The 45,056-nt window shown below is 65.5% G+C and carries 43 protein-coding genes; 20 read left to right on the top strand and 23 right to left on the bottom strand.

Going from position 1 to position 45,056, the window contains the following annotated elements; all coding sequences use genetic code 11:
- From C2134_RS21660 to C2134_RS19595, 3 genes are all read right to left on the bottom strand, one after another.
- The coding region (locus tag C2134_RS21660; RefSeq protein WP_158248831.1) for a PDDEXK family nuclease at positions 1–323 on the bottom strand (323 nt) is incomplete at its 3' end.
- Positions 324–391: 68 nt separating this feature from the next.
- Positions 392–898, bottom strand: coding sequence for a CNP1-like family protein (locus tag C2134_RS21655; RefSeq protein ID WP_158248830.1), 507 nt, complete (start codon positions 896–898; stop codon positions 392–394).
- A 14-nt stretch (positions 899–912) separates the two neighbouring features.
- Complete coding sequence (locus C2134_RS19595; RefSeq protein WP_103321755.1) at positions 913–1,677, bottom strand: NRDE family protein; 765 nt, start codon at positions 1,675–1,677, stop codon at positions 913–915.
- A 123-nt stretch (positions 1,678–1,800) separates the two neighbouring features.
- Between C2134_RS19595 and C2134_RS19590 the strand changes: the two genes are divergently transcribed.
- From C2134_RS19590 to C2134_RS19550, 9 genes are all read left to right on the top strand, one after another.
- Positions 1,801–2,031 carry a sulfurtransferase TusA family protein gene (locus tag C2134_RS19590; protein WP_043623827.1) on the top strand — a complete coding sequence of 77 codons (231 nt, stop codon included), beginning with the start codon at positions 1,801–1,803 and terminating at the stop codon, positions 2,029–2,031.
- Between the two features lie 60 nt (positions 2,032–2,091).
- Entirely contained in the window at positions 2,092–3,126 is a 1,035-nt protein-coding gene (gene pyrC / locus C2134_RS19585) for a dihydroorotase (protein WP_103321754.1), read from the top strand.
- Positions 3,127–3,559: 433 nt separating this feature from the next.
- Positions 3,560–5,176 carry a peptide ABC transporter substrate-binding protein gene (locus tag C2134_RS19580; protein ID WP_103321753.1) on the top strand — a complete coding sequence of 539 codons (1,617 nt, stop codon included), beginning with the start codon at positions 3,560–3,562 and terminating at the stop codon, positions 5,174–5,176.
- Between the two features lie 140 nt (positions 5,177–5,316).
- The gene (gene oppB / locus C2134_RS19575; RefSeq protein WP_103321752.1) at positions 5,317–6,237 is read left to right on the top strand and encodes an oligopeptide ABC transporter permease OppB; all 921 of its coding nucleotides are present in this window, start codon (positions 5,317–5,319) and stop codon (positions 6,235–6,237) included.
- Positions 6,238–6,250: 13 nt separating this feature from the next.
- Positions 6,251–7,165: an ABC transporter permease subunit gene (locus C2134_RS19570; protein WP_103321751.1), complete on the top strand. Its 915-nt coding sequence runs from the start codon at positions 6,251–6,253 to the stop codon at positions 7,163–7,165.
- 23 nt (positions 7,166–7,188) lie between these two features.
- Positions 7,189–8,190, top strand: coding sequence for an oligopeptide/dipeptide ABC transporter ATP-binding protein (locus tag C2134_RS19565; RefSeq protein ID WP_103321750.1), 1,002 nt, complete (start codon positions 7,189–7,191; stop codon positions 8,188–8,190).
- Positions 8,183–9,172, top strand: coding sequence for a murein tripeptide/oligopeptide ABC transporter ATP binding protein OppF (gene oppF, locus C2134_RS19560; protein WP_103321749.1), 990 nt, complete (start codon positions 8,183–8,185; stop codon positions 9,170–9,172). Before C2134_RS19565 ends, oppF begins: the two co-directional genes overlap by 8 nt.
- Before the next feature lie 426 nt (positions 9,173–9,598).
- Positions 9,599–10,309: a 2-phosphosulfolactate phosphatase gene (locus C2134_RS19555; RefSeq protein ID WP_103321748.1), complete on the top strand. Its 711-nt coding sequence runs from the start codon at positions 9,599–9,601 to the stop codon at positions 10,307–10,309.
- A 64-nt stretch (positions 10,310–10,373) separates the two neighbouring features.
- Positions 10,374–10,706, top strand: a complete 333-nt coding sequence (locus tag C2134_RS19550; protein ID WP_103321747.1) for a YbjQ family protein — start codon at positions 10,374–10,376, stop codon at positions 10,704–10,706.
- Here C2134_RS19550 and C2134_RS19545 read toward each other — a convergent pair.
- The 5 genes from C2134_RS19545 to C2134_RS19525 are packed head-to-tail and all read right to left on the bottom strand — an operon-like array spanning position 10,673 to position 17,736.
- Positions 10,673–11,611, bottom strand: a complete 939-nt coding sequence (locus C2134_RS19545) for a GNAT family N-acetyltransferase (protein ID WP_103321746.1) — start codon at positions 11,609–11,611, stop codon at positions 10,673–10,675. The genes C2134_RS19550 and C2134_RS19545 overlap by 34 nt on opposite strands.
- Before the next feature lie 2 nt (positions 11,612–11,613).
- The gene (locus tag C2134_RS19540) at positions 11,614–12,870 is read right to left on the bottom strand and encodes a phenylacetate--CoA ligase family protein (protein WP_103321745.1); all 1,257 of its coding nucleotides are present in this window, start codon (positions 12,868–12,870) and stop codon (positions 11,614–11,616) included.
- 42 nt (positions 12,871–12,912) lie between these two features.
- Positions 12,913–15,318: an acyl-CoA reductase gene (locus C2134_RS19535; RefSeq protein ID WP_103321744.1), complete on the bottom strand. Its 2,406-nt coding sequence runs from the start codon at positions 15,316–15,318 to the stop codon at positions 12,913–12,915.
- A gap of 1 nt (position 15,319) precedes the next feature.
- Positions 15,320–16,450 carry a LuxE/PaaK family acyltransferase gene (locus C2134_RS19530; RefSeq protein WP_103321743.1) on the bottom strand — a complete coding sequence of 377 codons (1,131 nt, stop codon included), beginning with the start codon at positions 16,448–16,450 and terminating at the stop codon, positions 15,320–15,322.
- A gap of 29 nt (positions 16,451–16,479) precedes the next feature.
- On the bottom strand, positions 16,480–17,736 hold the full coding sequence (locus tag C2134_RS19525; protein WP_103321742.1) for an MdfA family multidrug efflux MFS transporter: 1,257 nt from the start codon (positions 17,734–17,736) through the stop codon (positions 16,480–16,482).
- 290 nt (positions 17,737–18,026) lie between these two features.
- Here C2134_RS19525 and C2134_RS19520 point away from each other — a divergent pair, with 290 nt between their 5' ends.
- The 3 genes from C2134_RS19520 to C2134_RS19510 are packed head-to-tail and all read left to right on the top strand — an operon-like array spanning position 18,027 to position 19,611.
- Positions 18,027–18,788: a CDP-diacylglycerol diphosphatase gene (locus tag C2134_RS19520; protein WP_103321741.1), complete on the top strand. Its 762-nt coding sequence runs from the start codon at positions 18,027–18,029 to the stop codon at positions 18,786–18,788.
- Positions 18,785–19,222 carry an NUDIX hydrolase gene (locus tag C2134_RS19515; RefSeq protein WP_103321740.1) on the top strand — a complete coding sequence of 146 codons (438 nt, stop codon included), beginning with the start codon at positions 18,785–18,787 and terminating at the stop codon, positions 19,220–19,222. Before C2134_RS19520 ends, C2134_RS19515 begins: the two co-directional genes overlap by 4 nt.
- On the top strand, positions 19,219–19,611 hold the full coding sequence (locus C2134_RS19510) for a VOC family protein (protein WP_103321739.1): 393 nt from the start codon (positions 19,219–19,221) through the stop codon (positions 19,609–19,611). Before C2134_RS19515 ends, C2134_RS19510 begins: the two co-directional genes overlap by 4 nt.
- 349 nt (positions 19,612–19,960) lie before the next feature.
- Here C2134_RS19510 and C2134_RS19505 read toward each other — a convergent pair whose 3' ends face one another.
- Positions 19,961–20,737, bottom strand: a complete 777-nt coding sequence (locus C2134_RS19505) for a tRNA threonylcarbamoyladenosine dehydratase (protein WP_103321738.1) — start codon at positions 20,735–20,737, stop codon at positions 19,961–19,963.
- Between the two features lie 273 nt (positions 20,738–21,010).
- On the opposite strand from C2134_RS19505, the gene C2134_RS19500 reads away from it, so the two are divergent.
- Positions 21,011–21,235 (top strand): hypothetical protein, encoded by a 225-nt coding sequence (locus tag C2134_RS19500; RefSeq protein ID WP_043623880.1) that lies wholly within the window; start codon positions 21,011–21,013, stop codon positions 21,233–21,235.
- 120 nt (positions 21,236–21,355) lie between these two features.
- Here C2134_RS19500 and C2134_RS19495 read toward each other — a convergent pair whose 3' ends face one another.
- Positions 21,356–21,691, bottom strand: coding sequence for a darcynin family protein (locus tag C2134_RS19495; protein WP_103321737.1), 336 nt, complete (start codon positions 21,689–21,691; stop codon positions 21,356–21,358).
- Between the two features lie 99 nt (positions 21,692–21,790).
- Between C2134_RS19495 and C2134_RS19490 the strand changes: the two genes are divergently transcribed.
- The 6 genes from C2134_RS19490 to C2134_RS19465 all read left to right on the top strand — a co-directional run bounded on the left by C2134_RS19490 (position 21,791) and on the right by C2134_RS19465 (position 29,223).
- Entirely contained in the window at positions 21,791–22,396 is a 606-nt protein-coding gene (locus C2134_RS19490) for a TetR/AcrR family transcriptional regulator (protein WP_103321736.1), read from the top strand.
- Between the two features lie 13 nt (positions 22,397–22,409).
- Positions 22,410–23,438 (top strand): low-specificity L-threonine aldolase, encoded by a 1,029-nt coding sequence (gene ltaE / locus C2134_RS19485; RefSeq protein WP_103321735.1) that lies wholly within the window; start codon positions 22,410–22,412, stop codon positions 23,436–23,438.
- A gap of 54 nt (positions 23,439–23,492) precedes the next feature.
- Positions 23,493–24,200, top strand: a complete 708-nt coding sequence (locus C2134_RS19480; protein ID WP_103321734.1) for a substrate-binding periplasmic protein — start codon at positions 23,493–23,495, stop codon at positions 24,198–24,200.
- 16 nt (positions 24,201–24,216) lie between these two features.
- On the top strand, positions 24,217–24,984 hold the full coding sequence (locus C2134_RS19475) for an alpha/beta hydrolase (protein WP_103321733.1): 768 nt from the start codon (positions 24,217–24,219) through the stop codon (positions 24,982–24,984).
- Between the two features lie 64 nt (positions 24,985–25,048).
- Positions 25,049–27,079 (top strand): prolyl oligopeptidase family serine peptidase, encoded by a 2,031-nt coding sequence (locus tag C2134_RS19470; protein WP_103321732.1) that lies wholly within the window; start codon positions 25,049–25,051, stop codon positions 27,077–27,079.
- A gap of 122 nt (positions 27,080–27,201) precedes the next feature.
- The gene (locus tag C2134_RS19465) at positions 27,202–29,223 is read left to right on the top strand and encodes a M13 family metallopeptidase (RefSeq protein ID WP_233196517.1); all 2,022 of its coding nucleotides are present in this window, start codon (positions 27,202–27,204) and stop codon (positions 29,221–29,223) included.
- Positions 29,224–29,284: 61 nt separating this feature from the next.
- Here C2134_RS19465 and C2134_RS19460 read toward each other — a convergent pair whose 3' ends face one another.
- The 3 genes from C2134_RS19460 to C2134_RS19450 all read right to left on the bottom strand — a co-directional run bounded on the left by C2134_RS19460 (position 29,285) and on the right by C2134_RS19450 (position 32,201).
- Complete coding sequence (locus C2134_RS19460; protein ID WP_158248829.1) at positions 29,285–29,815, bottom strand: YfaZ family outer membrane protein; 531 nt, start codon at positions 29,813–29,815, stop codon at positions 29,285–29,287.
- Positions 29,816–29,972: 157 nt separating this feature from the next.
- Positions 29,973–30,602: a YceH family protein gene (locus C2134_RS19455; protein WP_199155044.1), complete on the bottom strand. Its 630-nt coding sequence runs from the start codon at positions 30,600–30,602 to the stop codon at positions 29,973–29,975.
- Between the two features lie 66 nt (positions 30,603–30,668).
- Positions 30,669–32,201 carry a glycine betaine uptake BCCT transporter gene (locus C2134_RS19450; protein WP_103321729.1) on the bottom strand — a complete coding sequence of 511 codons (1,533 nt, stop codon included), beginning with the start codon at positions 32,199–32,201 and terminating at the stop codon, positions 30,669–30,671.
- Positions 32,202–32,569: 368 nt separating this feature from the next.
- On the opposite strand from C2134_RS19450, the gene C2134_RS19445 reads away from it, so the two are divergent.
- On the top strand, positions 32,570–33,316 hold the full coding sequence (locus C2134_RS19445) for a TlyA family RNA methyltransferase (RefSeq protein ID WP_103321728.1): 747 nt from the start codon (positions 32,570–32,572) through the stop codon (positions 33,314–33,316).
- A 53-nt stretch (positions 33,317–33,369) separates the two neighbouring features.
- Here C2134_RS19445 and C2134_RS19440 read toward each other — a convergent pair whose 3' ends face one another.
- The 10 genes from C2134_RS19440 to C2134_RS19395 all read right to left on the bottom strand — a co-directional run.
- The gene (locus C2134_RS19440; RefSeq protein ID WP_071108667.1) at positions 33,370–33,846 is read right to left on the bottom strand and encodes a universal stress protein; all 477 of its coding nucleotides are present in this window, start codon (positions 33,844–33,846) and stop codon (positions 33,370–33,372) included.
- Positions 33,847–33,955: 109 nt separating this feature from the next.
- The gene (locus C2134_RS19435) at positions 33,956–35,305 is read right to left on the bottom strand and encodes a glutamine synthetase family protein (RefSeq protein WP_103321727.1); all 1,350 of its coding nucleotides are present in this window, start codon (positions 35,303–35,305) and stop codon (positions 33,956–33,958) included.
- A 122-nt stretch (positions 35,306–35,427) separates the two neighbouring features.
- Positions 35,428–37,035, bottom strand: a complete 1,608-nt coding sequence (locus tag C2134_RS19430) for a methyl-accepting chemotaxis protein (RefSeq protein WP_103321726.1) — start codon at positions 37,033–37,035, stop codon at positions 35,428–35,430.
- A 249-nt stretch (positions 37,036–37,284) separates the two neighbouring features.
- Complete coding sequence (locus C2134_RS19425) at positions 37,285–38,685, bottom strand: DUF2252 domain-containing protein (protein ID WP_103321725.1); 1,401 nt, start codon at positions 38,683–38,685, stop codon at positions 37,285–37,287.
- Between the two features lie 226 nt (positions 38,686–38,911).
- A complete protein-coding gene (locus tag C2134_RS19420; protein ID WP_103321724.1) occupies positions 38,912–39,271 on the bottom strand; it encodes a hypothetical protein in 360 nt (119 codons plus the stop codon).
- A 94-nt stretch (positions 39,272–39,365) separates the two neighbouring features.
- Entirely contained in the window at positions 39,366–39,842 is a 477-nt protein-coding gene (locus C2134_RS19415; RefSeq protein ID WP_103321723.1) for a WbuC family cupin fold metalloprotein, read from the bottom strand.
- A gap of 144 nt (positions 39,843–39,986) precedes the next feature.
- Positions 39,987–41,246, bottom strand: coding sequence for a glutamate-5-semialdehyde dehydrogenase (locus C2134_RS19410; RefSeq protein WP_103321722.1), 1,260 nt, complete (start codon positions 41,244–41,246; stop codon positions 39,987–39,989).
- A gap of 93 nt (positions 41,247–41,339) precedes the next feature.
- A complete protein-coding gene (locus C2134_RS19405; RefSeq protein ID WP_199180002.1) occupies positions 41,340–42,932 on the bottom strand; it encodes a mechanosensitive ion channel family protein in 1,593 nt (530 codons plus the stop codon).
- 86 nt (positions 42,933–43,018) lie between these two features.
- Complete coding sequence (locus C2134_RS19400; protein WP_103321721.1) at positions 43,019–43,426, bottom strand: lysozyme inhibitor LprI family protein; 408 nt, start codon at positions 43,424–43,426, stop codon at positions 43,019–43,021.
- Positions 43,427–43,522: 96 nt separating this feature from the next.
- Positions 43,523–45,056, bottom strand: a 1,534-nt coding sequence (locus tag C2134_RS19395) for an acid phosphatase (protein WP_103321766.1), incomplete at its 5' end; no start/stop codon positions are given.

Genomic DNA, 45,056 nt, shown 5'->3' with positions numbered 1-45,056 from the left:
ACGTGGTAGTCCTTGCCGACCTTGGCCTCGATGCGGCAGGCGACGTCCAGCGCGTTGGCCGGCCGGGTGAACATCGAGCCGATGCCGCCGGCGGCCTGCTGGGCCTGCTGGACTTCCTTCTTGCGGGCATTGCGGCGGGCGTGCTCGCCGGCCAGCACCTCGGTCACCTCGATGGCCAGAAAGCGGCCATCTGACAGCGCCACGCCGACATCCGGCGCCGGGCACTTCAGCGATCTGACATCAATGGGCGCGATGCCTTTTTGCTCAAACAGCCGCCTGACCCATTCCCTTTCGCGATTTTCCTGCAGAGTTTGCTGATCCATCGGCGCCTACGCGAATGCAAGACAGATGCTTTATCTTAGAACATCCATCCGGCTATCCGCAGCGGGCTTCAGTCGCCTTTGCGCAGCGACTCCACCGCCTGCGCGGCGTCGCGCGGTGCGCTGCCAAACGGACACAGCAGCGTGCGCAGTTCGCGGCGCAGCTTGTCGCTGTAGACGATGTCCTGCCACAGCGGGCGCATCGGTTCTATCCAACGCTGGTTGACGCTGTCGCCGAAGCCATAGGCCCGGTATTTATTGTCCTTGCACTGGATGCCTTCGACGCTGAGGTTCTCCACCTTGCCGCTGACGACCCGGCTGATGAAGCGCACCACGCCGTCCTGGCCCACGCTCAAGGTCTTGCCGTCGACAAAGAAGCGGTTGCTTTGCAGCCAGTCCGGCTTCACCTCTATCCAGTCGGCCGTCTGCGGGTAGGCGGGCAGCGAGTAGGCCTGTTCCTCCCATGGCTTGTCCACATCGAGGGCGTAGTTGTTGTTCTTGATCAGCTTGCCTTCCGCCTGCGCCGTCAGGCTCAGGCACAGCGCCAGCAGCGCCGGCAGGGTATGACGAAATTTCAATGGAGTGCTCCGGATCAGCGCGCCGTGCCGGCGCGCAGGTTGTAGTGGCGGCGGCCGGTTTCGCGTCCGGCCAGGCCCCAGCTGCGTTCGGAAAATCCGATATCGCCGCGATTGCTCACGGTCAGCAGCATGGAGCTGCGGGTGCCGTAGTCGCGGCCCTGGATGAAGATGGGCGACAGCGTTTTTTCCAGCGCCATGCCGATGCGGGTGTTGGGCAACTCGCCCGGTCCGGCCGGCGTCGGATCGGACAGTGCGGCATAGGCCTGGTCTTCGGTCGGCGGCCGGCCGAATTCTGTCAGGTATTCCGCCAGCCGCCGGCATTTGAACCATGGCGTGTCCAGCGTGGCGTTGGACAGCGTGTGGATGCCGGGCGTGACGCGGGCGATCTGCTTGTTGGGGCTGTGGAAGAAGAACAGGTCGGCGCTGCTGCCGAACAGCAGATTGAACGGCGCGTAATGATGGCTCTCGGCCCGCAGCCAGTCGGCGAAGGCGAAAGGATCGTCGTCTCCGCTGACGAAGCGCTCCACCAGCTCGCCGCGCGAACGCTCCGCCTTGGGGGGGAAGCCGTCGCGAAAGTTGGTGATGGCGGCGATGCGGTTGCGGCCGTCCACCATCAGCCAGCTGCCGCCGGACTGCAAGTCGCGGCCGCCCAGCGTGTTGGGGTATTCCGGCCACCAATCCAGCGGCGCGGTGGGGCGGGCGTAGTATTCGTCACGGTTGGCCAGCAAGACCAGCTGGCCCAAGCCCGGCATTTTATAGGCGAAGGCGATGATGCACATGATACGGACCGATTTGGGTAAGGCTTGACGACTGGCGTAAACTATACGGCTACGGCTTGCCGCGCATCGCGGCCGCGCCATGTTCCCCTCATTGTAACCCGATATGGCTGAGGACACCGGCCCATGACACCCGACAAACACATCGACCTTTCCGGCTTGAACTGCCCCTTGCCGATTCTGCGCGCCAAGAAGGCACTGGCGGACATGGCCAGCGGCGCCGTGCTGGAGGTGATCGCCACCGATCCGGGCGCGCCCAAGGATTTCGAGGCCTTTTGCCGCCAGACCGGCAATGGCCTGATGGAGTCGACCACGACAGCCGAAGGCAAGTTCCGAATGGTGCTGCGCCGCAAATAAGCCCATGGCGACGGTTTTCCGTCGCCATCGTTTCATTCACCGTTACGCAAGCGATCCACCATGCAGACACTGACCCTGATCCGCCCCGACGACTGGCACCTGCACCTGCGCGACGACGCCGCGCTGGCCGCCGTGTTGCCCGATACCTGTCGCCAGATGGGCCGCGCCATCGTGATGCCCAATCTGAAGCCGCCGGTCACTACCGTCGAAGCCGCCGCCGCCTACCGCGAGCGGATTTTGGCCGCTCGTCCGGCCGGTAGCGCCTTCGAGCCGCTGATGACGCTGTATCTGACCGACAAGACCAGTGCCGACGAGATCCGCAAGGCCAAGGCCTGCGGTTTCGTCCACGGCGTCAAGCTGTACCCGGCCGGCGCCACCACCAACTCCGATCACGGCGTCACCGACATCGCCCATGCCATGCCGGCGCTGCAGGCGATGGCGGAAGTGGGCATGCCGCTTTTGGTGCACGGCGAAGTCACCGACGCCGACATCGACGTGTTCGACCGCGAGGCGGTATTCATCGAACGGGTGATGAAGCCGTTGCTGGCCAGACTGCCGAATTTGAAGGTGGTGTTCGAGCACATCACCACGCGCGAGGCCGCCGAGTTCGTCGCCGCCGCGCCGGACAACATCGCCGCCACCATCACCGCCCACCATCTGCTGATGAACCGCAACGCGCTGTTTGTCGGCGGCATCCGGCCGCATCATTACTGCCTGCCGGTGCTGAAGCGCGAGCTGCACCGCCAGGCCTTGGTCAAGGCGGCCACGTCCGGCTCGGCCAAGTTCTTCCTCGGCACCGACAGCGCGCCGCACGCCAAGGGCGCCAAGGAGTCCGCTTGCGGCTGCGCCGGCATGTATACGGCGAATGCCGCGATCGAGCTGTACGCCGAAGCCTTCGAGGCCGCCGGCGCGCTGGACAAGCTGGAGGCCTTCGCCAGCCTGAATGGCCCGGCATTCTACGGCCTGTCCGCCAACGCGGACCGCATCACGCTGGTCAAGGAAAGCTGGACGGTGCCGGCCGAACTGCCGTATCCCGGCGATGTCCTCGTGCCGCTGCGGGCCGGCGACAGCGTGGGCTGGCGCATGAAACTGTAAAACACCGTCAGTGTTGAGAAAAATTGATGGTAAAGCCGCTTTTCAGCGGCTTTTTTCATTTCAGGCGAAGCGGCGGCGGAAAATTCTTCTTTCAATGATTCAAGCGCATTAGCATACGTCGATCCAAGCCTGCGCCATCCTGGCGCGAGGCACGACAGGCATGAGTTTGGCTGATTTGAGGCAACAGAATTTGGCATGCAAAAATGCAATAGGTATAAAAAATAATGAATGAGCAAGCCATTGATTTGCCCGAATAGTCCATTGTCAGACAAATCTTGCATGTTGAGGAAAATGAATGGAATAGTGCGCGTTTTAGGGCTTGAAGTATTCAAAACCCTCGGCGCATAATCAGCGATCCACTCTGGATACAATCGAGTGAAAAAGAATCGCGACCCGTTGCTCACGCGTCGAGACAGAACAAGGAGAGTAGAAGATGACAAACAAGCAATCGCTGCAGGGGATCGCCGCCGCTGTCGCGCTGGCCCTGGCTTCCGGTTCCGTGCTGGCCGCCAATGTGCCGGCCGGCGTCAAGCTGGCCGCTAAACAGGAGCTGGTGCGCTCCAACGGTTCCGAGCCGGAGTCGCTCGATCCCATGGTGGTGGAGGGCGTGCCCGCCAACATCATTACCCATGACCTGTTCGAAGGCCTGACCGCCACCGACAATGATGGCAAGCTGTTGCCGGGCGTGGCTGAGTCCTGGAAACAGACCAGCCCGACCACCTGGGTATTCCACCTGCGCAAAACCGCCAAGTGGTCCGACGGCAGCGCCGTGACCGCCGACGACTTCGTCTACGGCATCCGCCGCCTGGTCGATCCCAAGCTGGCCGCCCCGTATGCCGGCACCTTTGGCATTTTCTTTGAAAACGGCCCGGATATCGTGGCCGGCAAGAAGCCGAATACCGCCATCGGCGTCAAGGCGCTGGACAAGTACACGCTGGAAGTGAAGACCGCCTTCCCGGTGTCGTATCTGCCTGAGCTGATGTCGAACGCCCAATTGGGCCCGGCGCCGAAGGCCGTGATCGACAAGTACGGCAAGGACTGGACCAAGCCGGGCAAGATGGTGTCCAACGGCCCGTTCGTGCTGAAAGACTGGCAGGTCAACAGCAAAGTCGTGATCGAGAAGAACACGCAGTACTGGGACGCCAAAAACGTCCAGCTGACCAAGGTCAGCTTCCTGCCGATCGAAGACCAGAACGCGGACAACAAACTGTATCTGTCCGGCCAGACCGACATGACCTATGAGATTCCGCCCGGCTCCTTCGCCAAGCTGAAGAGCGAAATGCCCAAGGATCTGAAGAACAATACCATTCTGGGCCTGCGCTACTACAGCCTGAACCATAAAGACCCGCTGATGAAGGACGTGCGCGTGCGCAAGGCGCTGTCCATGGTGCTGGACCGCGACCTCTTGGCCGCCAAGATCACCGCGGACGGCCAGGTGCCGGCCTATAGCGTGATGGTCAACGGCGTGCACGGCGCCAAGCCGTCCACCTACGACTGGGTGAAGTGGCCGATGGCCAAGCGCGTGGACGAGGCCAAGAAGCTGCTGGCCCAGGCCGGCGTGAAGCCGGGCACCACCATCAAGCTCTCTTACAATACCAGCGACTACCACAAGAAGATGGCCATCTTCGTGGCTTCCGAGTGGAAGACCAAGCTGGGCCTGAATACCGCCATGGACAACACCGAGTTCAAGGTATTCCTGAAGAAACGCCATGACGGCGACTATCAGATCGCCCGCAACGGCTGGCTGGCCGACTACAACGACGCCACCACCTTCCTGGCGCTGGTGCAGTGCGGCAACACCCAGAACGACAACTTCAACTGCAACAAGAAGGCTGACGCGCTGATCCAGCAGGGCAACGAGACCACCGATGCGGCCAAGCGCACCGAGCTGTTGACCCAAGCCACCAAGCTGGTGATGGACGACTACCCGATGATCCCGGTGCTGCAGTACACCTTGCCGCGTCTGGTCAAGCCGTATGTCGGCGGTTACTCGCTGAAGAACACGGTTGACCGCTATCGCAGCAAGTACCTGTACATCATTCAGCACTAAGCGATTCCGCGCGGGAGGTTCCGCGTGACGAGGCCGGTTGTCCCGCAAGGGCAACCGGCCGATGATTGTGGTGTTCTCGCCCCGGGCGAGCGGCCGGCGTCCGCCTGCCGCCGAAGCGGGGCGAACGGGAGTTTCATGCGATGTGGTCTTACACTCTTCGCCGCGTGTTGGTGACGATACCAACCGTCTGGGCCGTTACGACGGTCTGTTACCTGTTGCTGCACTTGACCCCTGGCGGTCCGTTCGACGGCGAACGCAAGGTGTCGCCGGAAGTGCTGGCCAATCTGCAGGCCAAATACCATCTGGACCTGCCCTTGTGGAAGCAATATCTCTATTACCTGAACAGCCTGCTGCATGGCGATTTGGGCGCGTCGTTCCGCTACGCGGACTGGAGCGTCAATGATCTGGTGGCGCACGCGCTGCCGGTTTCCGCCGCCATCGGCGGCAGCGCCATCCTGATTTCGCTGGTGATCGGCGTGCTGCTCGGCACCATCGCCGCCTTGCGCCAGAACAGCCTCATCGACTATCTGGTGATGCTGGTCGGCAATATGGGCAGCGCCTTCCCGTCCTTCATCATCGGCCCGGTGCTGGTGCTGGTCTTCTCGATGCTGCTGCACTGGCTGCCGTCCGGCGGCTGGGATGATTTCGCCATTTCCTACATGGTGTTGCCGGTGGCCTTGCTGGTGTTCATCAACGTGGCCACCATCGGCCGCGTGATGCGCGGCAGCCTGATCGAGGTGATGAACAGCAACTTCATCCGCACCGCCCGCGCCAAGGGCCTGCCGCTGCGCACCATCGTGCTGCGCCACGCGCTGAAGCCGGCGCTGATGCCAGTGGTGACGCTGCTGGGGCCGCTGGCCATCTCGTCCATCACCTCCGCCGTGGTGACCGAGTCCATCTTCTCGCTGCCCGGCTTGGGCAAGCTGATCGTCAACGGCGCGTCCAACCGCGATTACACGCTGGTGTTGGGCCTGGTGGTGCTGGTGACGGTGATCACCGTGGTGTTCAACCTCCTCGTCGACCTGGCATACGCCCTGCTCGATCCGAAGATCCGCTACTGAGGGGGATTTCGCAATGATGAAAAGTAAACAAGCCGCGGTCGCCGCGGCGCTGGAAACCGGTCTGGCCGAGGCCGCGACCGAGGGCCGCAGCCCCTGGCGCGACGCCCGCATCCGTTTCTTCCGCAACAAGGCCGCCGTAGTGAGCCTGGTGATCCTGACCCTGATCACTTTGTCCTGTATCGTCGGCCCCTGGCTGCTGCCGCATGGCTACGCCGACACCGACTGGGATGCGATCAGCCTGGCGCCGACTTTCCAGAACCTGCACCTGTTCGGCACCGATGAACTGGGCCGCGACCTGCTGGTGCGCACCCTGATCGGCGGCCGCATCTCGCTGATGGTCGGCCTGCTGGCCACCATCGCCGCGGTGATCATCGGCGTGCTGTGGGGCGCCACCGCCGGTTTTCTCGGCGGCAAGGTAGACAATGTGATGATGCGCATCGTCGACATGATGTACGCCGTGCCCTACCTGTTGATCGCCATCCTGATGGTGACGCTCTTGGGCCGCGAGTTCTACCTGGTGGTGCTGACCATCACCATCCTGGGCTGGATGGACATGGCGCGCGTGGTGCGCGGCCAGACGCTGGCCATCCGCTCCAAGGAATACATCGAAGCCGCGCACGCCATCGGCGTGTCCACCCCCACCATCATTTTCCGCCATATCGTGCCCAACCTCTTGGGCATTGTGGTGATCTACACCACGGTGACGGTGCCGGGCGTGATCCTGACGGAATCCGTGCTGTCCTTCCTCGGCCTGGGCGTGCAGGAGCCGATGACCAGCTGGGGCGTGCTGATCGGCGACGGCACCAAGGCCATGGAAAGCCAGCCGTGGATGTTGCTGTTCCCGGCCGGCATGCTGTCCTTGACGCTTTACTGCGCCAACTATATCGGCGACGGCCTGCGCGACGCGCTGGACCCGAAAGACCGCTGACCCCAGGATAGATGAGGCAAGACATGAGCATTTTGAAAGTCAACAATCTCGGGGTGCAGTTCCAGACCAATGACGGCATGGTCAACGCGGTCAATGGCGTGAGCTTCGAGTTGAACAAGGGCCAGACCCTGGGCATCGTCGGCGAGTCCGGCTCCGGCAAGAGCCAGACCGTGCTGGCGATGATGGGCCTGTTGGCCAAGAACGGCCAAGCCAGCGGCGAGGCGCTGTTCCACGGCCAAAACATCCTGACCATGAGCGCGGCGCAGCTGAACAAGATCCGCGGCGACCGCATCTCGATGATCTTCCAGGACCCGATGACCTCGCTGAACCCGTATCTGACGGTGGAGCGGCAGATGACCGAGGTGCTGGAGCTGCACAAGGGCATGAGCCGGCGCGACGCCAAAAAACGCGCGATCGAGCTGTTGGACGCGGTGCGCATTCCCGAAGCGGCGCGCCGGGTGGACATGTACCCGCACGAATTCTCCGGCGGCATGCGCCAGCGCGTGATGATCGCCATGGCGCTGCTATGCGAGCCGGAAGTGCTGATCGCCGACGAGCCGACCACCGCGCTGGACGTGACGGTGCAGGCGCAGATCTTGACCTTGCTGAAAGACCTGCAGCGCGATTTCGGCACCTCCATCATCATGATCACCCACGATCTGGGCGTGGTGGCCGGCCTGTGCGAAAACGTGCTGGTGATGTACGGCGGCCGCGCGATGGAATACGGCCGCGCCGACGACATCTTCTATCATCCGACCCATCCCTACACCATCGGCCTGTTGGGCGCCTTGCCGCGCCTGGACCACGACGGCAGCGACCTGGTCAGCATCCCGGGCAATCCGCCGAATATGGCGCACATGCCCAAGGGCTGCCCGTTCAGCGAACGCTGCGTCCATGCCAGCCCCCGTTGCGCCGCCGAGCTGCCGCAACTGGCGGCCAGCACGCTCAATCCGAAGATTCTGCGCGCCTGTCACAAGCCGGCGGAAGAACTGGTACAAGCCGCCGCGGAGGTGACCCATGTCTGAGAACAAGCAAGTCATTCTGTCGGTGCGCAACGTCAAGGTGCACTTCCAGGTCAAGGGCGACGACGCCTGGCCGTGGAGCCCGAAGAAGACGCTGAAGGCCGTGGACGGCGTCAGCTTCGATCTGCGCGCCGGCGAGACGCTGGGCGTGGTCGGCGAGTCCGGCTGCGGCAAGTCCACGCTGTCCCGCGCCATTCTGAACCTGATCCCGGCCACCGACGGCGAGATCGTGTGGATGGGCAAGGACTTGCGCAAAGGCAGCCAGAAGGATTGGCTGAATGTGCGCAAGGATATCCAGATGATCTTCCAGGACCCGCTGGCGTCGCTGAACCCGCGCATGACCATCGCCCAGATCATCGGCGAGCCCTTGCGCGTGCACAAGCCTGAGCTGTCGGCGGAAGAAGTGATGAAGCGCGTCAAGGCGATGATGAAGCGCGTCGGCCTGCGCGAGCAGATGATCAACCGCTATCCGCACGAGTTCTCCGGCGGCCAGTGCCAGCGCATCGGCATCGCCCGCGCGCTGATCCTGGAGCCCAAGCTGATCATCTGCGACGAGCCGGTGTCGGCGCTGGACGTGTCGATCCAGGCGCAGATCATCAACCTGCTGAAGGAACTGCAGCGCGAGATGGGCCTGGCGCTGATCTTCATCGCCCACGATCTGGCGGTGGTCAAGCACATCTCGGACCGCATCCTGGTGATGTATCTGGGCCGCGAAATGGAGCTGGCCAACAAGCACGCGCTGTACGACGTGCCCTCGCACCCGTATACCCGCGCCTTGCTATCGGCCATCCCGATCCCGGACCCGCGGCTGGAAAAGACCAAGGTGATCCAGATCCTGCAAGGCGACTTGCCCAGCCCGATCAATCCGCCGTCCGGCTGCGTGTTCCGCACCCGCTGCCCGCAGGCGGAGACGCGTTGCGCGCAAGAAGTGCCCAAGCTGCGCCAGTTGAGCGAAGACACGCAGTCGTCCTGCCTGCTGGCTTGATCCACGCCGCCGGTAATTGGAGCCGGCGGCGTTTTTCTTTTCCGAAGTCCAGGATTGCGCTGATGGTTGATCCATGAGAGGGCTGTGATTGTCGCGCGTCCGGGCGAGCATGGCGGAGAATATCTGCTGACGCTGAAGCTGGATTGAATCGCTAGGCGCGATGGCGCATTGTTGGAAATCGCGCAGCAAAAACGCCCCCGGAGCCACATCTGGGGGCGTTTTCATATGATTTCTTTGAGTTTTTGATGGCCAATGGTTAAGCTTTCGACCTTTCCAATAATAATTATTTCGATCCGATGACAGGCCGCAGGCCTGGGCGGATCGCGCGGCGCGCATTGCCAAGGGGCTGGAAGGGCAGGGCGCGCCGTGTCGGACATTGAACCGCCGCCGGCAAACCGGCGGCTTGCCATTTTTCAGGGACGAAGAATGCCACATACGCAACAGGAATTTTCAGTTCGGCTGCAGTGGGGAGTGGAAGCGGCGAGGCAGTTGAGCCGGCAGGCGGACAGTTGCGTTGTCGTCGATGTGTTGTCCTTCAGTACCTGTGTCGATGTCGCCTGCGGCAACGGCGTGGTGGTGTTGCCGTATCGGGTCAAGGACGACAGCGCGCAGGACTTCGCCGCCAGCCGGCAGGCGCTGCTGGCCGGCAAGCGCAGCCGCACGCAACCGTCGCTGTCGCCGTCTTCGATGCAGCGGCTGGCCTTCGGCACCCGGCTGGTGTTGCCGTCGCCGAATGGCGCGGCCGTCAGCCTGGCCAGCGAGTCGACGCGCACCATCGCCGGCTGCCTGCGCAACGCCTCGGTGGTGGCCAACTATCTGAATGATCAGGACGGCTCGGTGCTGCTGATCGCGGCGGGCGAGCTGAATCCGGATGGCAGCCTGCGTTTCGCCTACGAAGATTTCATCGGCGCCGGCGCCATCATCCACAATCTGGCCGGCACCAAGTCGCCGGAGGCGCTGGCGGCGGAAGCGGCCTTTGTGCTGGCGCGCAACGATCTGGAGCGCCAGCTGAGCCAGGGCCTGTCGGCCTGCGAACTGGTCGAGCGCGGCTTTCCGGAGGACGTGACGCTGGCGGCGCAGCACGATGTCAGCCGCTGCGTGCCGCTGTTGCGCGACGGCGAATATCGTCCGGTCTGAGCTTCCCAGATATCATGATGGGGCCCATCCTGTTCGGGACGGGCTTCATCACCAGGAGATTTCCATGTTGCCAGCCAGAATGGTCACCACCGCTTTCGAACTGCCGGGCTACCGGATCACCGCCAACCTCGGCGTCGTGCGCGGCATCACCGTGCGTTCGCGCTCGGTCATCGGCAATTTTTTCGGCGGCTTGCAGTCGCTGTTTGGCGGCAACATCACCATCTATACCAGCCTGTGCGAGCAGGCGCGCTCGGAAACCTACGCGCTGATGTGCGACCACGCAGCGGCGCTGGGCGCCAACGCCGTGATCGGCATGCGCTACGACGCCACCGACGTGATGGCCGGCCTGACCGAGGTGCTGTGCTACGGCACGGCCGTGCGGGTGGAGCCGCTGTAAGCGCAGAGCCGGTACAGGCGCGCGGCCTGTTCATCGCAGAGATGGATGTCCTGGCCGGAAATGCCGCGCAGCCATAGCAGTTGCCAGCCGCCGGCCGCTGCCGGCAGCAGGCCGCCGAAGCGAAAGCCGGCCTTGCGCAGCTGCGCCCGCAAGGCCAGCGTTTCCGCGCTGGCCGGCAATTTCAGATAGATCAGCTGCCCGCTGGGCAGATTGGCGATTTCCGCCAGCCGCGCGGGCGTCGGCTGTTGCGCGGTCACCTCCAGCCGCTGGCCGCAACGGGTCAGCGCTAGGCCGGGCAGGCCGGCACCGACTGGCGCGCTCCCGCTTTCTCCCAAAGCCTGGCGCAGCGGCGCCAGCCATGTTCCCCACTCTTCCGGCCACGGCAGCTTCGGCAGCGGCCTCGCCTGCAGCGGCAGGCAGCCCAACAGGATGCTCTCCGGCGCCGGACCGGCAAAAGGCGTGTCGATGTAGTCCGGCAGCAGCGCGATATTGTGAAAGCCCAGCGCCTGCGCGACGTACTGGCTGCGCGGATGCGAGCATACCTGCTTGATCGTCAGCAGCGCGACGCCGAGATCGGCGGCTGCGGCGCGCAGGTGGCGGCCCAGCAGGCTGGCGATGCCCTGGCCGCGCGCATCCGGGTCCACCACGTTCATCGCCAGTTCGGCCTGGCCCGGATAGGCCGGGTTCAGCCACAGCGCGGCGTGGCCGACCAGCTTGTCGCCTTGCATTGCCACCGCCGAGCGCCACTGGCCGCTGGCGTTGCGTTGCTGGATCTGGCTGGGCAGATAGACATCGGCGTAGAAATAGCGGTCGTCGTAGATGGCGCGGAACAGCGCGCTGATGCCGGCGGCGTCGGATGGCTGGTAGTCGCGGACCCAGGCGGTTTCAGGATGGCGGACGCTCATGGCTACGCCTCCGCCAGTTGATAATCGCGGCGGTCCACCACGCGCAGCAGCTTGCCGGAGCGCGGATGGGTGCGCATCGCCTCCGGGGTGGTCTGCCGCAGCGCCAGGCTGAGCTGATCTTTTCCGCATTGCTCGGCGATGGCAGGCTGGCTGGCCAGCAGGGCCTGGCGCAGCCGCGGCAAATCCAATGGCGCGCGCGCCGCCAGCAACAATTCCAGACAGTTTCGCCCGTCCCGGCGCGAGATTTCCAGCTGCCATCCCAGCAAATCGTGCAGCTCGCCCAGCGAACGGCCCAGTTCGTCCGGGAATAGCGACAGCGTGCCGACGCGGATGCGGTGGCCGTTGCCGGCGCGGCCCAGCAGCGCGAATTTGCGCTGCGGACCGGGCGGCTCGCGCCAGCAGGCCAGATCGCCGCTGGGGTAGCGGATCACCGGCATCAGCCGGCGCTGCAGATTGGTCACCAGCAGCAGGCCGCGGCGGCCGGGCTCGTCTATCACTTCTCCGCTGTCTTCGTCGATGATTTCGATGATGCTGTCGGCGTCGAACACCCGGTGTTCGCCATGGGCGCAGTCCGGGTCGGCGTAGCCGATCAGGCCGGCGTCGACGCTGGCGCAGCCTATCGAACCGATGCGGGCCTGCGGGAATATCTGCTTCAGCAGAGCGATCTGCTCGCCGAATAGGCTCTCGCCGGCATACAGCACCGTCTCGATGGCGGGCAGCGTCAGCGAGAGCTGTTCCAGATGATGGACGAGGCGCAGCAGCTGGGCCGGCACGCCGGCCAGCACATTGATGCGATGGCGGCGGATGGCGTCGATGAGCGCGTCGTGATCGACATTGCAGCTAAACGGGTATTCCAGCACCGGCACCGGCGAATGCGACAGCGCGCCATGGGTGAACAGCAGGCTGGTGTAGAGGTCGCCGGCGAAGAACAGATTGGCGACGCGGTCGCCTGGCCGCAGCTGGCGCGCCAGCCCGGCGCCGAAGGCGCGGACGAAAGCCTGCCATTCGTCGCGGCTGAATACGGACAATTTGCCGTCGCCGGTGGAGCCACCGGTCTTGAAGACATGGCCATCGAGGGGGGCGGCTGTCAGGGCCGGCCAGCGCGATAAATCCTGGGAGTTTTGCCAAAAGGCGGCGGGATCGACCGGGGGCAGGTCGGCCAAGCGCCAGCCTTGGGCGGGCAGGCCGTGGTACAGCGTGTTGTAGTGCGGCGAATGGGTGCGGGCGTGTTCGACCAGCGAGATCAGTTTCGGATTCATGATTATGTGTGTACATGCCGGCGGCAGGGCGCCGGCCGGGTTTCAGCGTCTAAGGTCCAGTACCAGCGGGGTTTTGCCGCTGTGCGAATGGCGGCGGAATTCGCCGGCTGGCGTGGCGATGATGTCCAGCTGGAGCAGCCCGCCGCTGACCACCTCTTGCAGCATGGGGTCTTGCAGCAGGCGTTCGCGTAGGGTCCGCGGATCGCCGTCGGCCAGCAGCTGGATGCGGTCGCCGCCGTTGTCGGCGTGGTCTACCAGCCATTGCAGCGGCAGGCCTATCTGCTCGCTCAGCGCCGCCGGGTTGATGAAGATGGTGCCCGCCCGCAGCAACGCGCCGTGGCGGCCGGCCAGGCGGAAGCGCGGCGCGGCCAGGCCGCAGGGGCAGGGACCGGGCAGCCATTGGCCGAGGTCGCCCAGGTCGTAGCGCTCCACGCGCTGCGCCTCGCGTTCGCGGGAGGTGAACACCAGGCGGCCGATTGCGCCGGGCGCGGCCGCCTGGTCGCTGTCGGTTTCCAGTATCTCCAGCCACTGGGCAGCCGCCAGCAGGTGGAATTCGCCGTCGCCGCCGTGCGCGCAGGCGTGGCCCAGCGGCCCGGCGTCGACCGAGCCATACATCGCCGAGCATATCCGCTCCACGCCGAAGCTGCCGATATAGGCGCGCTGGCCGTCGCTGATGTGCTCGCCGCCGCAAAACACTTTGCGCACGCCGCCGTAACGACGCAGCACTGCGCTTTCGCATTCGAACAGCCTATGCACGGTGCCGGGCATGCCGATCAGGGAGTTGATCTTCTGTTCGACGATGAAGTGGGCGATTTCGCTGAAGTCGTCGTCGGACGGGCCACCCATCGGATACTGGGGCACGCCCAGATAGTCCAATATCGTGAAGAAGCTCAGCATGCCGCCATACATCTTGCCGCCATACAGCAGGTTCATCGCGCGGTCGGTGGCCGGGTCCAGCCCGGCCGCCAGCATGCCGTCGGCCGCCGCGCGCATATGGTGGTGGTAGTCGCGGTAGCTGACGCCGGCCAGCTTGGGCGCGCCGCTGCTGCCGCCGCTACGGAAGAATAGCTGGGCCTTGTCGTTGGGCGGCTGGTTCTGGAAGTCGGTCTTGTTCATCACCGGCAGCTGGGGCAGGCCTTCCGGCTCGACCGGCAGGGCGTCCAGATGGGCGTGGCCGGGCAGCGCGGCGGCGTCCAGACTGACCGACACCCGGCGCGACAGCCGCTGCAGCGCATAGACGCCGTCGTGCGGCTCGCCGTGGTAGCCGTCGTGCATGCGGCCGGCCGGGGCAACGCGGCTGACGCCGGCCGCCAGCAGCATGCGGCTCAGCTCCGGCAAGCGCGCGGGCGGCGCGATCAGGCCGCAGCTTTGCAGATGGGTGCGCCAGGGGCGCAGGATGCGGGCGAGCGCGGCGCGCGGAGCCGGTCTGAGCTCTACGCTGCGGAACAGCGGCGACGGCGCCAGTTCCTGATCCATACTCCAGGCCAGTCGCCAGCCTTCGCCTGTCAGCAATTGCCCCTGGCTATCGGCAAAGGCCTGGTCCAGGCGGTGAAAAGCCATGCGGGTGCTGATCTCGGCGGCTTCCTGCAAGTCCGGCGTCAAAGCCGGCCACAATGGCGCGCGCCGCTGCAGCGCGGCGGAGAGCCGGCTCGCCATGCCGCGGATCACGGCCGGATCGTCGCTGTCCACCAGCAGCGCTTGCGGGCTGGAGCAAGCTTGCTGGTCGTAGCGGCAGACATCGTCGGCCAGCGCGTCCAGCTGCTCGTCGCTGGCGGCGGCGGGATCGAGATAGGCGAAACTGATGCGGTGCCCCCAGTCTATCCAGCGGCAGCCGGGCGGCAGCTGGGCGCGGATGGCCGACAGCGCGGCGTCGCCGCCCCAGGCCGATACGCCGTCCGCATCGGCCAGCAGCTGCGAGAGCTCGGTGTTCGCTGCCGGCAGCACGGCGATATGATCGGCCAAGCGACCGCTGGCGTCGTGATGCAGCAGCTCGGCCAGCAAGCGCGCGCTGAGCCCATGATCGCTGCTGCTGGGGCGCAGCCAGTTGACATTGCCGGCCAGCAAGCCTTCCAGCGCCGCCAGGAAGGGCAGCAGCGCGGCGTTGGCGGGCGTGACGTGCAGCACCAGGCCCAGCGGCCGCCAGGCTTCGAAGCGGGGCTCGCGGTAGTCGCGGCGGCGCAGGGAAAATGGCCGCTCGCCGAGTTCCCGCTCCCGTTTGCTTTGCAGCGCCTCGCGGCGGCAAAGGGCGGCCAGTTGCATGCGGGAGGCCGCATCCAGCAAGGGGTGGTGCTCGGCCGCGATGAGGGCTTGCGCGAAGCGTTCGGCGCAGGACAGCACCGTCTCCACGTCCAGCGGCGCGGCCAGGGTATCGGCAAGGCGGGGGCGCAGCGCGTCGAGCGCGGCATCGAGCGCCAGGTCGCTGCGCAATTCTCCATGGATCAGATACATATCAGGACTCCTTGATCAGTTCAGACGCCGCCATGGCGCAGCTGCGGCTCTTGCTGGTGCCGGCGCGGCCCAAGAGTTCGAACCAGTCGGTGGCCAGGCCGCAGCCGCAGCGCTCGGCCGGCTGCAGCACGGCCAGATCGCTCAGCAACATGCTGTGCGCCGGGCTGGAGGTGATGTAGGGCGAAGCCAGGTGCAGGAAGCCCGGCTGGCCGTAAGGCAGGCGGGCCAGGGTGGCGGTGTCGCGGATCCAGGCGCGCGCCCAGCTGGGAACGTGCAGGCGGTGGCGCGGACATTCGTTATAAGGCACCGGGTGCTCGACCGAGCCGTAGCCGTCGCGGCAGCGTTCGTCGGGCAGGCCCAGTTGCTCGCCCAGCCGGCGGTACAGTTCGGTCTTCGGTATCGCCTGGTCGGCATGGGTTTTCCAGCCGCCGCCGAGCAGAACCAGCGATTCCGGATGCAGGTCCAGCGGCGGCAGACCCATGTCGCGCATCCGCTGCAAGGTGAACCACAGGAAGGCGGGAAAGCCGAGGATGCGCACCGGCAGGCCTTCCTCGGCGAATTCCTGCAGCGCGCGTATGGTGCCGAAAGGGTCGAACTCGTTGCTCTTGCCGTTGTGGCGCAGCGCGTAGACGGCGCGGTTGATCGGCGCGTATTTGCACAGGAACTGGTCGGTGTAGGCGGTGCCCAGGGTGATGGCGCCGGCCGGCTCGTAGCTGAGCAGCAGGTAGTTGCACGGTTGCTCCGGCGTATTCCAGCCGTAGTGGTCGAAGATGCGGTCCACCATGCGCTGGGCGGCGCGGATGCTGCGTTCGTCGTAGCGCATGCGGCTCTTCTGGCCGGTGGTGCCGGACGATGTCAGCTCCAGCGCGTTCTCGCCGGTTTTGCTCAGCAGCAGCCGGCGTTTGAAGTAATTGGCGAAGATGGGCGGCAATTCGGACCAGTCGGTCAGGCTGGCCAGCCGCTGCGGCGTGAAGCCGTTTTGTTCCAGCCAGCGGCGGTAGCCGGGGCTGTGTTCGCAGTGGTAGTCGACCAGTTCGCGCATCGCGGCGTCGAACAGACGGTCGCATTCGGCGTCGGCGCGGTAAGGCTGTTCCAGCGCGCACAAGGCCTCGACATGGGGGAGTGTGATCATGACGGTTCCCGTGATGAAGAAATCGGAAGTCAGGCGGAGACGGGCTCGAGCTGCGGGCGGCGCAGCAGCAGCCACAAGGGCGGCAAGGCCAGCAACGAGGCCAAGCTGACGCCGGCGGCGAAGCGGGCCGGGCTGTCGCCGGCGTCCAGCAGAGCCAGCATGGCGCTGCCGCCGCCCAGCATGGCGGTGGACAACATGCCCAGCATCGCGGCGACGCTGCCCTTGGCGTTGTCGCTGCAATACAGCGTCAGCCGATACAGGGTGGCGTTGCCCAGCCCCAGGCCGAAGGCGTAGACGCTCAAGCAGGCGACCAAGGCCGGCAGCGAGGGCGACAGCGGGGCGGCGAGTCCGGTCAGCAGCAGGCCGCCGGCCATCGGCCACAGCGCCAGCCGCAGCAGGCTGGACAATTCCATCCGCCCGGCCATCCGGTTCAAGAGCAGATTGCCGCCTATCATCGCGGCGAACACCGGCAGCTGCCACAGGCCGTATTGCAGGCTGCTGTAGCCCAGCTGGCGGATCAGCAGCAGCGGCGACAGGCCGATCCAGGCGATCAGCGGCAGGGTCAAGATGCCCAGCGCCAGACTGCCGCAGACGAAGTCGCGGTGTTTGAGCAGCGCCAGGTAATTGGCCAGCGCCACGCCCAGGCGCAGCGGCACCGGCTGCTGCGCCGGACCATCGCGCCGCGGCGCGCCCAGCGTTTCCGGCATCCAGCGCCACAGGCCCAGCGACACCAGCACGGTAGCGGCGCCCAGCGCGGCGAACAGCTGGCGCCAGGACAGAACTTCCAGCAGTAGGCTGCCCAGCAAAGGGCCGGCCAGCGGCGACAGCAAGGCGATATTGGCCAGCAAGGCCATCAGCCGCACCGCGTCGCGTTCGCTGAAGATCTCCTGCAGCGTGGGATAGCTGACCACCACGATGAAGCCCAGCGCCACGCCCTGGACGAAGCGCAGCAGATTGAAGCAGACGATGTGCTGGCTGCCGGCGGCGGCGAGGCAGGAGAGGGCGAAGATCAGCGTGCCAGCCAGCAGCGTCGGGCGGCGGCCGAAGCGGTCGGACAGAGGGCCGATCAGCCACTGGAAGGCGATGCCGCCCAGCAGGAAGGCGTTTAGCGCGGTGGGGACGTTGTGGCTGGCGGCGGAGAGATCGCGTGTGACCTGCAGCATGGCGGGCATCACCATATCGCTGGCCAGATAGGTCAATAGCTCAAAGGCGGTAAGCAGCAGGCAGAATAGCAAGGCCTGGCGGCGGGAAAGGAACAGCAGCGGACGGAATGATTCTTCGGACATGGTTGTTGCGGTTTCTGCATCGATGACATTAGGATTGCTTGGCCACGGCGGGATCGACGCGGCGGGGCAAAGATATGCCATATGAACAGATAAAAACCTGTCCTTAAGTATTGAACTTATTTATTTGTTCTATTGTTTGTCACATTTACGAAAGATAAGGTCGAAAGACGAAAATTTATTGAAACATTTTTGTGGTTTTAACCACATGTTTGATGCAATTGCGTTATCGAATAGGGCCGCCATGCGCGGAAATTCTTGAGTTGTCTTTCCATCTTTCTTCTCGAATAGCGATGAAAAAACGAATCTTTGTCGGTCTCAGCCTGTGCGCCTTGCTGGCTGCCGGCGTGTCCTATCGTGCCCTGGCCGACAGCGACGCGCTGTGGCGCATCGTCGGCGAGCAGTGCGTGCAGGACATGCAGGCCAGGGGCGCCCCCGAGCCTTGCGCCGAGGTCAAGCTGCAACAAGGCGTGGCGGTGCTGAAGGACCGCAATGGCGCGCTGCAGTACCTGTTGATTCCCACAGACCGGGTCAGCGGCATCGAAAGCCCGCGGCTGCTGCAGAACGACGCGCCGGCCTATTGGCGCGAGGCCTGGCAGGCGCGCCGTTTCATGGATGCCAAGCGCGGCGAGCCGCTGCCGCGGCAGGCGGTGTCCCTGACGATCAATTCGCAGTACGGCCGCAGCCAGAACCAGTTGCACATCCACATCTCCTGCGTCGCTCCCAAGGTGAGGCAGCAGGTGGATGATCTGGATGACAGCCTGAATACCGGCTGGCGACAGCTGCCTGTGGAGCTGGAGGGCCATTCATACTGGGCGCGACGCGTCGATGCCGACGCCAATGGCGATCCTGCGGCCGATCCGTTCCGCCTGCTGGCCGACGGCCTGCCCGGCGCGCGCGACGAAATGGGGCGCTACGGTCTGGCCTTGCTGCCGGCGGACTTCTCGGATGGTCCGGGCTTTGTGCTGCTGGCGACGCGCGCCGATGCGCTGGCGGTCAATCGGGCTTCGGCGGAGGAGCTGCAGGATCACGATTGCAAGATTTTGCAGCCATGACTCCAAGCAAGGCCTGCCCCTTGCTGCTGCAAAGCGGCAAGTTGCTATGGTTCCGCCACCCGCAGGCGGGCTGCCAGCTGGTCAAGGGCACGATAGAGTCGGGCGAGACGCCATCACAGGCGGCCTTGCGCGAATTGCGGGAAGAGGCGGGCATTGTTCATGCCCGCGTTGTGAAGGATTTGGGCGAGTGGGAAGCTGGCTATCAGGGGCAGCGTTGGTCATTCCAGCTGTGCGAAGTTGATGTGCGTCTGCCGGATAGCTGGACTCATTTTTGCGCGGATGACGGCGGCCAGCTGTTCGACTTCTTCTGGCGACCGTTACTATCCGCCGCGCCGGATGATAGCCACCCGCTGTATCATCGCGCCCTGGCCGAGGCGCGGCGCAGGCTGGCGGAGGGGCTGCCGGCGGCGTCTGGCAATGAGGAGCGGATATGAAACAGAGTTTGGCGTTGGTGACGCTGGTGGTGGCCGATTACGACGAGGCGATCGCGTTCTATGTGGGCAAGCTGGGTTTCGAGCTGACCGAGGACAGCTACCAGCCGGAGCAGGACAAACGCTGGGTGGTGGTGACCCCGCCCGGTTCGGCGGCCAGCCTGTTGCTGGCCAAGGCCAGCGACGACGCGCAGCGCGCCGCCATCGGCAATCAGGCCGGCGGCCGGGTGTGGCTGTTCCTGAATACCGACGATTTCTGGCGCGATTACGAACGCTACCGCGCGGCTGGCGTGGAGTTCACCCGCGAGCCTATGGTGCAGGATTACGGCACGGTGGCCGTGTTCCGTGATTTGTACGGCAATCAGTGGGATTTGATTCAGCGTAAGGGGTGAATTCTGCTTTGTGAGTCTCGAGCGATGAGTCCGCTGCGCGGACGATGATTTTGATTGCCGGGGCTGCCCGGCGGGCAGGGAGAGGATATTTGTTTGGCCAAATATCCCCTCCACCCCTAAAGGCCACCCTCAAGCCTGGCCTGCGGCTGCCCGACGGGACCCGTCAGGCCCGGGGCGCGACTGAACTCGCCCCGCGCTAACGTCGCGGGGCTCAAACAGGCAGCCGCTTAAAACCCCGGGCCTGCCACCCGTCGGCAGGCTTGAAGGGAGTGGGGCGCATCGGATACGCGGTCTCTCGCTGCTTCAGCCTAAAAACGGCGCCAAACATCGTGGACAGGTATTGGGCGTTTTATTTCTTGGCCTTCGCCAGATCCGTCAGCACTCTGGATGCGGCGAACAGGCCGAAGCTGGCCGTCACCACCATGCCGGCGCCGAAGCCGGCGCAGGACAGGCCCTGCGGTCCGCGCGCCTCGCCGGCGTCGCAAGCCTGGGCTTGCGGATAGACCAGCTGCTCGGTGGAGTAGACGCAGGGCACGCCCATTTTCTTGCCGTCGCGGGCAAAGCCGTGGTGGCGGCGCAGGTTGTAGCGCAGCTTCGATAGCAGCGGGTCTTGCGTCACCTCGGACAGGTCCGCCAGCTGGATCTTGCTCGGGTCCATCTGTCCGCCGGCGCCGCCGGACACGATGAAGCGCTGGCGTTTGCGCGCGCACCAGGCGGCCATGGCCGTCTTCACTTTCAGGCTGTCGATGCAGTCGACGATGTAGTCGTAGCCGCGGCCCAGCAGCTCGTCCATATTCTCTTCGGTGACGAAGTCTTCGATCTCCACCACCTCGCAGGCCGGGTTGATGGCTTTGATCCGTTCGGCCAGGGCCGTGACTTTGGCCATGCCGTACAGCGGGTCCAGCGCCGGCAGCTGGCGGTTGGTGTTCGATTCCGCCACATTGTCCAGGTCGATCAGCGTCAGTTTGCCGATGGCGCTGCGCGCCAGCGCCTCGACGGCCCAGGAGCCGACGCCGCCGACGCCCACCACGCAGACATGGGCGCGGCGGAAGCGCGCCAGCGCGTCTTCGCCGTAGAGGCGGGCAATGCCGCCAAAGCGGCGGTCGAGATCGGCAGAGTGGTCCATCGGGTATTACCTGGCTTGCGAAAAAACGGCCAAGGATAACCAAGCCGCCGTCGCAGTGCCAGTTCGCGTGCGGTTTTGCCGCCGCGCTGTGGCGTTTCTGGCTGGCATGAAGATTTTTTTACAATCCAACTGCTTGATTGATTGGAACCTTTTTCGATCGGCCGTATCTTGTCTATTACGTGCTCGGCTTTTCCGGGCATGTGTTGCGGGACCGGCAAGAATGGCTTGCGGCGATTCCTCTGCCGGCCAACTCTCAGTACTAGGGAGATTCCGATGAAGCAGCAAAGATTCGATATCGATTTGGACAAGCATTACAACGCCACGGTGGTGATTGCCTGCGAGGAGTGCGGGCGTGAAACCCGGATGCACCTGAAGTCCCTGCTACCCGACCATGCCTTGCGCTGCCGCTGCGGCGCCGACATCAGCATGGGCGCTCCCGAAATCCAGAAAGCTGAACGCCAGGCTGACGCCATTCGACAATCGTACCGCATTCACTAGGCAAGATTTGATCACAATCCGTTGACTCCCGCGCCGGCCTTGGGCCGGCTCCAACAGGTTCCTTGCCTGTGGCGCGCAAGCGCAACCGAATACGGCGGCCCCAGAGGCCGCCGTCGGCTTTTATCTCGCCAGCTGCGCGTCGTAGTCGAGGAAGCCGTCCTCCACCGCGGGGATGATGTCCACGAATTCGAAGTACGGTTCGGTCATCAGCGGGCTGTCGCGCAGCGCGTCGATCAGAAAGTAGAACTCCTTGACCGATGCGGCTTCGAACATGGCGACGTCGCTGCAGCGCGCGGTAAAGGCCTCCGCGTCGAACCAGCGCATTTTGACGCCGGGGTAGCGCGCATAAATCGGCTTCAGCGTTTCCTGCTCGAAGCGGCGGCGTTCCGGCCGGCTCAGCCGCAGCCAGTTGGGGTGGGCGCGCATCAACGCGAAGAAAGTCATGGGTTGCGACATGGTGGTTCTCCATAGCGGGATAGGGAAGGGCGGGCCGGCTCCGCTTGTCATAATGTAAGCTGGCTTGCGATGGGCGAAAACTCGTGTTTAGCTAGCTTGATGCACGACATCCCGCAACCGCGCAAAGCGCCGCGCCAGAACCGTTCCTGCCATGCCGTGGCCGCCATTCTGGAGGCGGCGGCTCGCATTCTGGCGAGCGACGGCTATGCCGCGTTCAACACCAACCGCGTGGCGGAGCTGGCCGGCGTCGGCATCGGCTCGCTGTACCAGTACTTTCCCAACAAGCAGGCGCTGGTGGCGGCGCTGCATCGCCGCCATGGCGAAGAGACGCTGGCCGCGCTGGATGCCGCCTTGGCGGCCAGCGACGGCCGTCCGCCGCGCGAGCAACTGGCGGCCATGGTGGCCGCGGCGCTGGACCTGCATCGGCGAGAGCTTGGCCTGCACCGGGTGCTGGAGCGCGAATGGCCGGCGTTCGACGAGCCGCCCGCCAGCAATCCGCAGGACGCGGCGTTATCGCAGCGCGTGGCCGCCTGGCTGCAGGCGTGCGGCCTGGAGGCCGGCCGCGCCGAAGTGCTGCTGCGCATGGCCGACAGCCTGGTCCATGGCCTGCTGCTGGATGCCGGTACGCCGCCGGCCGGCCTGGAACAATTGATTACCGACGCGTTGGCCGGCTTTCTGGGCCTGCCGGCGCAGCCACACCCTTGAGGAGAAGCGACACATGCAGTGGATAGACCTTCGCAGCGATACCGTGACCCAGCCGACGCCGGCCATGCGCCAGGCGATGTTCGACGCGCCGGTGGGCGACGACGTTTATGGCGACGACCCCACCGTGCTGAAGCTGGAGGCGTTGGCCGCCGACATGCTGGGCAAAGAGGCCGCGCTGTTTGTGCCTAGCGGCACCTTCGGCAACCAGCTGGCGTTGTACACCCATTGCCGTCGCGGCGACGAGGTGATCGCCGAGGACAATAGCCACCTGGTCTGGCATGAGGCCGGCGCGGCGGCGGTGATCGCCGGCGCCCATATGCGCACCATAGAGGGCGAGGGCGGCGTGATGGCGGTGGAGGCGATAGAGCGCCGCATCCGCGTCGGCGACGACATCCACGAGCCGCGCACTGGCCTGATCTGTCTGGAAAACGCCCACAGCAACGGCCGCGTGATGCCGCTGTCGGCGATGGCCGACACCGCCGCGCTGGCGCGCGCATACGGCGTGCCGGTGCACCTGGACGGCGCGCGCTTGTTCAATGCCGCGGCGCATCTGGGCTGCGAGGCGAGCGAAATCGCCCGCCATGTGGATAGCGTGATGTTCTGCCTGTCCAAGGGCCTGGCCGCGCCGGTCGGCTCGATCCTGGCCGGCCGCGCCGACTTCATCGCCCAGGCGCGCCGCAAGCGCAAGCTGCTGGGCGGCGGCCTGCGCCAGGCCGGCGTGATCGCCGCGCCCGGCATCCTGGCCTTGACCGAGATGGCGGCCCGGCTGGATGAGGACCACCAGAACGCCCGCTATTTGGCCGAAGGCTTGGCCAAGCTGCCGTGCATCGATCTGGACCCGGCCGACGTCCATATCAATCTGGTGTGGTTCCGCTTCAATGCCGAAATCGATGCCAGCGAACTGATGTCGGCGCTGAAGCAGGCCGGCTTCCTGGCCAATCCGCCGCACCAGGGCGCGATGCGGCTGGCCACTCACTGGCAGGTCAGCCGAGCCGATATCGACCGCCTGCTGGAGGTGATGCAGCGCGTGCTCAGCGACTGAACGGCGCCGCAGCGGCTATAACCATGAGGTGGAAACCCATGGGAGCATGGCCGCATGCGCTTGATTGCCGTTGCGCTGCTGGCGGCGCTGAGCCACTTGGGGCCGGCCGCCGCTGCCGGCCTGGACCAGGTGCGCATCTACACCGACGACGATCCGCCGTATGTGATGGTCAGCCCGGACGGGCAAGTGATGGGCGGCACCACGGTGGAGAAGGTGACGCGAGTGATGCGCAAGGTCGGGGTGCCGCCCAGCGCCCTGCAGGCCGCGCCGTGGGCGCGCGCCTACCAGGAGGCCAAGAGTCATCCGTATGCGATGGTGTTCCCGATCGCCAAGACGCGCGAGCGCATGCAGTTCCTGGATTTCACCTTCAAGATTCTCGATACCGATGTCTATTTCTATCGCCTGGCCGCGCGCGGCGACATACAAGTGCATGCCTTCGACGATGCCCGCAAGTACAGCGTCTGCGTGGTGCTGAATGATTACCGGCATGAGTATCTGGAGAACGAGGGTTTTCTGCGGCTGGAGGTGTCGTCGGACTCCACGCTCAACGCCAAGAAGTTCGTCAACGGCCGCTGCGACCTGCTGCCGTCCACCGAGACCGGCCTGGCCAGCAAGCTGAAAGCCTTGGGCCTGCAGCGCGAGCTGGTGGTGCGCGGTATCAAGCTGGACAAGCTGGACAGCGCGCTGTACGCCGCCTTCAACAAGGACACCCCGCCCGAGGTCATCGCCCGGTTCAAGGCGGCCGCGGCCGAGCGGCCGTGAACCCAGGAGCATCATCATGCTGCGACTGATAGGCTTGTTGTGTTGCCTGCTGTGCATGCCGGCTTGGGCGGACAAACTCGTGGAGCTGTCGCCGCGGCCCGGCGTCACCTTGCGTTTCCTGTTGCTGGAGCCGCCGGGGCCGGCGCGCGCCAATCTGCTTCTGTTCATGGGGGGCGAGGGGCAGCTCAAACTGTCGGCGGCGGGCGAGCTGGGCGCGGGTCGGGGCAACTTTCTGGTCCGCACCCGCCAGGCTTGGGCGGACATGGGTTTTAGGGTGGCGGTCGTCGATGCGCCGTCCGACATGCCGCACGGTTTGCTGGGGGATTTCCGCGAAAGCCAGGAGCACGCGACGGACATCGCCGCCGTGGTCGATTACCTGCGCCAGGGCGCGGCCTTGCCGGTTTGGCTGGCCGGCACCAGCCGCGGCACCACCTCGGCCGCATCGGTCGCGCTGCTGCGGCCGGATAAGGCGGACGGCCTGCTGCTGACCTCCAGCATCAATGCCGGCCGCGGCAACCTGTCCCATCTGCCGCTGGAGCGGCTGAGCATCCCGGTGCTGATGATCCAGCATCGCCGCGACGACTGCCGCGCCAGCCATGCCTACAACCTGGGGCCGGTGATAGACCGGCTGCGCGCCGACGCGCCCAGGGAGCTGATGCTGCTGGACGGCGGCAAGAACGAGGGCGACCCGTGCGAGCCGTGGGCCTGGCACGGCTACAACGGCATCGAGCACCGGGTGCTGGGCTTGGCCGGCGCTTGGATGCTGGCGCATGGCAGGCCCTGATTTGGCAGCCCCGTCCGCAGATGCTACCCTCGCCGCCATTCACAGATTCTAGATACCCATCGCCATGAACCCGTCCCACGACCCCCACGCCTGGCTGGAAAGCCTGGACTCCGACCGCGCCGCCGCTTGGGTGGCCGAGCAGAACGCCCGCACCGCCAGCGTGCTGGACGCCGACCCGCGCTTTGCCGGCCTCAAGGCCGACATCCTGGCCCACCTGCGCGACACGCGGCAGATTCCGTATTTTTCCGAGCATGCCGGCTGGCTGTACAACTTTCATCAGGACGAGGCGCATCCGCGCGGCATTTACCGCCGCACCACGCTGGACGCCTACCGCGCCGGCAGCCAGGACTGGCAGACGGTGCTGGACATCGACGCGCTGGCCGACGCCGATGGCAAGGACTGGTATCTGGACGGGGTATCGCATTGCACGGTGATGCCGGAGCGGGCGCTGGTGCACCTGAGCGACGGCGGCGGCGACGCCACGGTGGCGCGCGAGTACGACATCGAGGCGCGGCGCTGGGTCGAGAACGGCTTCAGCTTTCCGGAAGGCAAGAACCATATCGCCTGGCGCGATCCGGACAGCGCCTTTGTCTGCCCTGGCTGGAAGGGCGCGCCCTTGACCCGCGCCGGCTATCCGCGCGAGGTGTGGCTGGTGGAGCGCGCAGAGGACGGCCAGCACGGCTGGACCCAGCTGTTCGCCGCTCCGGAGGACGCGATGATGACGGCGGCCTGGCGCTTCCTCGACAGCGACGGCAGCGCCGTCGATCTGATCGAGGCCTCGGACGGCTTCTACCGCAAGACGTACCACCTGCTGGACGGTGGCCTGGAAACCCACGCGCTGTCCTTGCCGGCCAAGGCCGAGATCGAGGCCTACATCGGCGGCGATTTCATCGTCAAACTGGCCGAAGACTGGACCTGGCGCGGCCAAACCTATCTTAGCGGCAGCCTGCTGGCGGTCGGCCTGGGGGACCTGTTCGGCGACGGCACGGCCCCGCAATTGCTGCAGGCGCCGCAGCCGCGGCTGGCGGTGGCAGCGGTGGAAACCACGCGCAGCCGCTTGCTGGTCAACCTGCTGGATAACGTGAAAAGCCGCATGCTGTGCTTCGCCAAGCAGGATGGCGTATGGCAGGCGCAAGCCCTGGATCTGCCCGCCGACGGCGTGATCGAGATCGCCGACCAGCCGTGGCAGAGCGACATCCTCTACTACAGCTACAGCGATTTCCTGACCCCCAGCGGCCTGTACCGGCTGGACGTGGCCAGCGGCGAGCACGAATGCCTGCGCAGCCAGCCGGCCGCCTTCGATCCCGCGCCCTATGTCGCCGAGCAGTGGCAAGCCACCGCGCCGGATGGGGAGCGGATTCCCTACTTCGTGGTGCGTCGCTGCGACGCGCCGTTCGACGGCACGACGCCTACGCTGCTGTACGGCTACGGCGGCTTCGAAGTGCCGATGCTGCCGTATTACATCGAAAACTTTGGCCCGCACTGGCTGGGCCAGGGCGGCGCTTTCGTGCTGGCCTGCATCCGCGGCGGCGGCGAGTTCGGCCCGCACTGGCACCAGGCGGCGCAAGGCAGCAAGCGCCAGGTCAGTTTTGACGACTTCATCGCGGTGGCGCAGGATTTGATAGACCGCCGCTTGACCTCGCCGGCCAAGCTGGCGATAGAAGGCGGCAGCAACGGCGGCCTGCTGGTGGGCGCGGCCATGGCGCAGCGGCCGGAGCTGTTCCAGGCCGTGGTGTGCGAAGTGCCCTTGCTGGACATGCTGCGCTACACCCAGCTCTTGGCCGGCGCCAGCTGGATAGATGAATACGGCGATCCGGACGACGCGGCGGAGCGCGAGGCGTTGGCCGCCTATTCGCCCTATCACAATCTGCGCGCCGACGCGCGCTACCCGCTGGCGCTGTTCACCACCAGCGGCAGCGACGACCGGGTCCACCCAGGCCACGCCCGCAAAATGGTGGCGCGGCTCCTGGAACTGGGCCACGACGCGCTGTTCTACGAGACCGATGGCGGCGGCCATGCCGGCAATGCCGGACAGGAAGACACCGCCACCGAGCTGGCGCGGGTGCTGGTGTATCTGTATCAGCGGCTGATGTAGGGCGGACGAACGGAGACGCCCTGCGGAGCAGGGCAAGAGCGGACAAACGCAAGGTTTCACGTTATTGTCATGCATTGCGCCGGCTCATGGCTGGCGCAGGCCATGAGAAAAAGAGGAAAACCATGCGTTTGAAGACATTGCTGCCGCTCGTTCTGGCCTTGAGCCTGCAGGCGGCCTGGGCCGGATCGGCCAATGAACTGGATTATGGCGCCTATGGCATAGACCTGAAGGGTATTGATCGCTCGGTGCGCATCCAGGACAACATCTCGCTGTACGCCAACGGCGCCTGGATGAAACGGGCCGAGATTCCGGCCGAGCGCTCGTCCACCGGCGTGGCCGAGTACCTGTACGACCTGAACCAGCAGCGCGTGCGGGACATCATCGAGCATGCCGACGCCGCCACGCCGGAAGGCCGCAAGGTAGCGGACCTGTATCGCAGCTTCATGGACGAGGCCGCCATCGCCAAGCGGGGGCTGAGCGCCTTGCGCCCCCAGCTGGACCAGATTGCCGGGCTGACCTCCGCGCAGCAGGCGGTGGCGTATATGGCCGGCTTGCAGACGCAACCGGTAGACACGCCGTTCCGTTTCTATGTGGGCCAGGACCCGAAGAACTCTTCGGTTTATCTGGCAGGGATGAACCAGTCCGGCCTGGGGATGGAGCGGGATTACTACCTCAGCAAATCGGCGGACTTCGCCAAGGTGCGCAAGGCGTATCAGCGTTACCTGGGCCAACTGCTGACCTTGGCTGGCGAAAAACATGCCGAGCCGCGTGCCAAGGCGGTCTACGCGCTGGAAGACAAGCTGGCGCGCATCCAGTGGAGCAATGTCGAGAACCGCGACATCCAGAAGACCTACAACAAGGTGGCCGTCGCCGACCTGCCCAAGACCCTGCCTGGTTATGACTGGCCCCGCCTATTGGCCGGCGCGCAGCTGTCCGCCGCCACGCATGTCAATCTGGACCAGCCGAGCTATCTGGCCAAGCTGCCCGGCTTGCTGGCCCATACGCCGCCGGCGGTGCTGCGCGACTACCTGACGCTGCGCACGCTGGACGTGTACTCGCCCTATCTGGACCAGCCATGGGTGGCCGCGCATTTCGACTTCTACGGCAAGGCGCTGGACGGCCGAGCCGCCGACCGGCCGCGCTGGAAGAAGGCGGTGTCCCTGGTCAACGATGGCCTGGGCGAGGCGGTGGGCAAGCTGTATGTCGCCAAATATTTCACGCCCGAGGCCAAGCGGCAGGCCGATGAGCTGGTGCACAACCTGCTGAAGGCCTACGACCAGAGCATAGACACGCTGGACTGGATGGAGCCGGCCACCAAGCAGGAAGCCCACGCCAAGCTGTCCAAGTACATGCTGAAGATAGGCTATCCGGACAAATGGCGAGATTACTCCGCGCTGGAGATCAAGGCCGACGACCTGACCGGCAACGTGGCGCGGATCAGCGCGTTCAACTACCTGCGCGACGCCAAGCGGCTGGGCCAGCCGGTGGACCGCAGCGAATGGGGCATGACGCCGCAGACGGTCAACGCCTACTACAACGCCGCCAATAACGAGATCGTATTCCCGGCGGCCATTTTGCAGTCGCCGTACTTCGATCCCCGCTTCGATCTGGCGGTCAACTACGGCAGCATCGGCGCCACCATCGGCCACGAGATCAGTCATGGTTTCGACGACCAGGGCCACCAGTTCGACGGCGACGGCAATATGCGCAATTGGTGGACGCCGGCCGACGAGAAGCACTTCAAGGAAGTGACGGCTCGATTGGTCAAACAGTACAGCGCTTTCGAGCCGGTGAAGGGCCACCACGTCAACGGCGAGCTGACGCTGGGCGAGAACATCGCCGACAACGCCGGCCTGGAAATCGCCTACAAGGCTTACAAGATCGCCCTGGGCGGCAAGGACGCGCCGGTGATCGACGGTTTGACTGGCGACCAGCGCTTCTTCATCGCTTTCGCCCAGTCCTGGCGCAGCAAGAGCCGAGACGCGGCCACGGTGCAGCAGCTGGTGTCCGACCCGCATACGCCGGATATCTGGCGGCCGATCGGCACGGTCAGCAATCTTGACCCGTTCTACCAGGCTTTCGGCGTGAAGCCCGGCGACAAGATGTACCTGCCGCCGGAGCAGCGTTTCCATCTGTGGTGGTGAATCGATGGGGCAATGAAAAACGGCAGCTCGCGCTGCCGTTTTTCCTGACTGGTCGCTAGGCTCAGAAGCTCAAGCCGGCGCCCAGATAGACGCCGTCGGCCAGCCGGCGGCTGCGGCTGTCGTCGTCGCGGCGGACGTCGAAGTAGCGGTAGCCGGCCTCCACGCTGAGCGGGCCGAACGCGTTCCAGCGCACGCCGGCGGCGTAGTCGTTGACGCGGTTGACGCTGCCGCTGGCGAAGCTGCTGGGCGCGTAATAGGCCTGGCCGAACAGCTTGATCTTGGGCGAGACATTGAAGCTGGCGCGGCCGCCGATCAGCGTGGCGGTGGCGGAGCCGCTGTCCGGCGACAGCGCCATCAGCTTGCCGCCGGCGGCTACCGTCAGCGGGCCGAGCGGCAGCGCGAATTCCAGGCCGGCGCCGCCGGCGCTGCCTTTGTGGTCGTCGCGCAGGTAATCCAGATTCAGGCCGATGCCGAAGCCGTCCGGCGTGCGCTGGAATTGCTGCGTGCCGTTGCCGAAACCGGCGATGTAATCGGCGGCGTGGGCGCCGCCGGCCAGGCCAGCCAAGGCCAGCGCGAGTGCGAAATGCTTCATGCGGTAATTCCTGTTAGGTTCAGACGCAAGAGATAGTGACCAATTTCTAAAAAACAAGTTCATTGAACGGCATGGCCACCGTTGCGGCTTACGGTCGCGCAATACAAAAAGCCCGGCAGAACCGGGCTTGGGGGCGGGACACTTGCAGAGGCTCGGATCAGCTGTTCAGCCGCTGCTCCAGCGACAGCACCATGGCCTTCAGCGCCGCCACTTCGGCCTCCAGCGCGGCCACGCGGCCAGTCAGGCCCACGTCTATCACTTCGCACGACGGCGCCGGCGCGGCTTGCGGCTCGCCGGACAGCAGATGGCACCAGCGCGCCTCGCGCTCGCCGGGCTGACGCTCCAGCTTCATCACCAGCGGCGGATACTTGTCAGCCAGCGCGTTCAGCGCGGTTTCCACTTCCTCCACGCCGGAGAAGGTGTACAGGCGGCCGGAGCGGGTGCGGATTTCTGCGGTGGTCTGCGCGCCGCGCAGCATCAACATGGCCAGCGCCGCCAGCTTGGCGCCTTCTATATTCCACTCGTAGTTGAGCCTGTGTTCGTACTTGGCCACCCGGCTGCCGGCCGGCATGCGCTCGGCCACCAGCCTCTTGGCGATCAGCGCATCCAGCGCCGCGCTGATGTCGGCCTCGGACAGCTGCATCACCGGTTCGCGGCTGGTCAGCTGGTTGCAGGCGCTGGACAGGCCGTTCAGCGTCATCGGGTAGGCGTCCGGCGTGAGGGCCTGCTTTTCCGCCAGCGCGCCCAGCACGCGCACTTCCGCCGGGTCTAGTTGATGCGTGTCCATATCTTCTCCATGGCAAGACGATACCGTGATGATGGCAGCAAATCGGCCGTTCGTCCCGCCATGCGCTCAATTCTGCTGCCGTTTTTCCAGCGCTTCCAGTTGGCGCAGGCGGCGGATCTCGCGGCGGCGGCCGTCGCGCTCCTCCTCATCTAGCGCGCGGTACAGCGACACCGCCATGCCTATCATGATCAGCATGAAGGGCAGCGCGCTGACGATCAGCACCGCCTGCAGCGCTTTCAGGCCGCCGCTTTGCAGCAGCACCAGCGCGATGGCGGCCAGCAGCACGCCCCAGATCAGCTTGAGGCGGTGGCTGGGATTCAGGCTGCCGCCGCTGGTGAACATGCCCAGCACGAAGGTGGCCGAATCGGCCGAGGTGATGAAGAAGATGATCACCAGCAGCATGGCCAGCAAGGACAGAATATGGCCGCCGGGCAGATGCTCGAACATCACGTACAAGGCGGTGGAGACGTCATGCTTCACCGCGCCGACCAGATCGACGCCGCCGAACAATTGCATGTCCAGCGCGGTGCCGCCGAAGGCGGAGAACCAGACAAAGCTGGCCAGCGCCGGCACCAGCAGCACGCCGACCATGAACTCGCGTATGGTGCGGCCGCGCGAAACGCGGGCGATGAACATGCCGACGAACGGCGCCCAGGTGACCCACCATGCCCAGTAGAACAGCGTCCAGTTGGCCATCCAGGTGCCCTGGCTGAACGGCGACATGCGCAGGCTGCTGCTGGTCAGATTGCCCAGGTAGTCGCCCAGCGTGGTGGTAAAGGTATCGAAGATGAAGCCGGTGGGGCCGAGCAGCACCACGGCCAGGAACAGCAGGATGGCCAGCACGATGTTCAGGTTCGACAACCACTTGATGCCGCGCGACAGGCCGGTCAGCGACGACAGTAGGAACAGCGCGGTGGCGATGACCACGATGCCCACGGTCAGCCAGTCCGAAGGCGCGATGCCGAACAGCATCTGCATGCCGCTTTCGATCTGCAGCGCGCCGAAGCCCAGCGTGGTGGCCACGCCGAACACGGTGGCCAGCACCGCCAGCACATCGATGGCGGTGCCGATGGGGCCATCGACCCGCTTGCCCAGCAGCGGACGGAAGGCCGCGCTGATCAGCCCCCTTTGGCCGCGGTTGAATTTGAAGTAGGCCAGGGCCAGCGCGGTCAGGCTGTATACCGCCCACGGATGCAGGCCCCAGTGGAAGAACACATGGCGCATCGCCAGGCGGGCGGCCTCGGCCGATTCCGGCGCGGTGGACGCGCTTGCCGGCGTGGCGAAGTGGGACAGCGGCTCGGCCACGCCCCAGAACACCAGGCCGATGCCCATGCCGGCGGAAAACAGCATGGAGAACCAGCTCATGCGGGAGAACTCCGGCTCGTCGTCCTCCTTGCCCAGGCGGATGTGTCCGAAGCGGCCGAAGGCCAGATACAGCGCGAACACCAGGAAGCCGAACACCGACATCAGGTAGAACCAGCCGAAACGGGAAATGGTGAAGCTCAACCACTGCGAGGCGGTATGGGTCATGTGCTCCGGGGCGACGACGCCCCACAGCGCGAATAATACGGTTAGCAATAGCGACAGGCGTAAGACCATCAATACTCCTATGCGTGGCGGCGCGGCATGGCCTCGCGCGAGGCGCGCGCCGCTGGAAATGGAAAGACGGGCGGCTCAAGGAGAGCGCCATGGACGCCCGCTTAGCGGGCGCGGGATGGATAGCGTCAGCACGGATTCATAAGCTTGCTGTTTGTGGCGGCAAACGGGATTGCGGCTGGATGGCTATCGTGCGGAATTCATGAATAAAATCAGTTTGTTGATTTTTAGACTAGCACCATTAGCATTTTATTGTAAACCTGGCGGCTGCGATTTCGCCTGCTGGGCGGTGCGGCGCAGAGCGGCTTGACAGCCCGCGCCGGCTTCGCCAACCTGTCGCGTTTATGAGATGGGCCAGGCCGGGAGTGGACATGATTCGAGTGGATGTTTTGCTGGTGGAACAAGGACTTGCCGCATCGCGCACGGCGGCGCAGAACCTGATCGCCGCCGGCCGCGTCAGCTGCCGGGGGCAGGTGGTCGGCAAGCCCAGTCAGAAATTCCCGGCGGATGAGGCATTCGACATCGTGGCCGATGAAGCCGACCGGTTTGTCTCGCGCGGCGGCCTGAAGATGCAGGGCGCCTTGGCGGCGGCCGGCCTCGCCGTGACCGGCTGGAGCGCGCTGGATGTGGGCCAGTCCACTGGCGGCTTCACCGATTGTCTGCTGCAGTCCGGCGCGCGCCGGGTGGTGGGCGTGGACGTGGGGCACGAGCAACTGCACGCCAGGCTGCGCGAGGACGCCAGGGTGCGCTATTTCGAGGGCGTCAACGCCCGCGCGCTGGATCATGCGGCGTTGTTGGCGGCCAACGACGGCGACGGCTTCGACCTGATGGTGTGCGACGTGTCCTTCATCTCGCTGAGCCTGGTGCTGCCCTCGGGCTTGCCGCTGTTGAAGCCGGGCGGCCGCTTGCTCAGTCTGGTCAAGCCGCAGTTCGAGGTGGGACGCGAGGGCTTGTCCAAGGGCGGCATCGTCCGCGACGAGAGCCTGTACCCGCTGGTGCAGGACAAGATCAATCGTGTGCTGGCCGAGCAGAACATGCAGGTTCTGGCCTGGTTCGACAGCCCGATCAAGGGCGGCGACGGCAATCACGAGTTCTTCGTCCACGCCGTCCGTCGCTGAAACCAGAAACGGCCCGCGCAAGGCGGGCTGTTTCATGTCGGTCGCGGGCGGGCTTAATCGACGCTGATGTCGTCGTCGTCCTGGCTGCGCACCACCAAGAGCGGCAAGTGGCTGCGGCGCAGCACGTCCTCGGCGAAGCTGCCGAGGAAGAGATGGGCCAGGCCGCTGCGGCCGTGCGTGCCCAGCACGATCAGGCTGGCCTGCTGCGAGCGGGCATAGCCCAGCAACAGGTCGGCCAGGTCATGGCCGCCTTCCCAGCTCTTTTCCATATGGCTGACCACATTCGTCAGGCCGGCGTTGCGGGCGATCTGCTGCGCGCGCGCCAGCGCCTCCTCGCCCTGTTTCAGCACTAGGTCGTAGCCCGGGTCGCCGGCGTAGACGCCCAGGCTGTCCACGGCCAGGTCGCGCAGGCTGGCGATATGAATCAGGGTCAGGCGGGAATCGGCGAATTTCGCCAGGCGGATGGCCTCGTTCAAGGCCTTGTCGGAATTATTGCTGCCGTCTATCGCGGCGATGATGTGGCTGTACATCGGCGGCTCCTTGACAAACACCTGCTTGGTGGGATGCCTTCAGCATAACCTGATGGCGAGGGCGCGTCAGCCGGCGCGCGCGCCGGCTTTGATCCAGGACAAGCGGGGATCAGGCCAGCAGGCCGAGGTACTGCCGCTCCCAGCTGGTGATCTGGCGGTGGTAGTCGTTCAGCTCCACCTCCTTCACCGCCAGATAGGCGCGGCAAAAATCGGCGCCGAACAGCGCTTCGGCCGCATCGCCGGCCGCCATGGCGGCGCAGGCGGCGTCCAGCGTGGACGGCAGGCTGGCGGCTTGCTGCTTGAACACATTGCCATGAGCCGCTTCGTCCGGCGTCAGGCCCTGTTCGATGCCGGCCAGGCCGGCGCCCAGGCTGGCGGCCAGCGCCAGATAGGGGTTGGCGTCGCAACCAGGCAGGCGGTTTTCCACCCGGCGCGCCTCCGGCCCCGATACCGGCACCCTCAGGCCGACCGAGCGGTTGTCCAGGCCCCAGCTCAGATTGACCGGCGCGGCCATGCCTTTGACGAAGCGGCGGTAGGAGTTGGGATTGGGGCAGAACAGCGGCATCAGTTGCGGCAGGAAACGCTGCAGGCCGGCGATGAAGCCGAAGAAGGCCGGGCTGGCCGAGCCGTCGGCCTGGCTGAATACGTTGGCGCCGCGGCGGTCCACCACGCTCTGGTGCAGGTGCATGGAGCTGCCGGGCTGGCCGGACAGGGGCTTGGCCATGCATACCGCGCTCAGGCCGTGGCGATGGGCGGTTTCCTTCAGCGCGGTTTTGAACAGGAAGGTGTGGTCGGCCAGCTGCAGCGCGTCGCCGTGCTTCAGATTGATCTCGAACTGGCTGGGGCCCATCTCGTGGACGCAGGTATCGGTGGCGATGCCCAATACCTCGCAGGCGCGGTAGAGGTCGTCGAAGAACGCTTCCAGCTCTCCCAAGGCGGAGAAGCCGAAGGCGTCGAAGCCGGTTTCGCGGCGGCCGCAGGGCAGCGCCGGCGGCTGGAACGGCTGGGCCGGATCGCCATGGGCGGCGAACAGGTAAAATTCCAGCTCTGGGGCGACGATGGGCGTCCAGCCGCGGGCGGCGTAGCGCGCCAGCAGCTGTTTCAGCACGGAGCGCGGCGCCAGCGGCGACAGGCTGCCGTCGTGGTCGACGCAATCGCAGATCACCAGCGCGCGCGGCGTCTTGGCCCAGGGGACCAGACGCAGGGTATCGTAATCCGGCAGCAGGGTGACGTCCGGATCGTGTTCGCCATAGAAGCTGTAGTCGGGGAATTCGCCGACACAGCTTTGCAGCGGCACCGCGCGGGCGATGCGCAGCTGCTGCCCTTTGATGAAGGCGGGAGCGGGCAGCGTCTTGCCACGGGGGAAACCGTGTACGTCGGCGAAGGCGAGTTCGACGTCCCTCGCCTTGCTCTGTTGCAGCCATTCGATGAGGCCTGCCGGCATGCGGGCATCAGACATACTTTTCTCCACTGAAGCGTGCTGGGGTTCCTGTCTGTCCTCAGTTTTTCTTCTTGCTGTCATGGAGCGTTTGCCCGCAACCATTATGCCAGCCGCAACGGCGGCGGCAAGTGTCTTGCTGTCTACAGGCGGAAACGGCCGACGGTTTGCTGCAGGTTGGCAGCCTGCTGATCGATGGCGCGCACCGCCTCCACCGCGTGGCTGACCGAGTTCTGCGTTTCCTCCACCACGCCGGCCACCTGCTCGACATTGCCGGCGATATTGGTGCCGGCCTGGCTCTGCTCGCCCATCGCCACCACCACATTGTGGACATTTTCCAGCGCGCTGCTGGCCTGCTGGCTGATGGCTTGCAGCGTGTCGGCCGCCTGCTTGACCTGCTCTACGCCGGACTGCACCGCCGGGCGGATCTCGTCCATCCGGCCGGAGACGTTGCCGGTCTCGTCGATGACCGCCTGCACGATGCTGCTGATCTCATCGGTGGCGCTGGCGGTGCGCTCGGCCAGCTTGCGCACCTCGTCGGCCACCACGGCGAAGCCGCGTCCCATCTCGCCGGCGCGCGCCGCTTCGATGGCCGCGTTCAGCGCCAGCAGATTGGTCTGGTTGGCGATGTCGCGTATGGTCTCGGCGATGCTGCTGATGCTGCGGCTGCGTTCGGCCAGCTGCGCCACCATGTCGCTGGCGCCATGCACTTGGTCGGCGATGCGGCGGATGCCTTCGGCGGCGTCGCCGGCCAGGGTCTGGCCCTGGCGCGCCAGCTCGGCGGTGTCGCGGGCGCCGGTTTCGGTGTCGCGGGTGCTGGCGCTGACGTGGTCTATGCTGACCGATAGCTGCTCGATGGCGGCGGCGGCCGAGGTGGTGGAGGAGCTGGCGATGCCGGATACCTCATGCACCTTGTCCATGTCGCGCGTCAGCTGGTGACAGGACTGGTTGATGCTGGAGCTGGCGCGGCCGATTTCCTCTATCATGCCGCGCAGCTTGCCGCGCATGTCGCGCATGGCGCCGAGCAGGCTGTCGCCATCGCCCTTGACCTGGATGTCCACGCTGAGGTCGCCGTCGGAGATGGCCTTCACCACCTCGGCGGCATAACGCGGCTCGCCGCCCAGCGACTGCAGTATCGAGCGCGACATCCAACCCACCAGCACGCCAAGCACCACCACGCACAGCACCGCCACCAGCAGCAAGCGGCGCGCTTCGCTCCAGAACAGCTGGTCGATGTCGTCGATGAAGATGCCGGTGCCGACGGTCCAGCCCCAGGGGTCGAAGCGGAACACGCCGTTCAGCTTGGGGAACTCCTCGCTGCCGCTGCCGCGCTTGGTCTGGATCACCAGCACGCCATAGTGGTCCTGCTGCATCGCGTCTTCATAGGCTTGCACCGTGGTGCGGCCATCCGGCAGCTTGCTGCCCATGTCCACCTTGCCGACACGGGCCTTGCTGGGGTGGAACAGCACGGTGTGTTCTTGGTTGCGGCCAAAGAAATAGATGTCATCGACTTTCATCGCCGAGAGCGCGGCGATGGCTTGCTTTTGCGCCTCGGCGCGCGGCATGCCCTGGGTTTCCAGCTGTTGGAAATGGCTCAGGGTGTTTTCGGCCATTTTCAAGAGATGCACGATTTGCTCGCGCTTTTCCTGATGCAGGGTGGCGCGGGTAGACAGCAGGGCGACGGTGGAAAGACCCAGCAGCGCAACCAGGCTGGCGACGATGATGATGATCAGGCGAGTATTTAGCTGCATGTTCGACACTCTTGAGCAAGGGAACCGACCGCAGGATGGGCCGTGCGTCCGCTTCCGCCGGGCGGCGGCGCGGCACGCGACTGAATTATGCTTTTTCGTTGTTACAGTCTAGCTCAGAGTGCAAATATCAACATTGGAACTTTCCCTGATGGCTAGCCATGCCGCCGCCGAAAAATAGACGGCGGCAAAGCGCCATCGCAAGCCGTCCGCGATGCGGGCGCAGACGGCCTTGCAGCCAAGACCTGATGCCTAGCGCGTTTCCGCCGCGCAGGGCAGACGGCCGCTCTTGATGGCGGCGTCGAACAAGGCGTAGTCCTTTTCCACCTGATCGGCATAGGCCACGGCGTAGTCGGCCAGGGCCTGATCGAACTTGTCGGATTCGCCCAGATAGCCGGCGATCTCGGCGGCGCAGCCGCCGGACTTGGCATGCGCGCGCGCCAGCGTCCAGGCGCAGGCTTGGCCGTAGCTGGCCAGTTCGTCGCCGTTGGCGAAGGTTTCCAGCGCCGGCGCGCCCTTCATGTCGCGCAGCTGGCGCATGTAGAAATGGCGGTCGTCCGCGCTGTGGGTCCAGCCCAGGAACAAGTCGCTGGTGGCCTGCATCAGGCGCTGGCCGAACACCACGCGCTTGCCCTGGTTGCCGTGCACGCATTGCTGGGTGAACGGCTCCAGCACCGAGGCGCGCGCTTCCTTCAATTGCAGGAACAGCGGCTGGTCGTAGTCGTCCTGCAGCAGCAGCACCAGGCAACGGGTGCCGACGCTGCCGACGCCGACGACCTTGAACGCCACGTCCACCAGGCGGAAGCGTTGCAGCAGTTCCCGGCGGTCTTCCTTCAGGGTGGCGATGTAGTGGTTCAGCATGCCCTGCACCTTGGCCAGGCTGTTATCGCCTAGCCAGTCGTCGCAGGCGGCCAGCGGGCTGTCGTGGTCGTCCAGATGGAAGATCACCGGCGGGTTGTCGCGCAGCCGCAAGACGCCGTCCTCGTTCTCGGTCATCTTGGGCAGCAGGCGTTCCTGGGTCTGGCTGCGCGCCTTGTCGGCCACTTTCATCAGTTGCTGACGCATGCCTTCGTCGGACGCTTGCGCCAGCAATTGCTCGAAGCCGACGCGGCAGTACCACAGGTCCAGCTGGCTCATCTGGGAGAAGGCGAGCAGGCGGCGGCGATAGGTGCCGCACAGCCGCAGCACGGTTTCGCGCTCGGTGGCGGCGCTGAAGCCGCGGCTGCGCGAGGCCAGCACCAGGCTGACCGCCAGCCGTTTGACATCCCATTCCCACGGACCGGGGTGGGTCTCGTCGAAATCGTTGATGTCGAAGACCAGTTGCCGTTCCGGCGAGGCGAAGAAGCCGAAATTCATCAAATGCGCGTCGCCGCAGATCTGCAGGCTGATGCCGCTATTCGGGCTGGCCGCGAGATCGGCGGCCTGGATCATCGCCATGCCGCGGAAAAACGCGAACGGCGAGGCATGCATGCGGGCGTAGCGCAAGGGCGCCAGCGCCGGCACGCGGCCGATGGAAGTCGATTCCACCAGCGCCACCACGTCGCGGTTGGGCGCCAGAGTGCATTCCGCCTGGCGGGTACGGGAGCATTGCTGACGGCGCGCCTTGCCGTCGGCGTAGTGTTGTTCGTATTTGCGGTGCAGGGTATTAGGCATCGGGCAGATCCATGGCTGAGGCGATGAGGAATAGTGTAACCGTTCCGGCATCGGCTTTAGGTCTGAAATCGGTCAGCGTTGCCCACAGCTTGTTCTCGAATTATCCACATTATGCACAGCCTCTTGTGGATGAATCGCTTTGTGCACAGCATTTGGCTACTTTGTGCACAGGGTTTTCCCGGCTTATCCAGATTGTCCACAGCGGCTCGCAGGATCGGAAAGTTATTCACAGCGGCGTGGCGCCGCATTGCCGCAATAGACGTTTCCATGCCGGGCTCAGCGGCAAGCCGTTCAACTCCACGTTAAGCTTGCTGCCGTCGCCGTTGGGCAGGATTTCCACCGCCGTGCCGGAGGCGTCGCTCTGCGGATTGCGCATGCGCAGGCTGTGGCTGCCGTCGCTGGCGTCCACGCGTTCGATGAAGTCGGGCGGAATATGCAGTTTGCGCAGCCCTTGCTGCAGGCAGTCGGCGACCTGGGCCGGCGTGCGCCGGGAGGCGAGGTCAGGGTTGGCGGGCGCGGCGCGCAGCGGCTGCAACGCACTGATCAGCAGAAGAGATAGAACGGAAAACAGGCGCAACTTGGACATCGGGAGTGGCATCGGATGGTGGTAGACGATGCCGGTTGGTGTCCATGCCGCCGCCGCTGGTTCCGGCCGCGGCGGCGGCAAGTGTTAAGCGATGTTACGCAAAGCGCGCGCCTGGTTGGCAGCCGCGCAGGAAGGCCAGCATGTCCGCGACGCGGGCATCGCCTTCCGCCGGCGCCCAGGCAGCCAGATCGGCCGGCGGTATCGGCTGATACGGTCCGCGTTTGACTTCAAACACCACGGTGCCCGGCTGCAGGGAAACCACCGAGTGCCAAGTGTTGGCCGCCATCTCGAACACGCGCGCGCCGCCTTCGCCCAAGCGATGGCGGGCGACGACGGTTTCGCCGGCGGCATCGAACTCGATCCAGTCCAGCGCGCCGTTCAGCACGATCAGCAGCTCCGGGCTGCCCGGATGGCGATGCGGGCGGACATAGGTGTCCGGCTCCATGGCGATGGCCAGCCGCTGGATGCCATCGTCCAGCTGTTCGTGCAGATTGTGGTGGGCGCGCAGGCGCGGCGCACAGGCGGCTTTGGCCGACAGGTCGGCCAGGTCTTGTTGGGTCAGGGTTTTCATCTTATGGAGCCAGCGGGATAACAAAGCGCGATTATGGCGCGAAACGGCGGGCGTGTCCTCGCGGGCGCGGGTTGACCGGCCTGGCCATCACCGCGCGCGGATTCGAAGCGGCAGCGCCGAGGGCGCTGGCCTCTTCCTTGGGTTTTACTGCCGGATCTGCCCATCTCCCAGCACGATCCATTTCTGGCTGGTCAGGCCGGTCAGGCCAACCGGGCCGCGGGCGTGGATTTTGTCGGTGGAGATGCCGATTTCCGCGCCCAAGCCGTATTCGAAGCCGTCGGCGAAGCGGGTGGAGGCGTTGACCATCACGCTGGCGGAGTCCACTTCGCGCAGGAAGCGGCGGGCGCGGCCGTAGTCTTCGGTGACGATGGCGTCGGTGTGGTGGCTGCCCCAGTGGTTGATGTGTTCGATGGCGTCGTCCATGTCTTTCACCACGCGCACCGCCAGAATCGGCGCCAGGTATTCGGTGGCCCAGTCTTCTTCTGTGGCGGCGACTACCTTGTCGCCCAGGATGATGCGCGTGCGCTCGCAGCCGCGCAGCTCCACGCCCTTTTCCCAGTAGGCGTCGGCCAGGCGCGGCAGCATGAATTCGGCGAAGGCCGCATGCACCAGCAGCGTCTCCATGGTGTTGCAGGTGCCGTAGCGGTGGGTCTTGGCATTCAGCGCGATGTCGAAAGCCTTGTCCGGATTGGCGGTGTCGTCGATGTAGACGTGGCAGTTGCCGTCCAGATGCTTGATCACCGGCACGCGCGCTTCGGCGCTGATGCGGGCGATCAGGCTCTTGCCGCCGCGCGGCACGATCACGTCCACGTATTCCGGCATGGTGATCAGCTCGCCCACTGCGGCGCGGTCGGTGGTTTCCAGCACCTGCACCGCCTCCGGCGGCAGGCCGGCCACGCGCAGGCCCTCGTGCACGCAGGCGGCGATGGCCTGATTGCTGTGAAAGGCCTCGGAGCCGCCGCGCAGGAGGGTGGCGTTGCCGGATTTCAGGCACAGGCCGGCGGCGTCGGCGGTGACGTTGGGGCGGGCCTCGTAAATGATGCCCACCACGCCCAGCGGTACGCGCATCTTGCCCAGCTGGATGCCGGACGGGCGGTAGCTCATCTCGCTGACTTCGCCCACCGGGTCCGGCAGCGCGGCGATCTGGCGCAGGCCGTCGGCCATGGCCAGCACGCCCTTGGCGCTCAGCGTCAGGCGGTCCAGCATGGCGGCGTCCAGGCCGGCCCGGCGCGCGGCGTCCAAGTCTTGCTGGTTTGCCGCCAGCAGCGTGTCCTGATCGCGGACGATGGCGTCGGCGATGGCCAGGAGGGCGGCGTTTTTCTGTTGCGTCTCGGCGCGGGCCAGCAACCGCGACGCCTTGCGCGCGGCCTTGCCCAGTTGCTGCATGTATTCTTTCACGTTCATGGCGGATGGCCCTGGATGCTGTCGATTTACGAATTGTTTGCAGCTTAAACCAAAGCCGGGCCTCGGGCCAGCCGCCCGGTTGGGTGGGATTGGTTATTGTCCGGCAGGCGGCTCTCGCCAGCGGCTGGCCGGCACGACGACCTGCGCGGCCGGCTGCTCGACGAAGTGCGGCGACATGATCTGCACGCCGAATTCGTTGAACGCGTCGAGTATCTCGCCGTGCAGCGCGTCGCGCAGCTGCGGCGCCTGGGTGTCAGGCAGCGCTTTGGCTTGCAGTTCGTATTCGATATAGAAGTCTTGCAGCGCCAGCTTGCGTACCAACGGCGGGCAGGCCGGATCGATGCCGGGCGTGCGTCGCGCCGCCAGCTCCAGCAGCGCCTCCACCTGCCGCCATGGCGTGTCGTAGCCTATGGTGACGCGGGTGGCGATCATCGCGCCGGCCGTGGCGCCGTGCCGGCTGTAGTTGCTGACGCGCCCGCCCACCGTCACGGCGTTGGGAATGGTGATTTCATAGCCCTGGCCGGTGATCAGCTTGGTGGACAGCGTGGACAGCTCGCTGACCGTGCCCTCCACCTCGCCTATCCGGACATAGTCGCCAGGACGGAAGGCGCGGGCATAGATCAGCACCAGCCCGCTCATCGCATGGTTCATCAGGCCGGCCGAACCCAGGGTGACCATCAGGCCGAAGAACACGCTGACGCCCTTGAAGGCGTCGCTGCCCGCTCCCGGCAGGTAGGGGTAGGCGACGATCAGCGCAAACAACCATATCACCACCGCCGCCAGCCGGCGGGTGGCGCCTACCGTCTCCGCGTGCAGGCCGGGCAGTTCCAGCTGGCCGCGCTCCACCGCGCCAAACAGCAGCGTCAGCGCGCGGTTGGCCAGCCGGGTCAGCAGGAAGATCACCGCCACGGTGGCGAGGCCGGGCAGGGCGGACAGGATGTCGTCGACGATGGTCGACAGCAACTGCCAGAACGATTGGCCGAGTTTGCGTCCCAGCGGGCGGGTGGCCGGGAAGCGGCTGAGGGTATAGCTGAGCCAGACGTAGCCGGCGACCAGCGCCGACAGCAGCGCGGTGATGTCCACCAGCTGGCATTCCGCCGCGCGCAGGAAACGGACCACGTCGAAACGGCCGGACAGCCAAGGCAGGCGGCCGATAGGCTGCCGCGCCAATCTCCGGCGCGAGGCGGCGCGGATGCGGGCGATCAGCGCCAGCGCGGCGACGAACAGCGCGCTGGCCAGCAGCGCCAGCAGGGCCGACTTGGCCATTTGCTCCGGAGACCGCTGCTCCAGGGCCGCCTGGCGCAAGCCATTGAGCCGCGCCTGCACCCGCGCGGCCGCTTGTTCCAGCGTCAGTTGGTCGCCGGGGTCGAGATCGCCATCCAAGATGGTCAGCAGCGGTTTGCCGTTGATGCTCAGCGCCATGCCGCGCAGGCGCGGATCGGCCAGCGGCTGATACTGCACGGTCTGCTTCAGATCGTCGTCGTCCAGTCCGCGGATGCGCTGCAGCGTGCGTTGCAGGCGCTGCTCAGGCGTCAGGCCCGCTTGCTGGGCCTGGAAGATGAAGATGGGCTGGTTTTCCAGCTCCAGCGTGCGGGCGCTGTCTTGCGGCGAGGGATTGGCGCGCGGCTCGGCGGCCAGCGCCGGCAGGCACAGCAGCAACAGCAGACAGAAACGGATCAGGGCCATGGCGTCTCCGGCGACAGGACACGCAGCGGCCTAGAGGGGCCGGCGATGCCTATATCATCTCACAGCTGGCCGCGGCAGTGAGAGGCTCAATGGCTTTCCGGCTGCATCTTGGCCAGTTCGATCGCGCGTTCGGCGGTGGCGCGCAGCGCGCAGTCGGCGCCGACCAGCGCTTCGGAGCTGCCGCCATCGGGATCGACATAGGCCTGGCAGTTGGCGTCGCGATATTGCAGCCACAGCCGCTGCGCCGCGAGCAGCCGGGATTTGCGCTTGGCCGACAGCTGGGCCATCAGCTTCTGGTAATTGTCGTTCAGCAGCTTGTCCTGGCGGGCGTGCTCGGCAGCGATGCAGTTCAGCATGGACGCGGTGGAGGCGGCCTGGTTCATGCACTGATCGTAGTCGCCGCTGTACTGCGCGGCCTCGTCGCCGCAGGCGAGGGCGGGGGAAGACAGCAGGCCCAGCAGCAGCGCGCTGGACAAAGTGGTGCGTAGGGTCATGACGATATGCCTGTACAAAGGAAAAACGCCCCCGGCAGCGGGGGCGGATGCACTATAGCAGACGGACGGGCCGGCGCGGCACGCGGCCGCGCCCGATCACAGCGCCAGCGCGCCGGTCAGGTCGCCCGGCGGCTGCGCGCCGCGTTCGCGGAAGGCCTGGTTGCGCAGCTTGACGCCCTCCAGCTCCGGCAGGCCGTGCAGGCGGCTGATGAAGCGGATGATGGAGGTGGTGTCGTAGAAGGTGTGGTCGACATGGCCTTTCTTGGCGAACGGCGACACCACGATGGCCGGAATGCGGCTGCCCGGGCCCCAGCGGTCGCCCTTGGGCGGGGCCACGTGGTCCCACCAGCCGCCGTTTTCGTCGTGGGTGATGATGACCACCATGTTTTTCCACTGCGGGCCGCTCATCAGGTGCTGCAGCACATTGGCCACGTGGCGGTCGCCGCTTTCCACGTCGGAATAGCCGGCGTGCATGTTCAGGTTGCCCTGCGGTTTGTAGAAAGTCACCGCCGGCAGCTTGCCGGCCACGGCATCGGCGAGGAAGCGGTTGCTGATCGGGCTGTCGCCCAGGCCGCCGTCGCGCAGGTGCTTCTCGCGGGCCTGGGTGCCGGGCGCGAAGTTCTTGAAGTAGTTGAACGGCTGGTGGTGATACTGGAAGTTGGGGATATCCGGTCCGCCCTTGCCTTCCAGCGCGGCTTGCCAGCCGCCGCCGTACCAGGCCCAGCTGACGCCCTTGCGCGACAGCAGGTCGCCGATGGTGTCGTAGGTTTGCGGCGGCAGGGTGTTGGCGTCGGCCGGGTCGGCGTAGCGCTTGTCGCCGCCTTCGGCTGGTTTGATGTAGCTGGGCTGGAATGGCGGCGCCATGGTGTTGACCGCGTAGCCGTCCGGCGTGATGGCGCCGTTGTTGACGAACTTGGGCGGGCCGTCCATCGCCGAGGTGGCCTGCTTCACTTTCAGCTTGTAGCCCTGCGGGCCATCATCCAGCACGGCGATCTTCTTGGCCGCCGCGGTGTCCTTGGCATGGAAGTATTCCGGGGTGCGGGCCGAGATCAGGAACTGGTGGTTCAGGTAGGAGCCGCCGAAGGCCGCCATGAAGAAGTTGTCGCACAGCGTGTATTGCTGGGCGATCTTCCATTGATTCAGGTTCTTGGCGGTTTCGCTGTAGTAGCCCATCACCAGCGCGCCGGAGTCGGCCCAGGCGACGAACTGGTCGTTCTTGCCGCCGTTGATCTGCATCTGGTTCTGGTAGAACAGATGCCACAGGTCGCGGGTGATCACGCCTTCCGGCAGCAGCTGGCCTTCGGCGTCCTTCAGCGGGAACGGGGCATTGGGCAGGTTCTGGATGGCGTTTTCGTCTATCAGATAGTACTTGCCGCCCACATTCTGGCCGCGCTGCACCAGGCCGCCCCAGATCTTGGGCAGCGTTTTCAGCGGCGTGCCGTCGCGGTCCAGCTGGGTACAAGCGGCGGCAGGGGCTTGCGCCAGCGGATATTTGACGCCGGGGAAGTTGCCGTAAAGGTTGTTGAAGCTGCGGTTTTCCAGATAGATCACCACCACGTTTTTCACATGCTGGCGCAGCTTGGCGTCGAGCGGGCCGTGGGCGGCCGGCGCGGCTTCCGCGCTTGCGCTG

The organism is Chromobacterium sinusclupearum (genome assembly GCF_002902845.1).
In the GTDB taxonomy this organism is placed as follows: domain Bacteria; phylum Pseudomonadota; class Gammaproteobacteria; order Burkholderiales; family Chromobacteriaceae; genus Chromobacterium; species Chromobacterium sinusclupearum.
This window is presented reverse-complemented; position numbering and strand designations above follow the sequence as displayed.

Coding starts and splice junctions, on each gene's coding strand:
- C2134_RS19595 (WP_103321755.1), bottom strand. CDS start 1,677: ATGTGCATCATCGCCTTCGCCTATAAAATGCCGGGCTTGGGCCAGCTG.
- C2134_RS19590 (WP_043623827.1), top strand. CDS start 1,801: ATGACACCCGACAAACACATCGACCTTTCCGGCTTGAACTGCCCCTTG.
- pyrC (WP_103321754.1), top strand. CDS start 2,092: ATGCAGACACTGACCCTGATCCGCCCCGACGACTGGCACCTGCACCTG.
- C2134_RS19580 (WP_103321753.1), top strand. CDS start 3,560: ATGACAAACAAGCAATCGCTGCAGGGGATCGCCGCCGCTGTCGCGCTG.
- oppB (WP_103321752.1), top strand. CDS start 5,317: ATGTGGTCTTACACTCTTCGCCGCGTGTTGGTGACGATACCAACCGTC.
- C2134_RS19570 (WP_103321751.1), top strand. CDS start 6,251: ATGATGAAAAGTAAACAAGCCGCGGTCGCCGCGGCGCTGGAAACCGGT.
- C2134_RS19565 (WP_103321750.1), top strand. CDS start 7,189: ATGAGCATTTTGAAAGTCAACAATCTCGGGGTGCAGTTCCAGACCAAT.
- oppF (WP_103321749.1), top strand. CDS start 8,183: ATGTCTGAGAACAAGCAAGTCATTCTGTCGGTGCGCAACGTCAAGGTG.
- C2134_RS19555 (WP_103321748.1), top strand. CDS start 9,599: ATGCCACATACGCAACAGGAATTTTCAGTTCGGCTGCAGTGGGGAGTG.
- C2134_RS19550 (WP_103321747.1), top strand. CDS start 10,374: ATGTTGCCAGCCAGAATGGTCACCACCGCTTTCGAACTGCCGGGCTAC.
- C2134_RS19545 (WP_103321746.1), bottom strand. CDS start 11,611: ATGAGCGTCCGCCATCCTGAAACCGCCTGGGTCCGCGACTACCAGCCA.
- C2134_RS19540 (WP_103321745.1), bottom strand. CDS start 12,870: ATGAATCCGAAACTGATCTCGCTGGTCGAACACGCCCGCACCCATTCG.
- C2134_RS19535 (WP_103321744.1), bottom strand. CDS start 15,318: ATGTATCTGATCCATGGAGAATTGCGCAGCGACCTGGCGCTCGATGCC.
- C2134_RS19530 (WP_103321743.1), bottom strand. CDS start 16,450: ATGATCACACTCCCCCATGTCGAGGCCTTGTGCGCGCTGGAACAGCCT.
- C2134_RS19525 (WP_103321742.1), bottom strand. CDS start 17,736: ATGTCCGAAGAATCATTCCGTCCGCTGCTGTTCCTTTCCCGCCGCCAG.
- C2134_RS19520 (WP_103321741.1), top strand. CDS start 18,027: ATGAAAAAACGAATCTTTGTCGGTCTCAGCCTGTGCGCCTTGCTGGCT.
- C2134_RS19515 (WP_103321740.1), top strand. CDS start 18,785: ATGACTCCAAGCAAGGCCTGCCCCTTGCTGCTGCAAAGCGGCAAGTTG.
- C2134_RS19510 (WP_103321739.1), top strand. CDS start 19,219: ATGAAACAGAGTTTGGCGTTGGTGACGCTGGTGGTGGCCGATTACGAC.
- C2134_RS19505 (WP_103321738.1), bottom strand. CDS start 20,737: ATGGACCACTCTGCCGATCTCGACCGCCGCTTTGGCGGCATTGCCCGC.
- C2134_RS19500 (WP_043623880.1), top strand. CDS start 21,011: ATGAAGCAGCAAAGATTCGATATCGATTTGGACAAGCATTACAACGCC.
- C2134_RS19495 (WP_103321737.1), bottom strand. CDS start 21,691: ATGTCGCAACCCATGACTTTCTTCGCGTTGATGCGCGCCCACCCCAAC.
- C2134_RS19490 (WP_103321736.1), top strand. CDS start 21,791: ATGCACGACATCCCGCAACCGCGCAAAGCGCCGCGCCAGAACCGTTCC.
- ltaE (WP_103321735.1), top strand. CDS start 22,410: ATGCAGTGGATAGACCTTCGCAGCGATACCGTGACCCAGCCGACGCCG.
- C2134_RS19480 (WP_103321734.1), top strand. CDS start 23,493: ATGCGCTTGATTGCCGTTGCGCTGCTGGCGGCGCTGAGCCACTTGGGG.
- C2134_RS19475 (WP_103321733.1), top strand. CDS start 24,217: ATGCTGCGACTGATAGGCTTGTTGTGTTGCCTGCTGTGCATGCCGGCT.
- C2134_RS19470 (WP_103321732.1), top strand. CDS start 25,049: ATGAACCCGTCCCACGACCCCCACGCCTGGCTGGAAAGCCTGGACTCC.
- C2134_RS19465 (WP_233196517.1), top strand. CDS start 27,202: ATGCGTTTGAAGACATTGCTGCCGCTCGTTCTGGCCTTGAGCCTGCAG.
- C2134_RS19460 (WP_158248829.1), bottom strand. CDS start 29,815: ATGAAGCATTTCGCACTCGCGCTGGCCTTGGCTGGCCTGGCCGGCGGC.
- C2134_RS19455 (WP_199155044.1), bottom strand. CDS start 30,602: ATGGACACGCATCAACTAGACCCGGCGGAAGTGCGCGTGCTGGGCGCG.
- C2134_RS19450 (WP_103321729.1), bottom strand. CDS start 32,201: ATGGTCTTACGCCTGTCGCTATTGCTAACCGTATTATTCGCGCTGTGG.
- C2134_RS19445 (WP_103321728.1), top strand. CDS start 32,570: ATGATTCGAGTGGATGTTTTGCTGGTGGAACAAGGACTTGCCGCATCG.
- C2134_RS19440 (WP_071108667.1), bottom strand. CDS start 33,846: ATGTACAGCCACATCATCGCCGCGATAGACGGCAGCAATAATTCCGAC.
- C2134_RS19435 (WP_103321727.1), bottom strand. CDS start 35,305: ATGTCTGATGCCCGCATGCCGGCAGGCCTCATCGAATGGCTGCAACAG.
- C2134_RS19430 (WP_103321726.1), bottom strand. CDS start 37,035: ATGCAGCTAAATACTCGCCTGATCATCATCATCGTCGCCAGCCTGGTT.
- C2134_RS19425 (WP_103321725.1), bottom strand. CDS start 38,685: ATGCCTAATACCCTGCACCGCAAATACGAACAACACTACGCCGACGGC.
- C2134_RS19420 (WP_103321724.1), bottom strand. CDS start 39,271: ATGTCCAAGTTGCGCCTGTTTTCCGTTCTATCTCTTCTGCTGATCAGT.
- C2134_RS19415 (WP_103321723.1), bottom strand. CDS start 39,842: ATGAAAACCCTGACCCAACAAGACCTGGCCGACCTGTCGGCCAAAGCC.
- C2134_RS19410 (WP_103321722.1), bottom strand. CDS start 41,246: ATGAACGTGAAAGAATACATGCAGCAACTGGGCAAGGCCGCGCGCAAG.
- C2134_RS19405 (WP_199180002.1), bottom strand. CDS start 42,932: ATGGCCCTGATCCGTTTCTGTCTGCTGTTGCTGCTGTGCCTGCCGGCG.
- C2134_RS19400 (WP_103321721.1), bottom strand. CDS start 43,426: ATGACCCTACGCACCACTTTGTCCAGCGCGCTGCTGCTGGGCCTGCTG.